At 56.4% G+C, this 57671-nt stretch carries 56 protein-coding genes, 1 rRNA gene and 1 riboswitch (1 of these 58 running past the window's edge); of the genes, 3 read left to right on the forward strand and 54 right to left on the reverse strand.

Annotated features, from left to right (window positions below; all coding sequences use genetic code 11):
• The 49 genes from B5M42_RS23910 to B5M42_RS24150 form a co-directional block, all read right to left on the reverse strand.
• Window positions 1-233: ribosomal RNA gene (locus B5M42_RS23910) — 16S ribosomal RNA — on the reverse strand; the annotation flags it as partial.
• 386 nt (window positions 234-619) lie between these two features.
• Entirely contained in the window at window positions 620-2116 is a 1497-nt protein-coding gene (gene lysS / locus B5M42_RS23915; RefSeq protein WP_134755799.1) for a lysine--tRNA ligase, read from the reverse strand.
• 118 nt (window positions 2117-2234) lie between these two features.
• Window positions 2235-2711: a transcription elongation factor GreA gene (gene greA / locus B5M42_RS23920; protein WP_134755801.1), complete on the reverse strand. Its 477-nt coding sequence runs from the start codon at window positions 2709-2711 to the stop codon at window positions 2235-2237.
• A 264-nt stretch (window positions 2712-2975) separates the two neighbouring features.
• Window positions 2976-3992 carry a tRNA dihydrouridine synthase DusB gene (gene dusB / locus B5M42_RS23925; RefSeq protein ID WP_134755803.1) on the reverse strand — a complete coding sequence of 339 codons (1017 nt, stop codon included), beginning with the start codon at window positions 3990-3992 and terminating at the stop codon, window positions 2976-2978.
• Window positions 3993-4009: 17 nt separating this feature from the next.
• Window positions 4010-4219, reverse strand: a complete 210-nt coding sequence (locus B5M42_RS23930; RefSeq protein WP_134755805.1) for a helix-turn-helix domain-containing protein — start codon at window positions 4217-4219, stop codon at window positions 4010-4012.
• Window positions 4201-4722 carry a 2-amino-4-hydroxy-6-hydroxymethyldihydropteridine diphosphokinase gene (gene folK, locus B5M42_RS23935; protein ID WP_134755807.1) on the reverse strand — a complete coding sequence of 174 codons (522 nt, stop codon included), beginning with the start codon at window positions 4720-4722 and terminating at the stop codon, window positions 4201-4203. Before folK ends, B5M42_RS23930 begins: the two co-directional genes overlap by 19 nt.
• Window positions 4719-5087 carry a dihydroneopterin aldolase gene (folB, locus tag B5M42_RS23940; protein WP_134755809.1) on the reverse strand — a complete coding sequence of 123 codons (369 nt, stop codon included), beginning with the start codon at window positions 5085-5087 and terminating at the stop codon, window positions 4719-4721. The genes folK and folB overlap by 4 nt, the downstream gene beginning before the upstream one ends.
• A gap of 20 nt (window positions 5088-5107) precedes the next feature.
• Complete coding sequence (gene folP / locus B5M42_RS23945; RefSeq protein ID WP_134755811.1) at window positions 5108-5923, reverse strand: dihydropteroate synthase; 816 nt, start codon at window positions 5921-5923, stop codon at window positions 5108-5110.
• The gene (gene pabC / locus B5M42_RS23950; protein ID WP_134755813.1) at window positions 5920-6822 is read right to left on the reverse strand and encodes an aminodeoxychorismate lyase; all 903 of its coding nucleotides are present in this window, start codon (window positions 6820-6822) and stop codon (window positions 5920-5922) included. The genes folP and pabC overlap by 4 nt, the downstream gene beginning before the upstream one ends.
• Window positions 6823-6825: 3 nt before the next feature.
• A complete protein-coding gene (gene pabA / locus B5M42_RS23955; RefSeq protein ID WP_134755815.1) occupies window positions 6826-7407 on the reverse strand; it encodes an aminodeoxychorismate/anthranilate synthase component II in 582 nt (193 codons plus the stop codon).
• A 33-nt stretch (window positions 7408-7440) separates the two neighbouring features.
• On the reverse strand, window positions 7441-9090 hold the full coding sequence (locus tag B5M42_RS23960) for an anthranilate synthase component I family protein (protein WP_407946145.1): 1650 nt from the start codon (window positions 9088-9090) through the stop codon (window positions 7441-7443).
• Window positions 9091-9262: 172 nt separating this feature from the next.
• Entirely contained in the window at window positions 9263-10204 is a 942-nt protein-coding gene (cysK, locus tag B5M42_RS23965) for a cysteine synthase A (RefSeq protein ID WP_134755817.1), read from the reverse strand.
• A gap of 114 nt (window positions 10205-10318) precedes the next feature.
• Window positions 10319-11275 carry a peptidylprolyl isomerase gene (locus B5M42_RS23970; protein WP_134755819.1) on the reverse strand — a complete coding sequence of 319 codons (957 nt, stop codon included), beginning with the start codon at window positions 11273-11275 and terminating at the stop codon, window positions 10319-10321.
• 23 nt (window positions 11276-11298) lie between these two features.
• Complete coding sequence (gene hslO / locus B5M42_RS23975; protein ID WP_134755821.1) at window positions 11299-12165, reverse strand: Hsp33 family molecular chaperone HslO; 867 nt, start codon at window positions 12163-12165, stop codon at window positions 11299-11301.
• Window positions 12166-12194: 29 nt separating this feature from the next.
• Window positions 12195-12959, reverse strand: a complete 765-nt coding sequence (locus B5M42_RS23980; RefSeq protein ID WP_134755823.1) for a type III pantothenate kinase — start codon at window positions 12957-12959, stop codon at window positions 12195-12197.
• Window positions 12956-13825, reverse strand: coding sequence for a carboxylating nicotinate-nucleotide diphosphorylase (gene nadC, locus B5M42_RS23985; RefSeq protein WP_134755825.1), 870 nt, complete (start codon window positions 13823-13825; stop codon window positions 12956-12958). The genes B5M42_RS23980 and nadC overlap by 4 nt, the downstream gene beginning before the upstream one ends.
• The gene (nadB, locus tag B5M42_RS23990) at window positions 13818-15431 is read right to left on the reverse strand and encodes an L-aspartate oxidase (RefSeq protein ID WP_134755827.1); all 1614 of its coding nucleotides are present in this window, start codon (window positions 15429-15431) and stop codon (window positions 13818-13820) included. Before nadB ends, nadC begins: the two co-directional genes overlap by 8 nt.
• 37 nt (window positions 15432-15468) lie before the next feature.
• A complete protein-coding gene (gene nadA, locus B5M42_RS23995; protein ID WP_134755829.1) occupies window positions 15469-16407 on the reverse strand; it encodes a quinolinate synthase NadA in 939 nt (312 codons plus the stop codon).
• 150 nt (window positions 16408-16557) lie between these two features.
• A complete protein-coding gene (ftsH, locus tag B5M42_RS24000) occupies window positions 16558-18504 on the reverse strand; it encodes an ATP-dependent zinc metalloprotease FtsH (protein ID WP_134755831.1) in 1947 nt (648 codons plus the stop codon).
• A gap of 96 nt (window positions 18505-18600) precedes the next feature.
• Complete coding sequence (gene hpt / locus B5M42_RS24005) at window positions 18601-19140, reverse strand: hypoxanthine phosphoribosyltransferase (protein ID WP_134755833.1); 540 nt, start codon at window positions 19138-19140, stop codon at window positions 18601-18603.
• A gap of 60 nt (window positions 19141-19200) precedes the next feature.
• Complete coding sequence (gene tilS, locus B5M42_RS24010) at window positions 19201-20616, reverse strand: tRNA lysidine(34) synthetase TilS (protein WP_134755835.1); 1416 nt, start codon at window positions 20614-20616, stop codon at window positions 19201-19203.
• Window positions 20617-20646: 30 nt separating this feature from the next.
• Window positions 20647-21558 (reverse strand): protein kinase domain-containing protein, encoded by a 912-nt coding sequence (locus B5M42_RS24015; protein ID WP_134755837.1) that lies wholly within the window; start codon window positions 21556-21558, stop codon window positions 20647-20649.
• Window positions 21542-22261, reverse strand: coding sequence for a vWA domain-containing protein (locus B5M42_RS24020; RefSeq protein WP_134755917.1), 720 nt, complete (start codon window positions 22259-22261; stop codon window positions 21542-21544). Before B5M42_RS24020 ends, B5M42_RS24015 begins: the two co-directional genes overlap by 17 nt.
• 171 nt (window positions 22262-22432) lie before the next feature.
• On the reverse strand, window positions 22433-24925 hold the full coding sequence (gene spoIIE / locus B5M42_RS24025) for a stage II sporulation protein E (RefSeq protein WP_134755839.1): 2493 nt from the start codon (window positions 24923-24925) through the stop codon (window positions 22433-22435).
• Between the two features lie 316 nt (window positions 24926-25241).
• Window positions 25242-25796: a S1 domain-containing RNA-binding protein gene (locus tag B5M42_RS24030; protein WP_134755841.1), complete on the reverse strand. Its 555-nt coding sequence runs from the start codon at window positions 25794-25796 to the stop codon at window positions 25242-25244.
• Between the two features lie 104 nt (window positions 25797-25900).
• Window positions 25901-26242, reverse strand: coding sequence for an FtsB family cell division protein (locus tag B5M42_RS24035; protein ID WP_134755843.1), 342 nt, complete (start codon window positions 26240-26242; stop codon window positions 25901-25903).
• A 15-nt stretch (window positions 26243-26257) separates the two neighbouring features.
• Window positions 26258-26836, reverse strand: coding sequence for a spore cortex biosynthesis protein YabQ (gene yabQ, locus B5M42_RS24040; protein ID WP_134755846.1), 579 nt, complete (start codon window positions 26834-26836; stop codon window positions 26258-26260).
• Window positions 26833-27114, reverse strand: a complete 282-nt coding sequence (gene yabP, locus B5M42_RS24045; RefSeq protein ID WP_134755848.1) for a sporulation protein YabP — start codon at window positions 27112-27114, stop codon at window positions 26833-26835. The genes yabQ and yabP overlap by 4 nt, the downstream gene beginning before the upstream one ends.
• 96 nt (window positions 27115-27210) lie before the next feature.
• Entirely contained in the window at window positions 27211-27474 is a 264-nt protein-coding gene (locus B5M42_RS24050; RefSeq protein WP_134755850.1) for an RNA-binding S4 domain-containing protein, read from the reverse strand.
• The gene (locus B5M42_RS24055) at window positions 27474-27746 is read right to left on the reverse strand and encodes an HU family DNA-binding protein (protein WP_134755852.1); all 273 of its coding nucleotides are present in this window, start codon (window positions 27744-27746) and stop codon (window positions 27474-27476) included. Before B5M42_RS24055 ends, B5M42_RS24050 begins: the two co-directional genes overlap by 1 nt.
• A gap of 80 nt (window positions 27747-27826) precedes the next feature.
• The gene (gene yabN / locus B5M42_RS24060) at window positions 27827-29338 is read right to left on the reverse strand and encodes a bifunctional methyltransferase/pyrophosphohydrolase YabN (RefSeq protein WP_134755854.1); all 1512 of its coding nucleotides are present in this window, start codon (window positions 29336-29338) and stop codon (window positions 27827-27829) included.
• The gene (locus B5M42_RS24065) at window positions 29338-31569 is read right to left on the reverse strand and encodes a putative polysaccharide biosynthesis protein (RefSeq protein ID WP_230633167.1); all 2232 of its coding nucleotides are present in this window, start codon (window positions 31567-31569) and stop codon (window positions 29338-29340) included. The genes yabN and B5M42_RS24065 overlap by 1 nt, the downstream gene beginning before the upstream one ends.
• Before the next feature lie 148 nt (window positions 31570-31717).
• Window positions 31718-32260 (reverse strand): stage V sporulation protein T, encoded by a 543-nt coding sequence (gene spoVT, locus B5M42_RS24070; RefSeq protein WP_134755856.1) that lies wholly within the window; start codon window positions 32258-32260, stop codon window positions 31718-31720.
• A 256-nt stretch (window positions 32261-32516) separates the two neighbouring features.
• Window positions 32517-33578: a peptidylprolyl isomerase gene (locus B5M42_RS24075; protein ID WP_134755858.1), complete on the reverse strand. Its 1062-nt coding sequence runs from the start codon at window positions 33576-33578 to the stop codon at window positions 32517-32519.
• Window positions 33565-37086: a transcription-repair coupling factor gene (gene mfd / locus B5M42_RS24080; protein WP_134755860.1), complete on the reverse strand. Its 3522-nt coding sequence runs from the start codon at window positions 37084-37086 to the stop codon at window positions 33565-33567. Before mfd ends, B5M42_RS24075 begins: the two co-directional genes overlap by 14 nt.
• A gap of 85 nt (window positions 37087-37171) precedes the next feature.
• Complete coding sequence (locus B5M42_RS24085) at window positions 37172-37402, reverse strand: anti-sigma-F factor Fin family protein (RefSeq protein ID WP_134755862.1); 231 nt, start codon at window positions 37400-37402, stop codon at window positions 37172-37174.
• Window positions 37403-37505: 103 nt separating this feature from the next.
• Window positions 37506-38066, reverse strand: coding sequence for an aminoacyl-tRNA hydrolase (gene pth / locus B5M42_RS24090; RefSeq protein WP_134755864.1), 561 nt, complete (start codon window positions 38064-38066; stop codon window positions 37506-37508).
• Between the two features lie 443 nt (window positions 38067-38509).
• A complete protein-coding gene (locus tag B5M42_RS24095) occupies window positions 38510-39163 on the reverse strand; it encodes a 50S ribosomal protein L25/general stress protein Ctc (protein WP_134755868.1) in 654 nt (217 codons plus the stop codon).
• 73 nt (window positions 39164-39236) lie between these two features.
• Entirely contained in the window at window positions 39237-40631 is a 1395-nt protein-coding gene (glmU, locus tag B5M42_RS24100) for a bifunctional UDP-N-acetylglucosamine diphosphorylase/glucosamine-1-phosphate N-acetyltransferase GlmU (protein WP_134755870.1), read from the reverse strand.
• A 213-nt stretch (window positions 40632-40844) separates the two neighbouring features.
• Window positions 40845-41129 (reverse strand): septation regulator SpoVG, encoded by a 285-nt coding sequence (gene spoVG, locus B5M42_RS24105; RefSeq protein ID WP_036655543.1) that lies wholly within the window; start codon window positions 41127-41129, stop codon window positions 40845-40847.
• A 112-nt stretch (window positions 41130-41241) separates the two neighbouring features.
• Complete coding sequence (locus tag B5M42_RS24110; RefSeq protein ID WP_134755872.1) at window positions 41242-41631, reverse strand: RidA family protein; 390 nt, start codon at window positions 41629-41631, stop codon at window positions 41242-41244.
• 3 nt (window positions 41632-41634) lie between these two features.
• Window positions 41635-42468 (reverse strand): pur operon repressor, encoded by an 834-nt coding sequence (purR, locus tag B5M42_RS24115; RefSeq protein ID WP_134755874.1) that lies wholly within the window; start codon window positions 42466-42468, stop codon window positions 41635-41637.
• 384 nt (window positions 42469-42852) lie between these two features.
• Window positions 42853-43707, reverse strand: a complete 855-nt coding sequence (gene ispE, locus B5M42_RS24120; protein WP_134755876.1) for a 4-(cytidine 5'-diphospho)-2-C-methyl-D-erythritol kinase — start codon at window positions 43705-43707, stop codon at window positions 42853-42855.
• A 213-nt stretch (window positions 43708-43920) separates the two neighbouring features.
• The gene (locus B5M42_RS25645) at window positions 43921-45189 is read right to left on the reverse strand and encodes a hypothetical protein (protein ID WP_329959370.1); all 1269 of its coding nucleotides are present in this window, start codon (window positions 45187-45189) and stop codon (window positions 43921-43923) included.
• Window positions 45190-45446: 257 nt separating this feature from the next.
• Window positions 45447-45722, reverse strand: coding sequence for a biofilm formation stimulator Veg (veg, locus tag B5M42_RS24130; protein ID WP_134755878.1), 276 nt, complete (start codon window positions 45720-45722; stop codon window positions 45447-45449).
• 212 nt (window positions 45723-45934) lie between these two features.
• Window positions 45935-46801 (reverse strand): sporulation peptidase YabG, encoded by an 867-nt coding sequence (gene yabG / locus B5M42_RS24135; RefSeq protein ID WP_134755880.1) that lies wholly within the window; start codon window positions 46799-46801, stop codon window positions 45935-45937.
• A gap of 53 nt (window positions 46802-46854) precedes the next feature.
• Window positions 46855-47754, reverse strand: a complete 900-nt coding sequence (gene rsmA, locus B5M42_RS24140) for a 16S rRNA (adenine(1518)-N(6)/adenine(1519)-N(6))-dimethyltransferase RsmA (protein ID WP_134755882.1) — start codon at window positions 47752-47754, stop codon at window positions 46855-46857.
• Window positions 47751-48302 (reverse strand): ribonuclease M5, encoded by a 552-nt coding sequence (rnmV, locus tag B5M42_RS24145; protein ID WP_134755884.1) that lies wholly within the window; start codon window positions 48300-48302, stop codon window positions 47751-47753. Before rnmV ends, rsmA begins: the two co-directional genes overlap by 4 nt.
• Window positions 48303-48417: 115 nt before the next feature.
• A complete protein-coding gene (locus tag B5M42_RS24150; RefSeq protein WP_134755886.1) occupies window positions 48418-49557 on the reverse strand; it encodes a ubiquitin-like domain-containing protein in 1140 nt (379 codons plus the stop codon).
• 294 nt (window positions 49558-49851) lie between these two features.
• A riboswitch (cyclic di-AMP (ydaO/yuaA leader) is annotated at window positions 49852-50040 on the reverse strand.
• Between the two features lie 279 nt (window positions 50041-50319).
• Between B5M42_RS24150 and B5M42_RS24155 the strand changes: the two genes are divergently transcribed.
• Together B5M42_RS24155 and B5M42_RS24160 are read left to right on the forward strand one after the other, a co-directional pair.
• Complete coding sequence (locus tag B5M42_RS24155; RefSeq protein ID WP_134755888.1) at window positions 50320-51063, forward strand: ABC transporter ATP-binding protein; 744 nt, start codon at window positions 50320-50322, stop codon at window positions 51061-51063.
• Window positions 51060-52337 (forward strand): ABC transporter permease, encoded by a 1278-nt coding sequence (locus B5M42_RS24160; RefSeq protein ID WP_134755890.1) that lies wholly within the window; start codon window positions 51060-51062, stop codon window positions 52335-52337. Before B5M42_RS24155 ends, B5M42_RS24160 begins: the two co-directional genes overlap by 4 nt.
• Before the next feature lie 421 nt (window positions 52338-52758).
• On the opposite strand, the gene B5M42_RS24165 is transcribed toward B5M42_RS24160, so the two are convergent.
• Together B5M42_RS24165 and B5M42_RS24170 are read right to left on the reverse strand one after the other, a co-directional pair.
• On the reverse strand, window positions 52759-53526 hold the full coding sequence (locus B5M42_RS24165) for a TatD family hydrolase (RefSeq protein WP_134755892.1): 768 nt from the start codon (window positions 53524-53526) through the stop codon (window positions 52759-52761).
• Window positions 53527-53596: 70 nt separating this feature from the next.
• A complete protein-coding gene (locus tag B5M42_RS24170) occupies window positions 53597-54874 on the reverse strand; it encodes an HD domain-containing protein (RefSeq protein WP_134755894.1) in 1278 nt (425 codons plus the stop codon).
• 362 nt (window positions 54875-55236) lie between these two features.
• On the opposite strand from B5M42_RS24170, the gene B5M42_RS24175 reads away from it, so the two are divergent.
• The gene (locus B5M42_RS24175; protein WP_134755896.1) at window positions 55237-55491 is read left to right on the forward strand and encodes an AbrB/MazE/SpoVT family DNA-binding domain-containing protein; all 255 of its coding nucleotides are present in this window, start codon (window positions 55237-55239) and stop codon (window positions 55489-55491) included.
• Between the two features lie 411 nt (window positions 55492-55902).
• On the opposite strand, the gene rsmI is transcribed toward B5M42_RS24175, so the two are convergent.
• The 3 genes in view from rsmI to yabA are tightly spaced (at most 59 nt apart) and all read right to left on the reverse strand, a layout consistent with a single transcriptional unit that may run on beyond the window.
• Entirely contained in the window at window positions 55903-56817 is a 915-nt protein-coding gene (gene rsmI / locus B5M42_RS24180) for a 16S rRNA (cytidine(1402)-2'-O)-methyltransferase (RefSeq protein ID WP_134755898.1), read from the reverse strand.
• Between the two features lie 16 nt (window positions 56818-56833).
• Window positions 56834-57592, reverse strand: coding sequence for a tRNA1(Val) (adenine(37)-N6)-methyltransferase (locus tag B5M42_RS24185; protein WP_134755900.1), 759 nt, complete (start codon window positions 57590-57592; stop codon window positions 56834-56836).
• A gap of 59 nt (window positions 57593-57651) precedes the next feature.
• On the reverse strand, window positions 57652-57671 hold the end of the coding sequence (gene yabA, locus B5M42_RS24190; RefSeq protein ID WP_134755920.1) for a DNA replication initiation control protein YabA. It continues 328 nt past the right edge of the window; only the last 20 of its 348 coding nucleotides appear in the window; its start codon lies beyond the right edge, outside the window; the stop codon is at window positions 57652-57654.

Consider the following 57671-nt stretch of genomic DNA (forward strand, 5'->3'; position numbering starts at 1 on the left):
CCATCCTCAAGCCACAGATTGCTCCGTGTTTCATGATCTCTCCATGCGGAGAGACCAGCTATCCGGTCTTAGCTATCGTTTCCGATAGTTATCCCGATCTCAAGGGCAGGTTGCCTACGTGTTACTCACCCGTCCGCCGCTAACCCTTTCCCGAAGGAAAGAATCCGCTCGACTTGCATGTATTAGGCACGCCGCCAGCGTTCGTCCTGAGCCAGGATCAAACTCTCCAATAAGGTGTGGACAATTGCTTGTCCGTTATTGTTAAGCTCAATTGCTCAAAATTTACTGCTAGCGAGATTTTGCAATCTCTTGTTGTGGCCGCTTGCGCGACCGTTGTGCTTCTTCACTCGTTGTTCAGTTTTCAAAGAGCAATTTTCGGTTCATCTTCTTCGCCATCTTGCGACAGCAGAATCTAATGTACCACATTCAATTTCGTTTTGCAACCGGAAGTTTTTCGCCTTCATTTTTCACTTGTCGGCTCATTTTTCCGCTCCGTTGCTGTCGCTTTTTAGCGGCGACTTTTATAAGATACCACAGACCGCAATAAAGATGCAAGTTATTTTTACAAAAAAAATCGGAGCCCCGGCAGTCGCTGCTGCCACGGGCCCCGAGGGGTCATTTATTCGCCTTGACGTTCACGCATCAGCGGGAACAACAACACATCACGAATGGACGGCGCGTTCGTGAGCAGCATGACCAGACGGTCGATGCCGATGCCAAGTCCGCCCGTTGGCGGCATACCATATTCAAGCGCGCGAATGAAATCGTCATCCATTTCGTGGGCTTCGTCATTGCCTTGTTCCTTCTCGCGCAGTTGCGCTTCAAAACGCTCGCGCTGATCGATCGGATCGTTCAGCTCGGTAAACGCATTGGCATGCTCGCGCGCCACGATAAACAGCTCAAAACGGTCGGTAAAACGCGGGTCCTCGGGATTTTTCTTCGCAAGCGGCGAAATTTCCAGCGGATGGCCGTAAATGAACGTAGGCTGAATGAGCGTCTCCTCGACAAATGTTTCGAAAAATTGGTTGACAATATGCCCAAAGGTCATATGCGGCTCGACCGGCACACGATGCTCCTTGGCCAGACGATGCGCTTCTTCGTCGGACATCTGCACACTGAAATCGACACCTTTGACTTCCTTGATCGCATCAACCATCGATACGCGCCGCCAGCCAACAGCCAAATTCACCTCGTGGCTCTGGTACTGAATTGTCGTCGTTCCCAACACCTCTTGCGCGATGTGGGCAATCAGTTCCTCTGTCAGCTGCATGATGTCCTTGTAGTCGGCGTATGCCTCATACAGCTCGATCATGGTGAACTCTGGATTATGGCGTGTGGAAATCCCCTCGTTCCGATAGACGCGGCCAATTTCATACACCTTCTCCAATCCGCCCACAATCAGACGCTTCAAGTGCAGCTCAATGGCAATACGCATATACAGCTGCATGTCCAGCGCATTATGATGCGTAATGAACGGACGCGCAGACGCTCCGCCGGCAATCGCATGCAGCGTAGGCGTCTCAACCTCCAGGTATCCCCGCGAATCCAGATAACGGCGCATCGACTGAATAATTCGCGAACGCAAAATAAACGTTTCCTGGACGTCCTGATTCATAATCAGGTCCACGTACCGCTGGCGGTAGCGCAGCTCAACATCCTTCAGGCCGTGGAATTTCTCCGGCAATGGAATCAGCGATTTGCTCAGCACTTCCAGCGATTTGACCTTCACCGAGGTCTCTCCGGTTTTCGTTTTGAATACGACGCCTTTTACACCGACCATGTCGCCCAGGTCCAGCATGTCAAAAGCCTGATATTTCGTTTCGCCGACGGCGTCTTCCCGAACGTAAATCTGGATTTTGCCCGTAATGTCCTGCAAATGGGCGAAGCCGGCTTTGCCCATGCCTCTTTTTTGCATGATTCGTCCGGCGATGCTGACCTCAACGGCTTCCGCGTCAAGCTCTTCCTTGGATTGGGCTTCGTGTGCTTCCAAAATGCCTTTGGCCGTATGCGTTCTGACGTATTTGCTGCCGAACGGATCGATGCCCAGCTTGCGCAGCTCGTCCAGCTTGTTCCGGCGAATCTGCAGCAATTCGTTTAACTCCTGTTCCTGACTCATGGGTTCAACTCCTACTAGAATTTGGTTGCCTGCAAAATGGCAGTATCGTCGCGAAACAGGCCGAAATCGGAAAAAAAGCTTCCGTAAGGAAGCTTTCCATAAAGAAAACGGCTGCTCGTTACTTTTTGATATCGATAATTTGGTATCTGATGACGCCTGCCGGCACGTTCACTTCGACAACGGCATTTTTTTGCTTGCCCAAAATCGCTTTGCCAACCGGACTTTCATTGGAAATCTTGTTCTGAAACGGATCGGATTCGGCCGTGCCGACGATGTTATACTCCACCAGCTCGTCAAATTCCAAATCCTTGAGCGTTACGATCGAGCCGACGCTTACGGTGTTGATGTCTACATCGTCATTATTAATAATCCGCGCATTGCGCAGCATTTTTTCCAACGTTAAAATCCGGCCTTCAATAAAGGCCTGCTCGTTCTTGGCGTCTTCGTATTCCGAGTTCTCGCTAATATCGCCATAGCCAATCGCCACTTTGATTCGTTCCGCGACTTCACGACGCTTTACCGATTTCAGATTCTCAAGCTCTTCTTCCAGCTTCTTCAAGCCGTCCTGTGTAAGAATGACTTCTTTTTCACTCATTCCCAACTGATCTCCCGTCGTGTGAAAGATTTTCATATCTGTTGAATCATAAATTCCGGCTCGTAAGATAGTCGTTAACGAATTGATTCAAGTAGTATGAATTCACTATTAGTTAATATATTAGCTCCGTGCCTTATGATGACACTCTTCCTTCGTAAGCAAGTTACGCCAGTATATACGGGGATTCCCTACCATGTTGCACTTAATATTGACTGATTATATTGCAACCGTTTGTAAATGTCAATCTAAGCCAACCGGCGGGATTCAGTTAAGGACAGCGGACGCTTCGCCGTCGCTACCGGCGGCGTCATACTGCTGACGGTCGACGTATTCGTTCAATATACGCACCATATCATCGCGTGCAGTCAGCTCCATAATCGCATCCTTGACGCGGGCCGCTCCGGTCAAACCTTTCAGATACCAGGCCATGTGCTTGCGCATTTCCTTCACAGCGACATGCTCGCCCTTGAGCGCAATCAGCCGGTCCATATGCAAAATGGCGATCCGAATCTTCTCCTCCGGCATCGGCTCGGGAGGCAGCTCGCCGTTAGTCAAGTATTGCACGGTGCGATACAGCATCCAGGGATTGCCCAGCGCGCCGCGCCCGATCATCACGCCGTCCACGCCGGTATGATCGATCATCCGCTGAGCGTCTTCAGGCGTCACGACGTCGCCGTTGCCGATGACGGGAATGGACACGGCTTGCTTGACTTCACGGATGATGTCCCAGTCAGCCTTGCCGGTGTACATCTGCTCGCGGGTACGGCCGTGCACGCTGACGGCGCTGCCGCCCCCGCGCTCGACGGCTTTGGCGTTCTCAATGGCGTAGATATGCTCGGCATCCCAGCCAATGCGCATTTTGACCGTGACGGGCTTGCTGACGGCCGCCACCACGGTGGCGATCATCTCTTCGATTTTATCGGGCTGCAGCAGCCAGCGGGCGCCGGCGTCGCATTTGGTGATTTTGGGCACGGGGCAGCCCATATTGATATCGATAATATCGGCGTTCGTATATTGATCGACGACTTTCGCCGCTTGGACAAGCGTTTCCGTGTCGCCGCCGAAAATTTGCAGGCTGAGCGGCTTTTCGCGTTCATCTACATACAGCATCTCCATCGTGCGGGCGTTGCCGTGGACAATCGCTTTGTCGCTGACCATCTCGGCGCAGACGAGGCCGCAGCCGAATTCCTTGGCAATCAGACGAAAGGCAGGGTTGCAGACGCCAGCCATCGGAGCCAGCACCACTTTGTTCGGAGCTTCGACATTTCCTATTTTGAGCATGGCGCTTTCCCTCCCTGTTATCGCGCTGCTGCCAGCAGCTCTTCCGGCTCGATATTGAGCACTTGCGAGATTTTTTGAATGATTTTGCTATCGGGCTTGCGCGTGCCGCGCTCAATGGCTCCGAGAATGGCGATCGATACGCCGAGCAGCTCGGCTAATTCATTTTGCGTGTAGCCTTTTAATTTGCGAAATGCGCGTATGCGCTGCGCTACTGAACTTTTTTCCATAGGGTAACGCCTTCCTTTCCTTCCAGTCTCTCCAACTGTTCTGTAATCGATGCAAGCAAGCCGGCCTGCCGCTGCTGCAGCACATCAGCCAACGGAATTAACACAAAAGCCCGCTCCTGCATCCGCGGGTGCGGAATGATCAAGTCGGGGGCGGTCAGCTGTATATCGCCATACAATAGCAAATCCAGGTCCACGGTTCGCGGCCCCCAGTGCACGTCGCGCGTTCTGCCGAGACTGCTCTCGATGCCCTGCATCGCCAGCAGCAGCTGCTCCGGCGGGAGGGAGGTGCTCAGCTCAATGACCATATTGAGAAATGCCGCCTGATCGACGTATCCGACAGGTTCGGTTTCATACATTGCGGACAAAGCGGCCACTTCGATGCCGTCCCGCCGACTCAGTGCGTCAATCGCCTGCCGCAAATACGCTTCCCGGTCTCCAATATTGGAGCCGAGCGCGACATAGGCCGTTACTTGCTCAGGTGATCTGTTGATGTCAGCTGTCATAACGCCGCCCGCTTTCGGTTGATTTCTACCGTTACGCCGTCAAAATGAACCGGAAATGGCGGATGCGGCTTGATGACGCGAACCGTAACTTCAATGATACTAGTATAAGTATGTAGAAGGTCAGATGCAATATTTTCCGCCAGTGCTTCAATGAGACGGAAGGTGCGCTCTTCGACCAGATGCTTCACGCGAAAAAAGACGTCAGCGTAATTGACGGTAGCTTCGAGATCGTCGGTTTGGCCGGCCCGCTCCAACGGTACGTACAGCTCGACATCCACATAAAAACGTTGGCCCAGCTTGTTCTCTTCGGCAAATACGCCGTGCCGGCCAAAAAATTGCATGCGGGACAGGATGATTTTATCCATCGGCTTTGTTGCTCCCTCCATTATGTGCGCATGATGGCGTCTGTCATCACCGCTACCCGTTTCATAGCCTGCACATCGTGTATGCGCACGATGGAGCAGCCCTGCGCGATGCCGAGCGCCACTGTAGCGGCGGTGCCTTCGACGACGTCGTCGGCCGGCAGCTGCAGCGTGCTGCGGATCATGCTTTTGCGCGACGTGCCGAGCAAAACGGGATACCCCAGCTCGACGATGGCGCTCAGCCGCTTCATGAGCCACAGATTATGCTCATAGGTTTTGGCGAAGCCGATGCCCGGATCGAGCACGATCCGCTCGGGACGGACGCCGGCGGCAAGCGCGAGCTGAATGCTGGCTTGCAGATCGTTTAGCACATCGGGCAGAAAGTCGCTATAGTTCATCTCGGTACGATTGTGCATCAAAATGAACGGGCAGTCGTATGCTGCGGCCACCGCAGCCATCTGCGGGTCGGCCTTGCCGCCCCAGACGTCGTTGATGATGTGCGCGCCCGCTTCCAACGCCTGACGCGCCACCTCAGCCTTATAGGTGTCGATGGATATCGGCAGCGGAATTTCGGCGCTCAGCGCGCGTACGACGGGAATCACGCGCTGCAACTCCTCAGCCAGCGGCACCGGGGCCGAGCCCGGACGCGTCGATTCGCCGCCGATATCGATGATGTCGGCGCCTTCGGCCGCCATTTGGCGGGCGCGGCGCAGCGCTGTGTCGACGGTGACGAAATCGCCGCCGTCCGAGAACGAGTCGGGCGTCACGTTCAAAATGCCCATAATCAGCGTCCGTTCGTTCAGCGGCAGCTCATAGCCTCGGCATTGTAAAGCGTTCATGGCGCTTCTCCTTCCGCACGCGGCGCTGAGGTTCCGGTTGCTTGCAGATAGGCATCCATCAGCTTGCGCGTCCACACGCCCGGCTGGCCGGAACCGATGCGCAAAGCTTCGCCGCTGGGCATGTACGCCTTGGTGACCGGCACGATTTCCTGTATCGAATTGGTGAGAAACGCTTCGTCAGCGCCGGTCAGGTCCTCCCAGACGTACAGCCCCTCATGGACCGTCAGCGCCAGCTGCTCGGCCAAACGCATCGTCTCGGCGCGCGTAATGCCCGGCAGGATGCCAGTTTCGAGCGATGGCGTGTACAAGACGCCGTCTTTGACGAAAAACAGATTGCTGACGACGCCCTCGGCCAAATAGCCGTCCTCCGTCAGCAGCAGCCCTTCGGCGCCTTGCGCCCACGCGTAGCCTTGCAGCTCGCGCTTGGCCAATATATTGTTCATATAATGGAACGATTTGAGTCTGTACAGCCCCTCCGGCGTATTGCGCGGCAGCTTGAGCAGCTGCAGCGACCGGCCGCCGGTGTAAATGCTCACGTCACGGGGCGGCAGCGCCTTGACGTAGAGCACTTCCGTCGGCTGCGTATACACGCCGACGGGCAGGCCCAGCGTGTCTGCGCCTGCGGACACGCTGTAGCGGAAGTAGCCGTCCTCCAGCGCGTTGACGCGCAATAATTCGGCTACTTCCGCAGTTACGCGTTCGAGGTCCGGCTCGAACGCGATGGCCAGCTCGCGGCAGCCGGCCGCGAGCCTGTTCAGGTGCTCGGCCAACAGGAACGGTTCGCCCCCGTAGGTGCGGAACGTTTCGAACAGGCCGAGGCCATAGAGAAAGCCGTGATCATAGACGGAGATCACGGCTTGCTCTTCTTCACATAAATGACCGTTCATACGAATGATCATGGCTCAGGCACCATGAACGACGGTACGGTTAATGAAATTGCGCAGCATTTGATGGCCATGATCGGTAATGATGGATTCCGGGTGGAATTGCACGCCTTCAATGGCGTATTCTTTGTGGCGCAGCGCCATAATCTCGCCTTCTGCGGTACGTGCGCTGACTTCGAGACAATCCGGCAGCGTTTCGGCGCGTACGATCAGCGAATGGTAACGCGTTGCCGTGAACGGCGACGGCAGGCCTTCAAACAACGTGCGGCCGTCGTGATAAATCGGCGAGGTTTTGCCGTGCATCAGCCGCTCGGCGCGAATTACATCGCCGCCAAATGCCTGTCCAATAGCCTGATGGCCCAAGCATACACCGAAAATCGGAATTTTGCCTTTAAAATGCTCAATCAGCGCCAAGCTGATACCCGCTTCGTTCGGGGTACAAGGTCCCGGCGAAATCAGGATATGGTCCGGGGCGAGCGCCTCGATGCCGGCCAAATCAATCTCGTCATTGCGGCGAACCTCCACCTGCTGGCCGATTTCCCCCAAATACTGCACCAAATTGTAAGTAAACGAATCGTAATTGTCGATAACTAAAATCATGCTAAGCTCCTCCTTCATCTTGCCCGTCAGGGCCTATGCTCTGCTCATGCTTCGTTCGCTTAACTCTATGGCTTTCCACATCGCCTTGGCTTTATTCAGCGATTCGACATATTCGCGCTCCGGAACGGAATCGATCACGATGCCAGCCCCTGCCTGGATATGCCCCATCCCCTCAACCGCAACCAGCGTACGTATAATAATATTAAATTCCATATCGCCGTTATAGTCAATCCATCCCATTGAGCCGGTGTACGGCCCCCGCCGGACAGGCTCAAGCTCTTCAATGATTTCCATAGTCCGAATCTTGGGCGCGCCGGTAATCGTTCCTCCGGGAAACGTAGCTGCAATCACGTCGTAGGCATCTTTGCCGTCCGCCAGTTCGCCGACCACCTCGGACACGATATGCATGACATGGGAATAATACTCGATGACCATAAAATCCTGCACTTTCACGCTGCCATAACGCGAAATGCGCCCCAGGTCGTTCCGTTCCAGATCGACCAGCATCACATGCTCGGCCCGCTCCTTCTCGTTATGAATCAGCTCCCCCGCCAGACGAGCGTCTTCTTGCGCATCGCGACCGCGCGGTCGCGTGCCGGCAATCGGCCGAGTCCGCAGCACGCCGTTCTCCAGCTGCACCAGCAGCTCCGGAGAACCGGATACCAGCGAAAAATCCGCGAAGCGCAGCAGCCCCATATACGGCGACGGATTCACGCGCCGCAGCGATTCGTAAATATCCTCCGGAGCGGCATGCAGCTTGCGGCTCTGCCGAACCGATAAATTGACCTGGAACACATCCCCTTGGCCGATGTACGTTTGAATGCGCTCCACCGCGCGAATGAAATCCTCTTTGCGAAAAGCCGGCTCAATGCCTTCCAGCGCTTCAACATCAATATGCAGCTTGTCCGGCGCAAGCGGAGCCCCTTGCGCAGATGCATCGGCCGGGCTCTGACACTGCGGTGAACGAATGTCGTGCCATACACGCAGCATATCCTCGGCCCGGGCATGTGCCTGCTCGTAGAGCTTTTTCAACATTTCGTCGTCAAATGATTCCCCGGCTGCGCAGGTCGCTCCGCTTGCATCCGCGCCACGCGCCCGACCTGCAACTGTCCGCAGCGGCGTATGGACCGCCACATACATATATTGCTCCTGATGATCAATGATCCATACGCGATCATACATGGCAAAACTGTAGTCGGGAATCGGCAGGTCTGCCGCCGCCTGCTGGGGCAAGCGCTCAATGGTGCGGACAACGTCATAACCCCAGAACCCGACGCAGCCGCCCGTAAACTTGGGACCGCCCGGCACGCGGGGCGCCGTATACGCAGCCATCCATTCCTTCACTAGCTCCAGCGGCTTGCCCTCAACGCAGCGCACGGCTCCGTTCGTGTGCTCATCCTGAGAAAGACTCGTCCTCTCCGCCGATGCCTGCCACCTATCCGAACGTTCGGAAATTTGCGCCTGCAGCCCTGTCCCTTGGATCACGCTGATCGGCTGCAAGCCGAAATACGTATAACGGCCGCCCTTGCCGCTTTCCAGCACAAAGGCATTCTCAGCCGCGTGCTCCCAAGCTTTACGCCAGGTTGCGACTCGATCGTCAGCCAGCCCCAGCCTGATGATGTACGGAAGCATGGAATATCCGGAGGACCAGCTTCGCCACTGCTCCCATGTTGTGAGAATCACCGTTGTCCCTCCTCGCCGCCGCTGCTGCGTGTGTGAGCCGTCCGACGACGGTTCCGACTGCAGCAGTCCTGTGCCCAATGCCTGCATTGGATTGTCCATTAGTATACTCCAAAGACAGGCAAATAAAAAGCCCCCGGCAGGCCGGGAGCCGATTGCGCCGCCAAGCAGCGACTTATTGGTCTTCGAATTGATACAGCGGCGTGCTCAGGTAACGTTCGCCGTTGCTTGGAATAACAGCGACTACGCGCTTGCCTGCGCCCAGTTCTTTGGCAACCTGCAGAGCGGCGAAAATCGCAGCACCGGAGGAAATACCGCCGAGAATGCCTTCTTCCTTCGCCACACGTCGGGAAGTTTCGAACGCGTCATCGTTCTCTACCGTAATGACCCCGTCATATACGTTGGTATCGAGGATATCCGGTACGAAGCCGGCGCCGATGCCCTGGATTTTGTGCGGGCCTGGCTTTCCGCCGGACAAGATCGGGGAAGCGGCAGGCTCAACCGCGTAAATTTTGATGCCTGGGAAGCTTTCTTTCAATACGCCACCGGCGCCTGTAATCGTTCCGCCCGTACCGATACCGGCAATGAAGGCGTCCAGCTTGCCGTCGTGGCCGTTGATCGCTTCAACGATTTCAGGACCCGTCGTTTCACGGTGAACCTTCACGTTTGCCTGATTTTTAAATTGCTGTGGCATAAAATAAGAAGGATTCTCCGCTTGAATTTCTTCCGCGCGGCGAATTGCGCCCTTCATACCTTCAGCGCCCGGCGTCAGCACCAGCTGAGCACCATAAGCGCGCAGCAGATTGCGGCGCTCCAAGCTCATCGTTTCCGGCATAACCAGAATCGCTTTATAGCCCTTTGCTGCAGCAACCATCGCCAGGCCGATACCTGTGTTGCCGCTGGTAGGTTCAATGATCGTGTCGCCAGGCTTCAGAATGCCTTCCTGCTCAGCCACTTCCACCATGCTGATCGCGATGCGGTCCTTCACGCTTGCTCCCGGGTTCTGGAATTCCAGCTTGACGTACACTTCAGCGCTGCCTTCCGGCACAACGCGATTCAAACGAACAAGCGGCGTATCTCCGATTAATTGAGTAACGCTTTGCACTAATTTAGCCATTGCGATTCCCTCCTGATTATGCCAATATAATTTCCGAGCAATTTAGTCGGCTTTATTAGCTCTATCTTATCAATGCCGGTACTGGTTGTCAATGCTAAAATAAGCCGACCGCCTCTACTTGAATCTTGCGTCCTCGATCTTCGCGTTCCACTTCTCGCGCAGTCCGGCGACGTAATCCTTTAGCGGAGGTGCCTGCTGCAAAGCAAGCTCCTTGCGGACATTGTCGCGTATGTACGGCTGCTCCGGATTCGCTTTGTCCCGCCGCCCCTTCAGCTTGACGATCGCATAGCCCTGCAGCACCTGAACCGGCTGGCTGACCTCGCCGGGCTTGAGCTGTTTGGCCGCCGTCAGTATCGGCTCCTCGACGAATGGATCGTCTTCTTCAATCCAGCCCAAGTCGCCGCCGCTGTTCGCCGTCGCATCATCCAGCGAGCGGTCGCGGGCGACGATGGCAAAGCTTTCGCCCTTGGCCAACGCGGCCAGTGCTTTTTCCGCCTGCTCTTTTGTAGGGAGAATGACTTGTGCAAGATTGTATTCCTTGATCGTACGAAATTCATCTTGATGGCTCTGTATGTAATTGTCGACCTCGGCATCCGTAATTTTCACGCCGCGCGTCGCCAGCTTTTCCAGCAGCAGCTTGTAGTACACATCCTCTTTCAGCTGGTCTCTGGTCATATTCAGCTGATCCTTCATGGAGCTGTAGAACTGCTCCTCGCTCTCGTAGCCAAGCTGCATGCGCTTGAGCTCGCGCTGGATGTCGGCATCGGGCACGGTCGTTGCCGTTTCCGCCGCTTCCAAGCGCAGGGCCGCACGGTCCAAGAGCTGGTTCAGCAGCTCCGTTCCGTACTGGCGCTCCAGCGCCTCCTCCAGCTCCGTGAGCAGGATCGGCTTACCGCCAATGGTCGCGGCCACCGGCGGATGCTCCGGCTGCGCGGACGGTTGCGAGGACGGCGTCGGCGAAGCCGAAGCTCCGGGCCCGGTTGTGGGCCGCATGACCAGCCAAGAGGCAAGCGCCGCGATGCAGATGGCCATAACGACAATAACGCCCCATAATCGCTTTACGTTCCCCATCCCCGACTCCTTTTTCACCGCAATCAAGATTCAATCATTTGCTGCAGATCGTCGCCGTCAAACCGATACGTTTCATTGCAGAAATGGCAGACCACTTCGGCGTGGCCGTCCTCGGCCAGCATGTCGCGCAGCTCGGTTTTATCCAGGCTGAACAGCGTTTGCTCGACGCGCTCGCGGCTGCATTTGCAGCGAAATTCGACGGGCGTGCGTTCCATAATCTGCACGGCCGGCAGAACATGCCGTATGATCTCCTCCAGCGTCTGCCCGCTTCCCAGCAGCGAAGTAATCGACGCCAGATATGAGACCATGCTTTCAATCTGGGTAATTTCAGCATCGCTCAGGCCCGGCAGCACCTGAATGACGATCCCCCCTGCAGCTTTGATCGTATAATCCAGATCGACCAGCACGCCAAGCGCCACAACAGACGGCGTCTGCTCCGATTTGGCAAAATAGTAGGTGAAATCCTCGGCTAATTCTCCAGAAATGATCGGCACACTGCCGCGATACGGGTCCTTCAGCCCCAAGTCCTTGATAATGTTTAAAAAGCCTTCCGTACCGACAGCTCCGGCCACGTCCAGCTTGCCGCGAGCGTTCAGGGGCAAATCGACGCCCGGATTGTCGACATAGCCGCGCACCTGGCCTTTGGCGTTGGCGTCAACGACGATTTGGCCAATCGGGCCGCCGCCCTTGATTTGTACGGTCAGCTTCTCTTCGCCCTTGAGCATCGCGCCCATCATAAGCGCGGCGGCAGCAGACCGCCCGAGCGCTGCAATCGCCGTCGGGGTCGTACCATGACGCCGGTGCAACTCCCCTGTCAGCCCCGTCGAGCTGACGCCCAGCACGCGTACGCGACCTTCCATCGCGGTTCCGCGAATCAAATAATCGTTCATATGGCGATCCTCTTCTCTATCCTTGGCGTTCAGACATTCTTTTCATAAATGATTTGCAAGCCTTGCAGCGTCAGTAGCGGATTGACCACTTGAATCGTGCGCGACTCACTGGCGATCAGCTCCGACAGTCCGCCCGTCGCAATCACTGTCGGGGTAACGTTGAATTCCTGTTTAACACGCTCCACGATCCCGTCGACCTGTGCCACATAGCCGAAAATGATCCCCGCCTGCATCGCCGCTACGGTGTTGCGACCGACGACGCTTTTGGGCTTGACCAGTTCGATCCGCGGCAGCTTGGCGGCTTTCTGATACAAAGCCTCCGTAGAAATGCCGATACCCGGCGCAATCGCGCAGCCTACCAGTTGCTGGGAGGCATCAATATAGTCGTAGGTCGTGGCCGTGCCGAAATCCACAATAATACAAGGGGCGCCGTACAGCTCCAATGCCGCAACAGCATTGACGATCCGGTCTGCGCCAACCTCCTTCGGGTTGTCGACGCGCACGTTCAATCCGGTTTTGATGCCGGGCCCGACGATAAACGGCGTTCTCTTTAAATATTGTAAACATAAGTTTTCCATGACAAACATCAGCGGCGGCACAACGGAAGAAATGATCACGCCCTCGACCTGCGAAAAGGCGATACCCGAATGCTGAAAAAGGTTGTGGAACAGCATGCCGTATTCGTCAACCGTCGCCGAGCGGTTCGTGCTGATCCGCCAATGATGCAGCAGCGTGCGTTGTTCGTACAAGCCAAGCACGATATTGGTATTGCCTACATCGACAACCAGTATCACTCGACGGCCCCCTTCCGCTCGTTGAGGTCCAGACTGATATCCAGCGCGTTTACCGAATAGGTCAAGCGGCCGACGGAAATGACGTCGACTCCCGTCGCAGCCATTTCGCGGATCGTGTCCAGACGCACGGAACCCGAGCCCTCTATGACAATATGCGGCGCACGGTTTTTGATGATGGCTACCGCTTCCTTCATGTCCACAGGCGTCATATTGTCGAGCATAATAATGTCGGCCCCGGCCTCCAGCGCCTCGTCCAGTTGTTCAAAGCCCTCAACCTCGACCTCGATCTTCATCGTATGCGGGATATGGGCCCGCGCAGCTTGCACCGCGGCACGAATACCGCCGGCGCCTTTGATGTGATTATCCTTGATCATGACAGCATCGTATAATCCGAAGCGATGATTGTGACCGCCGCCGACGCGCACTGCATATTTCTCCAGCAAGCGGTGGCCTGGCGTTGTCTTGCGCGTATCTACCAGCCGCGTCGGCAGCCCATCCAATGCGTCGACGTATTGCCGGGTGCGCGTGGCAATGCCGGACATTCGCTGCATCAGGTTCAAGGCAAGTCGCTCCCCCAGCAGGATGCTGCGGATGCTGCCCTCTACTTCAGCCAATACGGTCCCTTTCTTAACAGACGCTCCTTCTGCTACCTTCGGTTCAAAATGCAAACCGGAATCCACCTCGGCGAATACGGCGCGCGCTACCGGCAAGCCCGCAACAAGCCCGTCCTCCTTGACGTGGATAATCCCTTTGGAGCGGCGCTCCAAAGGGATCGTGGTCATTGTTGTCACATCGCCGGTTCCTATATCCTCTTGAAGCCACTGCCGGATACTCTGGCGCAGCAACTCCTCATTCCATTCAAACATGATGTATCCTCTCCTCCACCTTGTCTTCCCCGCGGCGGAAAACAATATGCTTGACCCAATCCTCGTCGTGACGCTCCGGGAAATCCTCGCGGTAATGGCCGCCGCGGCTCTCCTCGCGCCGCAGCGCCGCCGTTGTCGTCAACAGCGCGCAGGTCAGCAGGTTGGCAAATTCGTATTCTTCCCGTTTGGTCATGTTTGCATCAAAAAACGGCAGCTGGCGGGCCAATTCCTCGTAGCCCTTCTCCAATCCCTTCGCCGAGCGCTTCAAGCCCACATAACGCAGCATCGTGCGCTGCAGCTTCAGCTTTTTCTCAACGACGGCTTGCATCGCCGTTTCGGTCCGCGGCTTGTCCGCCCGCATCTGCGGGGCGCCGGTCAGCGGCGGCAGCTCACGGATGCGCTCAATGATGCGCCGGCCGAAGACAATCGCTTCCGACAGCGAATTGCTGGCCAGTCGGTTGGCGCCGTGAACGCCGGTCGACGAAACCTCGCCGCATGCGAACAAGCGGTGTACGACCGTTTCCCCGTGCAGGTCGGTTTTGACCCCGCCCATCATATAATGGGCCGCGGGAGCGACAGGCACCCAGTCGGTTGTCAGATCGAGACCATAGGTCAGGCAATATTCATAGATCGTCGGAAAGCGATGCTTGATCAGCTCTTCCGTTTCGTGCGTGATATCGATATAGACAAACGTCGATTTGGTATTTTCCATCTCGCTGACGATTGCCCGCGCCACGACATCGCGCGGTGCCAGCTCCAGCTGCGGGTGGTATTTTTCCATAAAACGTTCGCCGTTGATGTTGCGCAAATACGCGCCTTCGCCGCGCACCGCTTCAGAAATCAGAAAGCGCGGAGCCCCCGGGTAGCAAAGCGCTGTGGGATGAAACTGAATAAATTCCACATCTTGAATATCTGCCCCGGCCCGATAAGCGATCGCAATGCCGTCTCCAGTGGCGATATCGGGATTGGTCGTATAGCGGAACAGCTGTCCGGCTCCCCCCGAGCACAGAATCGTGGCGTCTCCCTGCACAAACACCCGCTGTCCGTCCGGCTTCTGCACGAGCGCGCCGAAGCATTCTCCGTCCTGCGTCACAAGATCGATGACGAAATGATCATCCCATATCTCGATGTTCGGGTCCTGCTTGGTCCGTTCCGATAACGCCCGGACGATTTCCGCTCCGGTTGCGTCGCCTTGCGCATGGAGAATCCGGCGCTGGCTGTGCGCGCCTTCCTTGGTTAAGGCAAATTGGCCGTTTTCTTGATCGAATTGCGTCCCCATCCGGATCAGATCGTTGACGCCGTCCGGCCCTTCATGGACGAGCACGTCAACGGCTTCCGGCGAACAGAGCCCCGCTCCCGCGATCAGCGTGTCCTGCATGTGGTATTCGGGCGAATCCTCGTCGGAAATAACGGCGGCGATGCCGCCCTGCGCGTAACGGGTATTGCTGTCGAGCAGCGATTTTTTCGTGATCATTAGCACTTTTTTGGTTTCGCTAGCCCGGATCGAGGTGAACAGCCCGGCGATTCCGGCTCCGATCACGATCACATCTGTGCGAATGTGGGGAATGGAATCCAGGTCAATGTCGACGAGGTATCTAGGAATCATGATGTTTCACCTGATCTTTACAAAGGAGTAGCGCATGCTACTTCACCTGCAGCATGCGCTCTAAGGATAAGCGGGCTTTGTCGGCGACATCCTGCGGCACGAAAATTTCCGGCTGCATCGTCTCCAGACAGCGAGCAATTTTTTTCAAGTTGTTCACTTTCATATTCGGGCATACCAGGTATTTGGTCGCAAAATGGAATTGCTTGTGCGGACTGTCCAGCCTCAGCTGATAGCCTGTGCCATCCTCGGTACCGACGATAAACTCTTGGCAGTCGGACTCTTTGCAATATTTGATGATGGCCGTCGTGCTGCCGACGAAGTCGCCCAGCTTCACCACCTCAGGCCGGCATTCCGGGTGAACGACGAACTGCGCGTTCGGATACATGGCACGCATTTCCTCTACGTCCTTCACGGTCAGCATATCGTGCGTATTGCAATAGCCTTCCCAGATAATCACTTTCTTGCTTGTGAATTTTGATACATAGTCGCCCAAATTTTTATCCGGTACCCAGATAACCTCGTCGGAATCGACGGCATTAATCACCTTCACCGCATTAGCCGACGTACAGCAAATATCGGTTTCCGACTTCACATCGGCGGACGTGTTAATATAGGCGACAACCTTCGCATTCGGATGCTGACGCTTCAGCGCGCGCAGACCTTCGACGTTGACCATGTCGGCCATCGGACAGCCGGCCCGCTCATCCGGTATGATAACCCGCTTATTCGGCGCCAGAATCTTGGCGCTTTCGCCCATAAAATGCACGCCGCAAAACACGATGACATCGGCGTCCGTCTCGGCTGCTTTCTGGGCAAGCAAAAAGGAATCCCCGCGAAAATCGGCCACTTCCTGAACTTCATCGCGTTGATAATAATGAGCTAATATAATCGCGTTGCGTTCCTTCTTCAACTGCAGGATTCGCTCTTTCAACTCGCGGTTCTGCTCCGCTTTTCTCTCCAGCGCGAGAGCTTCCATCGATGTTACCTCCTGTGGGGGGCTTCAAATCAGCCCGGTCGTCTATCTGTACACCTAATTTACACATTCCGAATGTCCGTGTCAATGCGCAAATGGGCTGAAAAAAGCGCAAAATCCGGCCCCACCGAAAGCGGGAACCGGATTCTAGCATCACTCTTCTTTTTTATCTGGGTCCGGGGCCGGTTCCTTCTCCAGCGTCAGCTTGTTGCTGTCGCTCGATTGATCCTGGCTTTGGATCGTAACTTTCACATCTTCTTCCTGAGCTGTGGCCAGCTTGCCCTTCTCCAGAAGCTCGATGATTTCGTCTTTATCCAGCGTTTCTTTCTCCAGCAGCGTTTTCGCGACAAGATGAACCTGATCGGCATGCTTGCTCAAAATGTCCTTCGCCCGCTCGTAGCAGGTGCGAATGAAGTTTTGCATCTCCTGATCGATTTCGTAAGCGATCGCGTCGCTGTAATTTTGCTCATGTCCGATATCGCGGCCCAGGAAAACCTGGCCTTGATTGCTGCCGAACTGCATCGGGCCGAGCTTGTCACTCATGCCGTATTCCATAATCATCCGGCGGACGATGCCGGTCGCTTTTTGGAAGTCGCTGTAAGCGCCTGTACCGATTTCGCCGATGTACAGCTCCTCGGATACGCGGCCGCCAAGCAAACCGGTGACTTTGTCGAGCAGCTCGTTTTTCGTCTGCATCATCCGGTCTTCGCCTTCCTTCGGCAGCATCATCACATAACCGCCGGCGCGACCGCGCGGTACGATCGTGACTTTATGCACCATATCGGCATTCTCGGCATAGTAGCCGATGATCGCATGACCCGCTTCATGATAAGCGACGATACGCTTCTCACGCTCGCTGATGACGCGGCTTTTCTTCTGCGTACCTACAATCACCCGGTCGAACGCTTCTTCAATCTCGCTCATCGAGATGTCCTTGCGGTTGCGACGGGCAGCAATCAGCGCCGCTTCGTTCAGCAGATTCTCCAGATCGGCTCCGGTGAATCCGGTCGTGTACCGGGACAAGGCATCCAGCTTAACGTCTTTGTTCAGCGGCTTGTTGCGGGCGTGAACCTTGAGCACCGCTTCACGGCCTTTGACATCGGGACGATCAACTGTAATTTGACGGTCAAAGCGGCCTGGACGCAATAGAGCAGGGTCCAGAATATCCGGACGGTTCGTTGCTGCTACAATGATAATGCCCTCGTTGGCACCAAAGCCGTCCATTTCCACCAACAGTTGATTGAGCGTCTGCTCGCGCTCGTCATGTCCGCCGCCCAAACCGGCGCCACGCTGACGGCCCACAGCGTCAATTTCGTCAATAAAGATGATACAAGGCGAATTCTTTTTCGCATTTTCAAACAAATCGCGAACGCGGGATGCACCGACGCCCACGAACATTTCCACAAAGTCGGAACCGGAGATGCTGAAGAACGGCACGCCTGCTTCGCCGGCAACGGCTCTCGCCAGCAGGGTTTTACCTGTTCCCGGAGGCCCGTTGAGCAGAACGCCCTTAGGAATTCTCGCTCCCACAGCCGCAAACTTGCGCGGATCTTTGAGGAATTCCACGACCTCGACGAGCTCTTGCTTCTCTTCGTCGGCGCCCGCAACGTCTTCAAACGTCACGCGCTTCTTCTCTTCATTATATAAGCGGGCCCGGCTTTTGCCGAAGTTCATAACCTTGCCGCCGCCACCCTGCGCCTGATTCAACAGGAAGAAGAACAGAATGAAGATAATGACAAACGGAATGATCGACGTCAGGAAGCTGATCCAGACGCTGTCGCCTTCCATCTTCTCGTAAGTTTCCTTGGGCACCGAGTTCGCTTCAATCAGCGAAACGACCTTCTCGTCAAACGGAGCGCGGCTTACGAAATTTTGTTTGTCGGGACTTTGAGGATTTTTATATTTCCCTGTCACCAGGTACGTATAGCCGTCAAATTTGAGCGTGACGGACTCCACATTTTTGTCCAAAACAGCCTGACGGAACTTGTCGTAGCTAATAACTTCCTTCTGGTCGTTTTGGGTACTAATAAAGTGAACGATACCGACAGTTACCAAAAAAATGAGCAAATAAAAACCGGTATTCCGGATAATCCGATTCATCCCCGACCTCCTCTCAAACAGTGCAGTTTTATTATGATCAGCGCATCCTTCTCAGACATCACAGCAGGGCAGCGGACAAGCCGCGCCGATGTGTGTCTAGCGGGTGTAGACCTCCGGCTTCAAAATACCGATGTAAGGGAGATTTCGGTACTTCTCCGCGTAGTCCAGCCCGTAACCGACGACAAATTCGTCCGGGAGGATAAAGCCCGAGTAATCCGGTTCGAGTTCGACCGTTCGGCGGGCCGGCTTGTTAAACAAGGCAGCTACGGAAATTGATAATGCATTCCGTCTTTCCAGCACATCTATCAAGTAACTCAGCGTAAGACCGCTGTCGATGATGTCTTCCACAATAATGATATGACGGCCTTCAACGGGTACGTCCAGATCCTTGATGATCTTGACGATGCCGGACGATTTGGTCGACGCGCCATAGCTCGAAACGGCCATAAAATCGATCTCCAGCGGAACCTCGACCCGCTTGATGAGGTCGGCCATAAACATAAATGCGCCTTTCAGCACGCAAATAACCAGAGGCGTTCGACCTTCGTAATCGGCGGAAATCAGCTCGCCCATTTCCTTGATCTTATCCTGTATTTGCTCCTCGCTGTAAAGCACTTCCTGAATGTCGCTGTGCAAGGTGAACCTCCTAGGATATATTATGAATCCTTATAAATTTACATTCTATCCGGGTCAAAATTACAACTCCGGGCGTCGCGTTACCGTAAATCGCAGAACCTGCACGGTCTGCTCCGTAACGGCCGCATGCCGCGAGCGCCGGAACCCGGCAATCCACAACACCTGCCCCGCTCCATCCACCAGCAGCGGTGTCCGGTCGCGAGTGCTTGGCGGAAGCTTCGCATTAATGAACATATCTTTTACCTTTTTACTTCCGTTTAAACCATACGGCGCGATGCGATCTCCATCCCGTCTGCTCCTGAGCACAAGCGGCCCTTCGAGCAGTTGGACGTCAAATAACGCTTCGTCGGCAGACGGCTTGCCGGAGAAAACTTCCGGTCCGGTCAGCTCCCAAGCGATCGTCCATCCTGCTTCAGGAATGAACAACTGCCCGTCGCCAATCGGCAGCTCGTACGCAAAGGATTGCGGCTTCGTATAGGCTGTCCGCACGAACACATCCCCGTACTCCCGGACAACCGTTAGCCCCTCCTGCATCGTAATCCGGGCGTTCGCCGGGCGCGCCTGCAGCATCGCCAGCCGCATCCGCTCCATGCTGGCAAAGTCAATACTTTCCATAGGCCATGACAGATAAGTTAATATTAGTTTAATCAATCGCCTTTGTAAAGCAAGGTGGAGCGCGGCAAAATCGCTGCGTTGCATCCGGCACCCATCCGGCAGCTCCTGAACAATCGTCTTGAACGCCTGCTCGGCAGACCTGTCCATGTAATCATTCTCTGCTCGCATCATTTCGCTCAACCGCGAGAGCGCTTCAGGGAATTGATCGTTGTACGCCCGCAGCGCAGGCATGACGTCATGCCTGATCCGATTGCGGAAATATTTGCGTTCGGCATTGCTGCTGTCCAGACAATAGCGCAAATCGCGCTCGGCAAGGTATTCCAAAAGTTCTGATTTGTATATACGTAGCAAGGGACGAATCAGTTCCACTTTTTTTTCCCGCCGCCGCTCCGGCATGCCCGCCAATCCCGACGGCCCTGTGCCACGCAAAATCCGCATTACAATCGTCTCAGCCTGATCATCAGCATGATGCGCAAACGCAATGCGCGCCGCGCCAAACTCCTCAGCGACCTCATGCAAAAAAGCGTACCGCTTGATCCGGGCCGCCGTCTGGGCGTTCAACGCCGTTTCTTCAATAAAAGCAGGCACATCGATCGCCGCGATCCGGCAAGGAAGCCCCAGCTTGTCCGCCAGCTCGGCAACAAAACCCGCCTCGCGGTCCGATTCCTCGCCACGGAACCGATGATTGACGTGGGCTGCAATCAGCCGCCAGCCGTAACGCTCGGAAAGCAAAAAAAGGATATGCAGCAGCGCCACGGAATCAGGTCCCCCCGAAACAGCGACGACAACGGCATCTCCCCGGTTAATAAACTGCTGTTCTACCAAATGCCGTTCCACGACGGCAAGTAACGGTGCGGTCATGGCCCGTCCTTTCTTGCGCGCGTCGCCGCTCTACCAGAAGATGTAAAGCGTCGCGCCAAAAATCAGTAATGAAGCGGCAAAGCATATTTTTAGCCACGGCATCGGCGGGGACGGCAAGCGGCGCTTGACGTCCTTGCGGTGTACGAGCGATTTCCACAGCTGATAGGCTTCCTGCGAGGTAGCGATCTGTCCCTGCAGCGCCTTGCGCAAAAACGGCGCCAGTTGGGCCGCAGCCGGATTCTCGCGCATCATCGCGTAAAGCTGCTCCATATCGCGCGTTTGCGGCAGTGTCTGCAAAAAGCCGGCAAAGCGGTTTTTGCCATCCAGCGCCTTGAGCATCACAATCGCAAACGAGAACAAATCGTAGCTCTCCTCGGCCACCCGCTCGCCCGCCATCCAAAAACCGCGATCATATACCTCGGTCAGCTGCTTGATCGCCCGCCCCTTGGGCGTGACGCCGCCAAAGTCGACCAGCTCAACGTCGCCGTAACCCGACACCAGCATGTTCTCAATCTTCAAGTCGCCGAACACAAACCCGCTTTGGTGCAGCTCCGTCAGCCGCTTCAGCAGCTTGCCGCCAATCACGAAAATCCAGTCCCGGCCGTTCTTCTGTAAAAACTGGGACAAATTCATGCCTTCTATGTAGCGCATCACACTGAAAGGAATTTCTTTATCATCCACAACCAGATCGTCGACATCGACCAAAAAATGCTTGAACGATGTCTCTGTCTGCGAAAGCTTGCGCAGCGTATTGATTTCAGATTGATGATCGACCGTCTCAAATCCAGCCTTGAGCGCATATTTAAACCTGCCCTTGCGCACGAGCACCACGAGACCGTTGGCGCCGGCGCCGAGCATTCTCTCCACCGTATACACATGGCCGTTCCATTTGCCCCGAACCTGCGATCCCGGCCGAAAGGCGGTTTCATACCACGTAGTCACTCAGCATCCCATCCCCGGTCGTCTGTGCAAACGGCTTATCCGTAACAAACTGCAGCGTTCGCAGCAGCGCCGGACCCGTCGGCGTCGTACCCTTCATGTTTATTTTATAGAACATCTTGTCGAGATTTGCAAGCTCATTCGTCCAATCGTGATCCATCTCGGCGTCGTCTCCGCCTGCGCGCGTTGCTGGAAAATGCCAAACGGACAGCTCGCTTTTGCCCGCTCGCGCCCGCAAGCTGAGCAGCAAATCGTGAATTGCTTCGCGCACAGCCGGCAGCTTGGGCTTCATGCTCGCACTCGCATCGATCAGCAGCGCCACCCGCAGCGACGACGTTTCGCTCATATCGTCAATCACTTGAACGACCTCGGCCCGCTGACCGGGCGGCAGCTGCTCCAATTGGGCATGCCCCAGAATCTGGCGCAGCTCCTTGCCCACCGCCTCCTGAATCGAATGCGTCACCGTACGGCGTGTCATCATTTGCACAGTCTGCGACAGCTGCCGTGAAGGGACGATCCGGTGCATGCCGCCTCCGGCTGCTGCAATCTCGCGAATCTCCTCCGTGCCCAATACCCCCAGCTCACCTTGATCAATCACACCGATGACGTTGACGGTCACATTTTCGCTTTTCGCCTGCGCGGCTGCAATCACCGGGCTTACCCCCACATTCGAGCACCCGTCGGTAATTAATAAAATTTGCTGCATCATTCGTATAACCCCCTTGGCCATATAAGAAATGAATAAGACATCAGCTTCTATCGACTTCATTTCTATCATTGCCATTTGGAAGACTATTTAATCGGAAAAAGAAAAATAACCCCGGCATCCGCTGCGAAAGCGATGACGAGGTTATTCCCATCGGATGACGGCTGCCTTTCAGCTGACCGTCTTAGGACGCTCCAGCCGCGTGAAGCCCGGCCAGCGGAACGTGGCCCATTCCGGCTGATGCCGCTCAACGCGCGCCACAACAACCGTCATATCATCCTGAATTTCGCCATGATGATAACGGAAAATTCGCTCCAGCAGGCAATCGGCGAAATCCTGCGGGTCGTTCGTTTCGATTTCCTGCAGCATCCGCTTCATCCACAGCTCCTTGTTGACCGCATGACCGGGCGCGTCATAGATACCGTCAGTCATCATCACCACGATATCGCCGGATTGCAGCGGAATCGAAATCAAATCCACGTCAATATCCTGCACAATGCCAACCGGCAGGTTATTGGCCGAAATCGACAGCACCTCGCCGCCGCGCTTGATAAAGCTCGGAATGGAGCCGATTTTCATAAAGGTTGTATTCGCACTGTACATATCGATCAGCGCCATGTCGACCGTCGCATACATCTCGTCGGGCGAACGGAGCATCAGCACGGAATTCAGCGACTTGATCGCCAGCTTTTCGTCCATGCCGGACTGAAGCAGCTGCTGCAGGATCGTCAGCGCCGTCGAGCTCTCGGCTCGCGCCCGTTCGCCATTGCCCATCCCGTCGCTCAACGCCACGGCGAATTTGCCGTTGCCCAGCTCAACCGTGCTGAAGCTATCGCCGGACAGCAGGTCGCCCCCCTTGGCCGCTCCGGCAACGCCGGTTTCAATTTCGAATTCCTTGGCCGAGCCGAACGTCACCGTACTGTAGCCGTCGCCGCGGTCCAGATTTTCTTCCTTCTTCACAGCGACATGCTCGCCGAGAATTTCACTGAGCAGCGGCGCAATAATTTTGCGGCATTCGTCAAAGCCTTTGGTATAGGTATGTACAATTTCAATTTCCACATTGCCTTCGTCCAGACTGATGATGTCAATGCTCTGAATCGACAGTCCCAATTCCTCCAACGCCTGACGAATTTGCTCCTCTTGCAAAAACAGCTCCTGCCCCTCGCGCTTGATCTCCTTCGCCAAATCCTCCATCACCTGCGATACGCCCGAGAGCTGGTCGGCGACAAGCTGGCGGCTGTCGAGAATTTGCTTTTTCCAATGCTGATCATTTTTGTACAATCCGTATTGCTGCTTCATCACTTCCAGCACCTGATCGGTGCGTACGCACGCCTTTTTCCACTCCTGCGGAATGTCGCGTTTATCCAGCTGCTCCTGCGTCTCCAGCGTCGTCATCATATTCGTCATATATGTGTAGGTCTGATAGAACTTGGCATCCCAGCATTGCTGTTTTTTCCAGCACGTCTCGCACGTTTTGTTGGCGACAGCGTTCATGAAATGCCCGACCTCATCTTCCTTGCGGGCTTCTACCGGCTCGCTCGTCAACTGCTTGAAGCTGCGCGACAGCTGCCGGAACACTTCGGAAAACTGCTGCACGCGTCCCGCCGTAATATCGCGCACCCGCTTGGCGTAATCCTGCTGGGACTTCAAATGCTCCTGCGTACCCGGCACGTATTTGGCCAGCGTCTGCACCAGACTGCGCGGCGTCAGCAAGAACAACGCCACAGCTGTGAGCGACTCCCAAGTCGAATGGATCATATCCGTGCCGCCGCCGATATATACCGACAGGATTGAGGAGCCAAGCAGCATGCCAAACGCCACAGCCAGCCGATTGCCCTCGCGCAGCAGCCCCGCCAGCATACCGGCAAAAGCCAGCAGACTCATTTGATAAATGGCGCTGCTGTTGGCCAGACTGAGGATCAGGCCGGTAATGACGCCTACCGACGCCCCAAACGGCGCACCGCCAACCAGAGCAAATAACAGAATCAAGTACCGCGAGAGCGTATGTTCAATGGTAATCGGACCCAGCTGCCAGTTCACCGTGCCGGTCATCACCGATGCAAGCAAAATAATCAGACAAATGATTTCTTCATGTTTCAAATGGTAGTTTTTGCGTGTTAAAGTAAATACAGGAAGCGCTTGAATGAAGATAAGCGTCAGAACCAAGCTTAGAACCGCCTCTACGGCAATCATCATGCCGGAATACCAGGTCAGATTCGACTGGACTAGCAACGCGAACAGCTGGACCAGCGTAGTCGAACCGAACACGATTAAAGGGGCCGAGCTTAGCTCCGATCGTTCGAACTTGTCCATTGCCTTTTGAATCAGCAAAAATACGATCATTTCCGTAGCCAGATATCCGGCGTGCGACTGCACCGCCAACAAGCTGCCGGCAAATAAGGAAACGCTCACCCAGGGCAGCAGGTCCTTCCGCGTGAAATACATCACTGCAAAAAAGGCGAGGCCAAACGGCGAAAGCTGCTCCAGAATCATCGCCCGGCCGAGTAAAAATCCCATCAGGATGAGCAGCATCGCCCACTTGCGGGCGACAAACGCCTGTACCCACCGATTCTCCACCGCTGCGCCGCGTACGCTTGCCGCCGCTTTTTGCCGCAACCCCGACCAGTGTCCCCCGATCGTTGCAGCCATACTTCTTCTTTGCATCTACGTCAACACCTTCCTATTCGTCCTTGGTGTCTCTATTATAGGGACAATCTCGCAGAAAGTTTGTCAGAATCAGTTGGTAGATTCGAAGTAATTTCCGACACGTCCGAACGGTTTTGTCAGCAGGGTCGAAGCCTTGCCCCGCTTTGCCCGAACGGCTGTTGCGAGCCGCTGCCGCGTCGCTTCGCGCGGCAATCCTGCGTGCATATGCGGGGGATTTCCGTAAATCTATGTCGATTGTGCCGAAAATCGCGCCGACAAACAGCAAAAAACCACACCGCCCGCAGGCCGTGTGGTTCATTGTCGAAGCTGTATATTAATCTCTGCGGCCACCGCGGCCGCCGCGTTTGGATTCGGTGTTTTTCTTCAGGGAAGAAATCCGCTCCTCGCTGTCTTTGAGAAAACGGGACACTTTATCTTCAAAGGTAACATGTTTGGGGCCCTGCGGTTTGAAGCCGCCGCGTCCGCCACGGTCGCCGCCGCGATTGAAGCCGCCGCGATCTCCGCCAGGTCTTGGACCACTGCCGCCAGGTCTTCCGCCACCGCCGCCGGAGAAGCCTCCACGGTCGCCGGAGGGACGTCCTTGATAGCCGCCACCTTGTCTATCAGGTCGAGCAGGTCTTTCCTCAACAGGCTTATCAACCGTCTGCTTGATCGATAATCCGATCTTTCCATCCTTGTCCACGTTAATCACTTTAACCAGGACTTTATCGTCCAGCTTCAAGTGGTCATTGACATCTTTCACATAATTGTCTGCAATCTCTGAGATGTGAACAAGACCGGTAACTCCTTCTGCAAGCTCGACGAATGCTCCAAAGTGAGTAATCCCTGTCACTCTTCCCTCTAGCTTGGTGCCCACTTCAATTGCCATAAAGTAAAATGTTCCTCCCTTAAAATGTTGAAAACACTGGCTACGCCGATTATAACCGATGGCGATATTGCGGTCAACAAGGCGTTCGCGAAATAAACGGCCCGTTATTGAGCCGCTTTGGGCAGCGTCAGGTCCGTCTCGCCCGTTCTCTTATAATGCATATCCCGACGAATAATCTGTTCGAGATATTCGTTGTCGTTCAAGCGGCGAATTTCCCGCTTCGTATCCTCATTGACCTTCTTGGCTTCCGCCAGTTGCTGCTCGAGCCCGTTCACAACGGCGCTCTTGGCGTGAAGTTTGCCGAACTGATCCCAGACCGTAACACCGGCCCAGCTCATGAAGCACAAAAGAACGACCACAAGGAAACGGATTCTGCGTTTGGAACCCTTGGTGTTGTTGCCCTTGGCGCTGCGCTTGGCGGAAGATTGGGGTGCGTGAGCGTGCATCGGACAGAAAGCCTCCTAGTTCTTCGAAAATAATTTGCGATAGAGCTTAACCATCCGCGAGCCGAGCCGGGTTAACCAAGCCGGAAGCGCCAGCCATCTTCGCAAAGGCCGAATCATCCAGAGGAGCAGTCTCCACACAGGATAAAGCAATTGTAACACAATTTTATACAGGAATATAGCTACTGCCGCCAAAAAACCTAAAATGAGCACGCACAGCTTGTATAAGCCGATGAGCGGCTTGACGATCAGCAGTTCTACGGTCCGCCGCAAGAAACGGTACAAAGCAACCGCTACGCGCACCAGCACGAGCGTCAGCCGGATTACCCACACGCTCAGCAAAGCGAAGTAAAAGCAGATGCCAATGCCGATGCCCAAAAAAACGAACACCCGCAGCTGCCCGTCATTACTGTGCACCAAAGCGCGAAAAACAAGGATTGTCGCCACAATCCAGAACAAAATGTCTACAAGCGGAATTGTCCAGCGCGGCAGCCGCAGTTTGCCCGATAGAACCCGCAGCACGTCAAACAGAGAGCCCAGCGCAATTCCGCTGCAGAACATCATGAAGATGGTATAGAATTGAACGTTCAGCGTCACTTGAACAGCTTACCTAAAAATCCCTTGGATTTCTCCGGGGAGTTTCCGTCTACGTAAGCCAATTCGTTGATCGTTCCTTCAATGGCGACTAAGCCTTGGTCGAGGCTCAAATTTTTAATGTGCAGATTCTGCCCCTTGATCATCAGAAAGCCGCATTCCGTTTCGAGGAGGAACTCTTCACTGTCAAAGCTTTCCACGTTCAGCACGCCTGAAATCTCCAGGAGCTTGCGGTTGAGCATTTTCATTTCCTGCCGCTTCATTTTCGCGGGATCGATCATAGCATGTACCCCTCCTTCATCTATCATTACGATATGGAGGGATGTCCGAAATTAGAACAACAAAAAGAGACTAATCGCTTAGTCTCTCCGTCGTTGTTATTCAGGTTGATACGCTTCTTCCCGCAGCAGCGTGTACATCTTGGCGGCATCTTCCTTGCGGGTCGATTCCGCCAGCGCCTCGACGCGAACCGTCACCTTTTTCTGCCCGAACTGGATCGACAGCTCGTCGCCGACCTTGACTGCCGTGCTCGGCTTGGCATCGCGGCCGTTAATCCAGACGCGCCCCTGATCGGACACATCCTTGGCTACCGTCCGTCGCTTGATCAGCCGGGAAACCTTCAAGAACTTGTCGAGTCGCATTATTTTACAGCGTCTTTAAGCTTGTTGCCCGCTTTGAAAGCAGGAACCTTGGACTCGGGAATGGTAATGGACGTGCCGGTTTGCGGGTTGCGGCCCGTACGGCCGGAACGCTTGCGGGTTTCGAACGTGCCGAAGCCGATCAGTTGTACTTTATCTCCGCTCGAAAGCGCCTCGGTGACTTCGCCCAAAAAGCCGTTCAGGACGGATTCTACGTCTTTTTTGGTCAAGCCGCTTTTCGTTGCGATGTTGTTGATCAAGTCAGTTTTGTTCATTGGGTTTTCTTACCTCCTAATGTGTATCAGACACAGAACTATGTATTCTTGCTTGCAGGGCAAATTCCTTCTGACTGGCGCTAAATTTTAGAACTTTTTTTCGCTTCCTGCCAATACTTTTCCAGTTCTGATAAATCAGTTTGCTCAAATGTGCGGCCCCTTAAACGCAAGCTTTCTTCAATGTAGCCAAAGCGCTGCACAAACTTGCGATTCGTGCGGTTAACCGCTTCTTCCGGATCGAGCTTGAGAAAACGCGCCAGATTGACCACAGCGAACAGCAGGTCGCCCAGTTCGTCGAGCCGCTCCTCATCGCTGCCGCCAGCCATCGCTTCGCGCAGCTCCTGCAGCTCCTCTTCGATCTTGGCGATGACGTCGCCGACGTCCGACCAGTCAAAGCCGACCGTCGCTGCTTTCTTTTGCAGCTTGTAGGCCTTCATCAGCCCAGGCAAGTCGCGCGGAACGCCGGACAGCACGGACAGCTGCTGCGGATCGATGCCCTTTTTGCGCTTCTCCTCCGCCTTCATCTCGTTCCAGTTAACAAGCGCCTCGTCGGCGCTTCCGGCCTTGTTCTCACCGAAGACGTGCGGATGACGGCGCACCAGCTTGTCATTCAAGCCGGCGACGACATCGTATACCGAGAACGCGCCGACTTCTTCCTCCATCTGCGCATGCAGCATGACCTGCAGCAGCAGATCGCCCAGCTCCTCGCACATCGCATCCGGGTCGTCGTCGTCGATCGTCTCCAGTACCTCGTACGTTTCTTCGATCAGGTTCTTGCGCAGGCTGGCGTGCGTTTGCTCACGGTCCCACGGACAGCCTTCAGGGCTGCGCAGCACCTGGACAATCTCGTGTAGTCGGCCAAAGGTGCGCGCATGCGCAACCGTATCCCGTTCGGCGCGCGGCACCCAGACCAGCGACAGATTGCCGAAGCCCTTGACGCGATCCAGCTCATGCAGCGGCACCTCCTCGATGGCTTCAGCCCCGGCTACGCCAAGCGAATGGCCCACAACGACGCGATAATCGTCGGGATAAGCTTCCATCAGCGTCAGCTTGACGTCCGAAGCGGTCAAGGCGTCGTACACCTGCCCGATGATCGTGTGCAATTGCGGGTTGAGGCTGTAGCGGCTCAAGCTGGTGGCATCCAGCAGCTGAAAGCCGTCAATCGGGTCAAAGCCGAAGCGCAGGAATGCTTGGTCCACAAAGCTTTCGCCGCCCATCAGCCGCAGCTCGACGCCTTCCGCTGAACAGCGCTGCCGCAGCAGTTGAACCGTATATTCAGCCACCATCGGGTGACCGGGTACGGCATACACGACCTCCCGGCGCCCGTTGGCGGCCAGCTCCAGCAGCCGGCCCGCAATCGTCTCGTACACCTGCTCGAAGCGATCGTGCGCGGTATAGATGTCATCGAAGGTTTCAAAAGGAATGGACTGGCTTTCCAGCAAACGCACCATCGGATGATCGGCTGTGCGCAGGTAGAGCACGATGTCGCCTTGGGCGGCGGCTTGCAGCTTTTTCCACGCGCCGAGCGTCAGCTGATCCTCGTCGCCTGTGCCCAGACCGAGCACGGTAATTGCCGCAGTTGTGGCAGTCATCAATATATGCCTCCTTGACGCTGCGCGCCTGATTTGGTTGCCGGCGGCAGCAGCTTGTATTTGATCAAAAACGGGATGAGCTTGCGAGCGCGCGGTGACAGCAGCTGCAGATCCTCGCTGCTCACGCTGCCGCTGCGCAGCAGCGTCATGGCGTAGACGGCTGCGCCGCCGACTACGCCGGTGATCGCGATGGCGCTGTACGCCCATCGCGCCGGCATCCCCAGCCCGGCAAGCGCCGGCCGGGCTGCCAGCTGCAGCGCTGCGAGCAGCGCGCCCATCAGGGCCGCCGCCAGCAGCGGCCCTGCGGCGTGGCGGCGCAGCGCCAGCCGGGCTCCGGTGCAGCGCAGCGCCTGCACCGTGCTGAGCCCCGCAGCAGCGGCGAAGGCGATGACCGCGCTGAGCGCGGCGCCTTCGATGCCCCAGCGGGGCATCAGGGCTGCATTGCCGAGCGCCTTGAGCGCGGCGGCAATGAGCAGGCACAGCGCCGGCGTGCGGATCGCACCGGCGCCCTGCAGCACGCTGGCCGTGACGGCGTTCAGCGTGCTCAGCAGGGCCGTGATGGCAAGCAGGGCCAGCGTGGCGGAGCCTTCGCTGGTCCGGTACAACATCACGTTGATCGGCACTGCGGCCGCTGCAAGGCCGCAGGCGGCGGGCAGTCCGACGAGCCAGGCGAGTCGGATCGCGGTTTCGGCGCGGGCGCGTACCTCGGCGCGTTGCCCGCGCAGCTGGGCTTCGGCGATGGCTGGCACGAGCACCGCCGACATCGACGAGGCGATGAGCACGACGAGCTGGACCAGCGGCAAGCCGCGGTTGTACAGCCCGAATTGGCGCATCGCCTCGGCTTCACCGAGCCCGGCCGCTTCCAGCAGCCGTGGCATCGTGAACGTGTCGACGAGCGTCAGCATCGGCACGACGATGGCGCCGAGCGCCACCGGCAGCGCATAGGCGGCGATTCGCCTCGCCCACTGCCAGCGGGTGAGCCCGATATCGGGCATGCTCGCTTCCCGTCCAGGCTCATCTTCGCTGCTGTCCAGCGCCTGTCGGCCGCTCTGCGCCTCGATCGCTCCCTTCGCTCCACCTGCCGCTGCCCTGCCATCTATCGCTGCCCTTCCCGCTTCCTCTGCGCTCCACGTCCCCGCCGCAACGCCTGCCTCGTCGGCCGCTTCCGACGCCATGCGGTCCACTTCTGCTGCTGCCCCGCCACCGCGGTGCGCAGCTCGGTCCCGCTGCCAATACGGCAGCAGCACGAGCAGACCGGCAAGCGCGCCAGCGACGGAGCCGAAGGTGGCTCCGGCAGCGATCCTGCCTATGGATGCATCGTTCGCCAGCAGGAAGATCAGCAAGCCAATCATTGTCAGCACGCGAACGAGCTGCTCAGCCACTTGAGACACCGCTGTCGGAATCAGAGTCTGGCAGCCCTGAAAATAGCCGCGCAGCACAGCCAGCAGCGGCGCGACCAGCAGCGCAAAGGACGCGCTGCGCACCGCCTCCTTGGTCTGATCGATCCCAATCCAGCCGGCGATTACGCCTGCGCCGCCGTAGACAAACGCAAAGCTGACAAGTCCGGCGGCTCCGAGCACCGCCGACGATACGCCAACTACGCGGTTGGCCCCATCGCGGTCGCCCATCGCCAGCCGCTCGGAAACAAACTTGGAAACGGCAATGGGAAATCCCGCAGTTGTCAAAAACAAAACCAGCGTATAGAGGGGATACACCGCGCTGTAGATACCGAAAGCGCCGTCTCCGGCGAGATTTTGCAGCGGAATTTTTTGCAGCGTGCCCAGCAGCTTGGAGATGACGGCCGCCGCTCCCAGCAAAGCGGCTCCCTGCAGCAGCTGCGAACCGGGCCTCCCCGACACAGGCGCTGCCGGGGATGCGGACGCGGCTTCCACGCTCACCGCACATTCACCTTCCCGCGTCCCCTCTGACGTCGGACCTGCCCCGCCCGCTTCACTTCCCTCGCATACCGGGCCTGCCGCCCGCTCCCGCTCACTCGCTTCTGCGCCGTCGCCACCGACGGGCATCACTCCTGCCTCGCCTGCTTCACTCCCCTCGCACACCGGGCCTCTCACCTGCTCCCGCTCGGTCGCTTCTCCTCCTCGGCTCGACGTCGCACGACTCTCATCCGCTCGGCCTCCGGCTCGCAGCGCCGCACCGGCTCGGCCGTCGGCCGCCGATTTTCGCCGTCCCGCCTCATCCTCGAAGCCGCCGTCCCGCGCTCCGTCCGGCATATGCAGCAGCTCCTTCCTTTTTCGTCCATTCCCCATAGATACGCCTTATTATAGCGAATTCGCGCGCCGCCGACAAAAAAAGCTTCGCTCGCTGAGCGAAATACGCTCTGCAAGGAAGCTTGAGTGCGAGCGGCTGCATGCAGCGCGCTTATTGCTCCATCTGCTTGGCCAGGAAGCCCGCAGCGGTTTCAACCATCTTCATTTCCATTTGTCCCATCTTGACGTTCTCGTCCTTGCTGATCAGGATGACCGAGCCGATCGGATCGCCGCCAGCGACAATCGGCGCTATGACGTAGGAGCTGTACGTCTCGGAGGCATCCTTGATGATCTCATAGGAGCCGGCATTGCTCTCCAGCGAAGCCTTACGGTTCTCCATACACGTTTCCACCAGCATGCCGATCGACTTCTCCAAATAATCTTTTTTCGAACCGCCCGCCATCGCGATGACGGTGTCGCGGTCGGAAATAATGGTGACATGATTGGTGCTCTCAAACAGCGATTCCGCGTATTCCTTGGCGAAGTCGCCCAGCTCGCCGATCGGCGAATATTTCTTCAGAATGACTTCCCCGTCTCGATCCACGAAAATTTCCAACGGATCGCCTTCGCGTATGCGAAGCGTGCGTCGTATTTCCTTGGGAATCACGACTCTCCCTAAATCATCTATCCGACGGACTATTCCAGTTGCTTTCATACCTCTAGATGCCTCGCTTTCCTCTGAAGAATTAGATACGACTGGAGCATGAAATCTCATATTCCGGGAATGGATGGGAACTCAAATTCTACCCATAGTATTCTACAGTTCCCATATTTCTATGCAGATGCCGCTCCTGGGGAGGTGTATGTAACCGTGTGGAGGAGCGTCTTGCCGCCGCTGGTTTTATATTGCCCTGAAATAACAAATAAAAACAGGATGCCCTGAATCGGGCATCCTGGTAAGTTCTTACTGCTTATTGCGCTGCCGGCGAAGCAGCCGGACTTGCCGCAGGCGTAGCCTCCGGAGCCGCACTTGCTTCCGGCGATGCCGATGGAACCGGCGTCGGCGTCGGCAACGTATTCGTTTCGATCAGACCGGGCAGATCTTTAGCGACAAAGTCGCTCAACGCTTGCTGCGCCAGCCCCGATTTGATTTGATCCTTCACTTCGTCCAGCTTCTTCGACGTGCGGGCTTCCACCTTCATCACGTGGTAGCCAAACGATGACTCCACCGGATCGCTAACCGTGTTCAACGGCAGCGTAAGGGCAGCTTGCTTGAATTCCGGCACCCACTGATTCGGATCGGCGTCCTTGTAAGTGCCGCCGTTATCCTTCGAACCCGGATCGTCGGAATATTCCTTGGCCAGCGCCGCGAAATCTCCGCCGGCATCCAGCTTGCCCTTCACTTCTTTGGCACGGGCCAGCGCTTCGTCCTTCGTGCGCAGGTCCGCCTGCGTCGAAGCATCCTTCAAGCTGATCAGGATATGGCTTACCGTTACCGTATCAAATGCGTGCTGAGCGTTCTGCTCGTCATACGCCTTCTGAACCTGGTCATCCGTAACCTTGCTTTCCAGCGCCATCATGGAATAGAAGCTCAGCTTGAGCAGGTTCTCGATGTCCCCCAGTTGAATGTTGTTATCCTTCAACTGCTTGTCCATGCCGCCTTCCATCTTGCTCAAATAATCTTTAAGCTGCGTCATTTGATCCTGAATTTTGGTGTCCGCTTCGGCTTTCACCTTGTCGTCGGCGCGAGCCGAGAGGATTTTGAAGGTGATCAGCTGCTTGAGCAGCTCCTGCTGGTACGCAGGATCGCTCAGATATTGTGCCAGCTGCGGGCTGAACAGCTTGTTGACGTTCACGAACGTGTCGTATTCGGCGCGAGTAACCTTGCCGTTATCCTTGTAAGTAGCGATTACTTCGCCGGTTGCTCCGGCTTCTTCTTTTTTCTTGCCGCAGGCGCTGAGCACCGATACTGCGAGCAGCAGCGCCACGACGGCCAATAACCATTTTTTACCTAACATTTTATTTTGCAACATCCTGCAATTCTCCCTTCGTTTTCAAAGCCTGCTTGTATTGTACCAAAAACTGCTCGACCATATCGATGGCAGCCTCCGGCTTCAGTCCCTTGCAGCGGACGAGCACAGTAATCTGCGGTCCGGCCACAAGCTTGATGCGACCTTCAAAACGGTTCGACAGGGAGAACAGCTTCTGTCCGTCCAGTTTATCGTTCTGATCGGCATGTACCTTGATCTGATAATCGTCCCCCTTTTGACTTATGGTTTCAATGCGGTATTGCGAACCATATACTTTCATCCGGGCAACGGCCAGCAAATTCAGGACGGCAAGCGGCGGATCGCCAAAGCGGTCAACCAGCTCCTCATGCAGATCGTCCGCCTCCTCCAGCGTGCGAATGGCCGCCACTTTCTTGTAAATTTCGATCTTCTGCATGCTGTCGTAAATATAATCGGACGGCAGATAGGCATCCAGCTGGACATCGATCTGCGTAATCCATTCCGGCTCGGGCAGCGCTTCCTCCCCGGCAATTTCCTGCTTGCGCTTGGCGATTTCCTCAGCGAGCATCTGGGAATACAGGTCAAAGCCGACGGAGGCGATAAAGCCGTGCTGTTCCGCTCCCAGCAAATTGCCGGCGCCGCGGATGGACAAATCCCTCATGGCAATTTTAAACCCTGATCCCAGTTCTGTAAACTCTTTGATCGCCTGCAGCCTTTTTTCAGCGACCTCGGTCAGCACCTTGTCGCGCTGATACGTAAAATACGCGTAAGCGACGCGATTCGATCGGCCGACGCGGCCGCGCAGCTGATACAGCTGGGACAGTCCCATTTTATCGGCATCGTGTACAATCAGCGTGTTGACGTTCGGAATGTCGACGCCGGTTTCGATAATGCTTGTGCTGACCAGCACGTCGTATTCGCCATCGAGAAAATCGAGGATCGTTTTCTCCAGCTCCTGCTCGCCCATCTGTCCGTGGGCGACAGTCACTCTGGCGTCGGGCACCATCATCGAAATTTGGTCGGCCATCTGCGTAATGCCCTGCACGCGGTTGTAGAGGAAATAAACCTGCCCCTCGCGCGCCAGCTCGCGTTCGATCGCTTCGCGGACGAGCCCGTTCGTATATTCCACGACATACGTCTGAACGGGGAAACGATTCTCCGGCGGCGTCTCGATGACCGACAGGTCGCGCACGCCGAGCATGGACATATGCAGCGTCCGCGGAATCGGCGTCGCCGTAAGCGTCAGCACATCGACGTTTGTTTTCAGCCGCTTGAGCTTCTCCTTGTGGGAGACGCCAAAGCGCTGCTCCTCGTCCACGATCAGCAGCCCGAGATCCTTGAACTGCACGTCCTGCGACAGCAGGCGGTGCGTGCCGATGACGACGTCGACGGTGCCTTTTTTGACACCCTTCATGACCTCGTTTTGCTCCTTTTTGGAGCGGAAGCGGCTAAGCACCTGAATGTTGAACGGGTAACCGGAGAAGCGCTCGCGGAACGTTTCATAATGCTGCTGGGCCAGAATCGTCGTCGGCACGAGCACAGCCACCTGCTTGCCGTCTATGGCCGATTTGAACGCCGCCCGCACCGCCACCTCGGTTTTGCCGTAGCCGACGTCTCCGCAAAGCAGCCGGTCCATCGGACGCGACTTCTCCATGTCCTTCTTGATTTCTTCAATCGCCCGCAGCTGATCCGGCGTTTCATCGTAAGGGAACATCGCTTCGAACTCATTCTGATACGCGCTGTCTGCACTGAAGCCATAGCCGCTGGTCGCTTGCCTTTCGGCGTACAGCTTGATCAGATCGTCGGCAATATCCTTGACCGAAGAGCGGACCTTGCTCTTGACGCGTGCCCACTCGGCGCCGCCCAGCTTGTAGACCTTGGGCTCCTTCTCTTCCGAGCCGACGTATTTCTGAATCAGATCGATCTGATCAATCGGCACCGACAGCTTGTCGCCGCCCGCATACAAAATGTGCAGATAATCCTTATGAATGCCGCCGACCTCAAGCGTGCCGATGCCGACATATTTGCCGATGCCGTGATTGACGTGAACGACGTAATCGCCAACCTTCAGCTCCTGGTAGCTTTTGATGCGCTCGGCATTTTCAAGCTTTTTCTCCACCTTGCGCGCCTTGCGCTGCTTTTGCGTGAAGATTTCGCCTTCGGTGATGACGACCAGGTGAATCGATGGAAGCTCGAAGCCGGTCTGCAGATTGCCATCGATGATTTCCGGCACCTCGATCTGATAATCGCCGAACACGCGCTTGACCCGCTCGACGCGCTCTTCGCCGCTGGCGAGCAGCAGCACCTTGCTGCCGTTCTTTTTCCAGCGCTCCATCTCCGATTTGAGCAGATTCATCTGCCCGTGGAAATTTTGCATCACCCGGCAGACAAAGTTGACGATATTTTGCGGTTGAATGCCGGGAACCTGGCGCAAAAACAACGAGCTGTACAACGTGGGAAAAGGCCGCCGCTGCAGCAGGGCCTCATACGTCTTGGACAGCGTAAACGCAGGAAGGCTGCGGCCCTCCTGCAGCGCGTGCATCGTCCATTCGGCCTCGTCCCGCTCCAACTGCTTGGCCGTTTCCAGCAGCCGCGCCGGCTCGTCGATGATCAGCACCGTGTCCTTGGGCAGATAGTCCATCAGCGTATGACGCTCTGTATAAAGCAGCGACATGTATTTATAAATTCCGGGGAACGTCTGACCTTCCCGCAGCAGTTCGATATCGTGACCGATGCCCTCCAGCAGCCGATCCTTCGCCTGCCGGTCGCTCATCTTCTCCAATTGGGCCTGCAGCAGCTCATAAGCGTGCTGCGCCGCACCTTGTAAACGCTTTCGATCAACCTGGATTTCACGGCTCGGCGGAATCTCCACCGCCTCCAGCTTGTCGATCGAGCGCTGGTCGCTCACATCAAACGTACGGATCGAATCGACCGTCACGTCGAACAGCTCGATGCGGATCGCATGCGCGCTTGTCAGCGGATACACGTCGAGAATGCCGCCGCGCACACTCATCTCGCCCTTCGATTCAACGCGCTCCACCCGCTCGTAGCCCATGCTCGACAGCCGAACGAGCACCTCGTCCAGCTCTACCGTATCCCCTACGCGAATCGGCAGCTGCGCATCCTCGAACGCCGCCTTGACCGGAAGCAGCCGACGGACGCCGGCAAACGGTGCCACCACCACGCCGCGGTAGCCGCGCGCCAGCTTGGTCAACACGTCAATGCGCTGAGCCAGCATTTCCGGACTGGCCGCCGCTTCCTCCGTTGCCATCAGCTCTTGCGACGGATACAGCAGCACGTCCTCCGCGGACAAGCCTTCCGTCAAATCCTCAGCGATCTTCTGCGCAGCAAACATGTTATGAGTTACGATAAAAAGCGGGCGCCGGAGCTCTCGCGCGAGCGTTGCGATCATCACTTGTCGAGAGGAGCCGGTTAGCCCGGCGATGAGCTGCTCTTTCATCTCATTACGAATACCGGACACAATCGTCTGAAAATCGGCATCCGCAGAAAAAGCCTGAATTAAAGCTTGCAAACAACTACACTCCTCTCACAAAAAGAAGCCTCGGCATACTTGCCTAGGCTATACGCGCGTTTTTTGGAAAACGAACGACTGACGGTTACTGCAAGGGACTTGCCAGCAGGGAAAGCTCGGGATTGGCTTCCAGCGCCTCGCGGCAATAGTCGCATACGACCTTCACAGTAACGTCCCCATCCACGTTATACGCTATTATATCTCTCCGCTCTTCGGGGGTCAAGAAATGGAAACCGAGCTGCTGCTCCGTAACCGATTCCTGATTGATCTCGCCGATGAACGTCAGACAGTGACGGCAAATATATTTGACTGCCATAGTTTATGCCTCCTTGGTTGGCTCTATTACCAAGTAGTATGGCCATCTTGCGGAGAAATTAGCCAAAATCGCGAGCCCGCTTCCGCTTTGGAACATCGCTGCCTTATTTATTAAATTTCGCCATCGTTTTTTCGAACGGCTGCTCGACGATGGCCGCCATCGCTTCACCAGTCAGGTCGAGCACCTGACCCAGCGCAGGCGCTTCCTCTTTGCTGAAATTCGACAGCACGTAATCGGCAATGTTGTAGCCGGGAGCCGGACGCGATACGCCGATCCGGATACGGTTGAACTGCTGCGTGCCCGTGTGCTGAATAATCGACTTGATGCCGTTATGACCGCCGGCGCTGCCTTGATAGCGCAGCCGGATTTGCCCGTAGGGCGTGTCCATATCGTCATACACAATCGTCACATCGGCGAGATCCGCTTTATAAAAATCGAGAAACGCCCGCAGCGCCTCTCCCGACAAATTCATGTACGTCATCGGCTTGAGCAAATAGACCTTGCTGCCGTTCACATGGCCTTCGGCCAGCATTCCCTTGCCCTTCGCCTGGTAGGAGCCGAAATTCCATTTTGCTGCAAAACGGTCAAGCGCCATGAACCCGACGTTATGCCGATTCATCTCGTATTGTTTCCCTGGATTTCCCAAACCGACAAAACATTTCAAAACCGTAACCCCTCCACATTAAATTTGCATTAAAAAAACTAAAAAAATATTTACTTTTCTATAGAAATGTATGGAACATAGCGCTTACTCGCCCTGTCATACCTAGTGATATCCGAAAATTCAGTGTGCAGGTGATCCCCATCGTATGTATGATAACGGTCAAACGCTAACGCAGGACTTGCATTTTCAAGATCATTTGGAGGCTTGCGTCCCCGTCCAAGTATACTACCAAAATTCACACAAGGATATAGGCTTCATTGAATATTACACAACGCATTTCATCAAGGTGAATAACATTTTTTACAACCGCTTTCACTACACGTTCATCTCTCGTGCCGGCTACTGATCCCCAGTCTGGTGCGGGAGTTGTACATATGTAAAGAGGGCGCCCTTTCCTGCGAAAGCGGCCCCCTCTATTTTTTCATGTTCCCGGTTGTGTGCGTTTACACGGTTTCCTCTGCAGCTACCTCGTCTGCAGTTGCACCATTTTTCTCGGCGGATACCTCGCCTTTGGCTTCCTGCTCGGCAGACTCCTCGGCCACAGCTTCTTTTTGCGGCGCCAAAATCGTCACGACCAGCTCGTTGGGGTCCGACTTGACTTCAATCTCCGCCGGCACGCTCAAGTGCGATACGAGCAGGTTCTCGCCAAGCCCCAGCTCGCTGACATCGACGCGAATCGAGCCCGGGATATGCTGCGGCAAGCAGCGGATCTCCAGCTCATGCAGCTGCACCTGCACAATACCGCCCTCTTGCGCGCCTTTGGCTTCGCCGACAAACTCCAAAGCCACCACCGTTTTCACCGGCTCGTCCATATTGATTTGATGAAAATCGACGTGCAGCAGCGTGCGACTGACTTTGTCGCGCTGCAACTCGTTGATCATGACCGGCTGCTTCTCGCCGCCCGGAAGCTCCATTTCAATGATCGCGTGCGGATTGCGGCGAAGCAGCTGCAGCAGCTCCTTGGTGTCAATGGCAATGGCCGTATTGCCGACCTTTTTCCCATAGACCACGCCCGGCACCTGTCCGTTCGCGCGCAGCTGCTTGATCTCGGATTGGGTGATATCGTTACGCGCCTCAGCTTTTAATTTCAGCACCATAAAAAAAGAACCTCCTAAGAATGAGTTAACCGCTACTAGACAGTTTGCCCATTCTGAAGAAGTTCATCCTGAATTACCCTTTATTGTTCTTGCGCTTCTGCATACGCGACTTGATTTTCTCGGCATAGCCGGGTTTATTCGTCTGCCGCTCGCGGGCAATCGCCAGATCGCCGTCCTCGACAGCGTGCGTAATCGTCGAGCCCGCTACCACATAAGCGCCCTTGCCAATCGTCACCGGAGCGATCAGGTTGACGTTGCTGCCGACAAACGCGTCGTCCCCGATTTCCGTCACGCTTTTATTGAAGCCGTCGTAGTTCACCGTGATGGCCCCGCAACCAATATTCACATTCTTGCCGACAATCGCGTCCCCGACGTAGCTAAGGTGCGACACCTTGGAGCCTTCGTCGAGCGAGGCGTTTTTGATCTCGACAAAATCGCCGATCTTGACGCTTTTCCCAATCCGCGCACCAGGGCGCAGATACGCAAACGGGCCGATCGCCGCTTTATCGTCGACGAACGCGTCATGGACCACCGACATCTTGATCTGCACGCCGTCGCGTACCGTCGAGTCGGTGATCTCCGTCTGCGGCCCGATCACGCAGCCGCTGCCGACAATCGTGCGTCCGCGCAGCGACGTGCCCGGCAGCAGCACCGTATCCTCGCCGATCATCACGCCGGCTTCGATGTAGGTGCTGGCCGGGTCGACGATCGTCACGCCGCCGAGCATATGCCCGCGATTCGTGCGCTCGCGGAACAATCGCTCCGCTTCCGCCAGCGCGACGCGGTCGTTCACGCCGATCGACTCTGCCGGATCGGCCATGCAATAGCCCTGGACGACTTCGCCGCGTCCAGCCAAAATCCCGATGACATCCGTCAAATAATATTCGTTCTGGGCGTTCTCATTGGTCACCTGAGCCAGCGCCGCGAATAACTTCCGGTTGTCGAAGCAATACGTGCCCGTGTTGATCTCGGTCACGGCCGCTTCTTCCGCATTGCAGTCCTTCTGCTCGACAATGCGGGCTACAGCGCTGCCATCCCCGCGGATGATGCGGCCATACCCCTGCGGCGCGTCCAGCCGCGCCGTCAGAATCGTCGCTGCTGCGCCGGACTCCTCGTGCAGCGACAGCATGGCGCGCAGCGTGTCTTCGGCGATCAGCGGCGTATCGCCGCAGATGACGAGCGTCGTGCCGTCCTCTGCGCCCAGTGCGGGCTCGGCCTGCAGCACCGCATGGCCTGTGCCGAGCTGCTGAGATTGCAGCGCGTATTCGACGCGGTCGCCGAGATACGCCTGCACCGCTTCCGCCCCGAAGCCGACGACCGCCACCGTCCGCTCCGTCTCCAGCCGATCCAGCGTATCGACCACGTGTCCGACCATCGGCTTGCCTCCTACCGGATGCAGCACCTTATATAGCTTGGATTTCATTCGTTTGCCCTGACCTGCGGCCAGTACAATCGCCAGTAGCTTCACGTTTCCAACTCCTTTGCTTACTCTGTAATCGGCGCAGGGCAAGCAGCCGGCGACAGGTCAGAACGACAAGCTCTGCAAATCCTGCGCGCCTTGCGAACGCTGCGCTTTTAAACGCTATTCCTGATTCATCCATGAAATGATGTCATCACCCAATATAGCTCAATTGCGGGCAAAAGAAAAGAGAGCCTCGCGGGCTCTCTTTATTCCACATTATTAAGCTCCTTCTTCAATGACTTCTTCTTCCGCAGCGGCGCGATCATATTCAGCCAATACGGCGGCTTGAATTTTCTCGCGTGTCGTAGAGGAGATTGGATGGGCGATATCGCGGAACTCCCCGTCAGGAGTTCGCTTGCTCGGCATTGCCACGAACATACCGTTGTTGCCATCAATGACACGAATGTCATGAACGACAAATTCGTTGTCGATGGTAATGGAAGCAATCGCCTTCATTCTTCCCTCGGAATTAACCCGGCGGAGTCTTACATCTGTAATTTGCACTTGTGTTCACCACCTTTTTCCATCACTAAGACTTGGGTGTATAATTCCACATTTTAGTGCAAATTCCTTCTTCTTAACGTGAAAATTTCTATTTTTTTATAGTATTTTAATATTATTGTCCCGATTCGACAGGAATCGCTGCAATCAGTTCGATTTCGACAAGCACGTTCCGCGGCAACCGCGCAACCTCGACCGTCGAACGCGCCGGCTTGTGATCGCCGAAGTAAGAACCGTAGATTTCATTGAGCTCGGCGAATTGCGCCATGTCCTGCAAAAACACCGTCGCCTTCACCACGTCCGACCAGCCCGCGCCCGCTGCTGCCAGCACGCCATGCAAATTGGCGAACACCTGATGAGCCTGTTCCTTGATGCCGCCCTCTACGACCTGCCCGTCAAGCCCCAGCGGAATCTGACCGGAGGTGAACAATAAATTCCCCAGCTTGACCGCTTGCGAATAGGGACCTATCGCGGCCGGAGCCGCATTCGTCGAAATGAATTCCATTATCTATCGAATCTCCTTCTCGTCAAAATAATTCCCCGGCTCTACCGTAATCTGCTTCGTCTTGGAATCAACGCCGTACATCCGCGCCAGCGACACGTATTGATCAACCAAATGCTCATCGGCCTCGCAGGATTCCATAAACACGCCAACGCCCTGGACCGAAGCTTTGAACTCCTTGAGCAAATCCATCATGCCGTGAATCGTGCCTCCAACGTGCATGAAATCGTCAATGATCAGCACCTTCGCTTCTTCCTTGAGCGCCCGGCGAGCCAGCGACATCGTCTGGATGCGCTTGTTCGAGCCGGATACATAATTGATGCTCACTGCGGAGCCTTCCGTCACCTTGCTGTCGCGGCGTACCACAACCACTGGCAGATTCATGTACGTCGCCGTCGCATAGGCCAGCGGAATGCCCTTCGTCTCGACGGTCATAATCACGTCCAGCTCCCGGCCGGCGAAGGCCGAAGCGAACGTCTTGCCGATTTCGTTCAGATTAAAAGGTTGTCCCATAATATCGGCCATATACAAATAGCCGCCAGGCAGAATCCGCTCCGGCTGCTGCAATTGCTGACACAGCTGCTGAATGAACTGCAAAGACGCCGCCTTGGGCATCTTAGGGGTAAACTTCACGCCACCGGCCGCTCCGGCCAACGTATGCAGCTCGCCAAGTCCTTCTTCTTCAAAAACTTCCTTAATAATGGCCAAATCTTCACTGATCGAGGATTTAGCTGAGTTGTAACGCTCGGCAAAAGTCGTTAAAGGAATTAATGAGTGCGGGCGAAATAACAAGTACTGCGTCATTTCCACCAGCCGAGCGCTCCTTTTCAACTTTTTCATCGTCCTACCCCCCTAAATCCGAATATTATAAAGAAAATATACCATTTTTATACGTATTTATTCAAGCATCACGTGAAAAATATATTCACACCAACCTTACATTGAGCTAACAAAAAAGCCCCCGCGAAGACGCCCCCTTCGAGCGCCCCCGCAGGAGCTTCGCCGCTTGGCCCGCCAGCCGTAGCCACGGCCGCGAGCCGACGCTTCTACACCGCTTCGCGAATCCCGAGCGCAAGCTCCATCCCAACAGCGGCCGGGTATCCGGCTTTGCTGAGTCGCTTTGCAGAGCCGCTTCGCCGAGCTGTTGCGTCGAACAGCTATGTCGAGCCGCATGACCATGACCCAACCTGTTACTTGCACGTCATAGAACCGCTGCCGGTTCCATTACGTCAGCATGCGGACCGCGTACACGTCCTTGCAAAAGCCGCGCAGACCGTTGTATATCCGCGGCACCTTCGCTTCCTTCGACACCAATCCGAACACCGTAGGGCCGCTGCCCGACATCAGCACGCCGTCTGCACCCAGGCGCTCCATACACTCCTTCAGATGACGCACCTCCGGATACAGCTCCAGCGTCACTTCCTCCAGCACATTGCCAAGTCCCTCGCACAGCTTGTCAAAACGCTTGCTGCGAATGGCCGCGACCACGTCCGCCGTCGACGGATGGCGACGAATCTCCTTCGCCCGCAGCTTGCCGTAAATCTCCGAGGTCGATACATTGATCGGAGGCTTGGCCAATACGACCCAGCACTGCGGCGGCGATTCGATCGGCTCCAGCTGTTCGCCGCGACCGCGGGCAATCGCCGTCCCTCCGGTTACACAGAACGGCACGTCCGACCCGAGCTCCGCGCCCAGCTCCTGCAGCTCGCGGCTGGGAATGTTCAGCTCCCACAGGCGGTTCAATCCTCGCAGCGTCGCGGCAGCGTCGCTGCTGCCGCCGGCCAGCCCGGCGGCGACGGGAATTTTTTTATCCAAATGAATATATACGCCCCGCTTTACCTCATAGCGGTCTTTGATGAGGCGTGCCGCTTGGAAAGCCAAATTTTTCTCGTCCAACGGGATATAGCCCGCCTGACTGGAGATGATGATCGTATCGCGCGGCAGCTCCTGCATTTCGATGCGGTCTGCAAGATCCACCATCGTCATGATCATCTCGACCTCGTGATAACCGTCCGCTCTCTTGTGGAGCACGTCAAGGGACAAATTGATTTTGGCCGGTGCTTTCTCAAAAACCTTCATCGTTTCACCTTCTTTTCGCTCAGTTGCCGTTAGCATATTATAGCAAAAGGTTCAAAGAAATGCGAAGCACATGCAAAAAATCGCCCTGCGGCCCAAAGGAAAAAACGCCCCTTCCTTGACGGAAGAAGCGTAGTCTTCTTGTGTACCACGACCGAGGCGGGACGCGATGCGAGCCGAGCCTTGCAGCAGCTATCGGCGCCCTGCGGCATGCTCCTACTGAATCGCCACTGGCTGCGACGTATTCGCGCCAGCACTCACGCCGCCGATTCCGTAAGGGAATACCGAGGAACCGCCAGGAACACCGGGAGGCGCTCCCTCCGAGGCCGACGACGTCGGTAGCAGCGACCACTTCACCGCGTTCGGCGGCTGGGCAGCTGCCGTATGCGCGCCGTAGACGGAAGGCTCCGGCGGCGAGCTTACTGGCCGCTGTGTTCCGTAGTCTGGCTGCGTCAGGGAGCCAATCTGCGTTGGCGAGCCGTAAGCCGACTGCGTTGGCGAGCCGTAAGCCGACTGCATTGGCGAACCTGCCTGCGTCTGCGAGCCGTACACAGACTGCGTCGACGAAACCAACGGCGACTGCGAGCCGTAAACCGACTGCATCGGCGAACCTGCCTGCGTCTGCGAGCCGTAAGCCGAATGCGTTGGCGATCCAACCTGCGACTGCGAGCCGTATGCAGACTGCGTCGACGAACCCACCGGCGGCTGCGAGCTGTAAGCCGAATGCGTTGGCGATCCAGCCTGCGTCTGCGAGCCGTACACAGACTGCGTCGACGAACCCAACGGCGACTGCGAGCCGTAAACCGGCTGCATCGGCGAACCTGCCTGCGACTGCGAGCCGTACGCAGACTGCGTCGACGAACCCACCGACTGCGAGCTGTAAACCGGCTGCATCGGCGAACCTGCCTGCGTCTGCGAGCCGTACGCAGACTGCGTCGACGAACCCACTGGCGGCTGCGAGCCGTAAACCGGCTGCATCGGCGAACCTGCCTGCGTCTGCGAGCCGTACGCAGACTGCGTCGACGAACCCACTGGCGGCTGCGAGCTGTAAGCCGGCTGCATCGGCGAACCTGCCTGCGTCTGCGAGCCGTACGCAGACTGCGTCGACGAACCCACTGGCGGCTGCGAGCTGTAAGCCGATTGTGGCTGCGAGCCGACCTGTGGTTGCGCCCCGTAGACCGGCTGCGCCGTGGCAAAAGACGGCGTTCCCGCTCCATAGACCGCATGCGATGGTTGTACACCTGTCACTCCAGCTCGATATCCCGCTGCCGACTGCCCGGGCCGCTGCTCTATTGCCCGCTGTGTCGCATGCTGCTTGACCAAATGCTCTTGGGCAATCTGAATCGCCCGTTTGACCATATTGCCGGCATCCTTAGCCCGAATCGCTTCCCAGCCTTCCTTTTGTACCACTTCATAAAAGCCAAGATCCTTGGCCAATTCATATTTTAAGCCTTCAGACATTACACCTTGTCTTCTGCGTCCCATACTTCGTCCCTCCTGCTTCAGATGAAAGTACGATTAGTATGCCGCACCGGCGCTGGCTCCATGCAATCCCTGCGTTCAAGCGGTCTTGGCGCCTCGTCTGCCCCTTCATGCCTCATCGCGTCGGCAGTCAGGCAGCGAGCCGGGCTCGTCCCTTGCCATCAGCGCACAGCGCTCCGGGCTCTGCCCGCTGCCAAGCGAGATCAGCCCAAACAAGCAAAAAGCAGACCCTAAGGTCTGCTCATTTATGTATATCTCGCCTAATGTTGAATATAGGTGATCCGGACTTGTCCATCATCGTTGCACACAGTGACTTCAACGGATTCGGTCAAGATGTCGGCGTAGCTGTAGGACACTCGCTTAAATGCATGCTGTTCTTGGTCTAGCTTCACGATAAAAACAGAAGGGTAGGTTTCTTCCAAAACACCGGAACGCTCGATAGTCTTTCGGCGACCACCATTTGCTCTCAACATGATCTTTTGCCCGACGTGGGGCTCCATACTGCGTTTGATTTCCAACAGCGCATTTTTTGCCATTGTCAACTACCACCTCTTTCCTTGTCAAGTATAACCGATTCCATCTACATTGTCAAACAAAGACAAATATTATATCAGCACCAGAAACGTATTGTCAACGGCATATCTGCCTAATTTTTGTGTGCTTACTCTTTCAGGTTGGCTCCAAAATTCGATATTTATTCACATTTTTTATACAAAAAAAGCACCTCTCGGTGCTTTTCCGCCATGACCTATTGATCGGCATGCACAATACCGGGGACGCCAACCCGGTAACTCCCCTTGGTATCCACGCCTCCCAGGCCCTCCAGGCCGGTAATCGTCAGATCGACAATATCCAACATCGACACCGTCTTCCGGATCGACGTATAGGATAGCTTTGCCGCAATACATAGCGGATCCAGCGCGTGAATCAGCACGCGAGCCGGCGAGCTGGCATAGTTGGCCCCTGCCCGCAGCAGTGCCTCAAAATGCGACTGGCACGCCCCCGCTACCACGATCATCGCGTCGCGGCTGCGCTCAAAGTCGCGAGCCGTACGAACCGCGTTGACGAAATGTGTCGAATTCTTGTAGCTGCTCAGGCTGTTCATATCACTGCGGCGGTGCTTGAGGATCGCATCGTGGCCGGTCACGACGACGATATCCGGGCGAACCTGGGGCAGCAGCCGATACAGCGCATCGGCCATTTGCGGCTCCGGCACGTAATAGCCCTCTACCGGCACGCGCAGCTGCCCGTAGAGCTGCATACTCTTACGCAAATAAGCCGGATCTCCGTCTATATGCAGTACTTTTCCCGGTACTTCAAAATAGTTCGGAGCGCTGGCTTTCGTTTTATTCATCATCGCGTATTCCTGATTGACCTGCTCCTGTCGCCGGGCATGCAGCAGCCGCTGCAGCGTCTGGCGAAGCTCCGGGCTTTCGGAGCGCGTGTCCTCCAGCGTGCTGGCCGGACTTGCTGTGGTCAAGTCCGACAGAGGCGCATCCGCAAGCAAACGGTAATCGACACCGCGCAGCTCGGCCTTCTGCGAATCCGCGCGTTCGATTCTAAAAATGACGTCGCCGCCATAAGATTTACGGGTTACAAAATCACCTTGCCTCATCGCCCAATCCCCTCCTCGACTATCCTATGGCGGGGGTAGGCATTTGGTGCGGCTTATTTGCAGCCAGCAGCCCGCAGCGCTTCGGTTACACGCGCAAACTCTTCCATGCTCAGCGTTTCGCCGCGGCGCGACGGCTCAATGCCGCAGCCGTGCAGAAGCGGCTCCAGCGCCGCTTTGGTCTCCTTGGTATAGAAACGCGCCGACAGGTTGTTATACAAGGTTTTGCGCCGCTGCACAAACGAAGCCTGCACAACCTCAAAGAAAAACGCCTCGTCCGACACCTCGACCGGAGGCGTCTTGCGCACGCGCAGCCGAATCACGGCCGAATCGACGTTAGGCTGCGGCACAAACACCGTGCGCGGCACAATCGTCACCAGCTCAGGCTCGCAGTGAAACTGCACGGCAATACTAAGGCTGCCGTAATCCTTCGTGCCGGGACGCGCCGCCATCCGGTCGGCCACTTCCTTTTGAATCATCACCACAATGTTCTCCAGCGGCAGCTTCTCTTCCAGCAATCTCATAATAATCGGCGTCGTGATGTAATAAGGCAGATTGGCGACGACGCTCACGCCTTCCACGCCGGCAAAATGCTCGCGAAACAGCTCAGGCAGATTTTGCTTGAGCACATCGCCGTGAACCACCGACGCATGCGGATAGACAGCCAGCGTTTCATTCAGAATCGGCAGCAAACGCTGGTCGATCTCAATCGCCAGCACGCGCCCAGCCTGCTTGGCCAGCTGCTGAGTCAACGCGCCGATGCCGGGACCGATTTCCAAGGCGCCCTTGTCCGGGCTCAGCCCGGCTGCCGACACGATTTTATGCAAGATATTCTGATCGATCAGAAAATTCTGGCCCAGACTTTTTTTCAGCACCAGTCCGTGCCGGTTCAGGATTTCTTTGGTCATCCGCGGCGTAGCGACGTCATCGGTGAAAGTATGATTGGAAGCGTTCATGGTTCGAGCCCTCTTTTATCCAAATGTTCTACTGCGGCTTCAAATTCCTCGCGGGAAATCTGGAACATCGCACAGCGCTTGTAAAACTGTTTGCCGTTGCAGTAACCGATGCCCAGCAGATTGCCAACGGCCAGCCTGCGGGCAGCCGCAGCTGCGTGAACGATCAGCCCCGCTTCCATCAAATCCGCCCACGTCAGCTGCGAAACTTGTCCGGCATATTCCGAACGAACGTTGTCGAGCGCTTCGCGGATCGCCTCCGGCGACGCGTTCTCCACGCCGATATCGCCCTTGTACAGCGCCTGCTGCTGCGAAATGAACGCGTGCTTGCAGCCGGGGACCTTGGCAGCAACGATTTTGCGAATCCGCTCACCGGCGTGATCCGGGTCGGTCAAGATAATGACGCCCCGCCGCTCCTGCGCCAGCGCAATGCGCTTCAGCACCGCAGGTCCAATCGCCGAGCCGCCCGTTTCAATCGTATCGGCTTCAACGGCCCGCCGAATGGCCGCGGTATCCGCCTTGCCTTCCACGACAATCATCTCTTTCATCATCGCAGCCCGTTTCCCTTCCGCATACGCAGAAAAAGAAGAGGGGTCTCCTCTTCTTTCGCCGCTTGATGTGCTGGCTATGTGATCAGATTGCCCATCTCCGGGCATTCATACACGATCAATTCTCGGACGGCTTCTTCGGCCCGATGATATACACCGTATAGCCGCGCTTCATGCCAAACTTGTTCGCATAAGCGTCGCTGTCGTAATATACGTCGATCTTTTGCCCCTTGACGCCGCTGCCGATATCCTCGGCGCGCCGGAAGCCGACGCCTTCAATATACACCCACCAGCCGAGCGGAACAACCTTGGGATCTACGGCAATCGTTCTGCCTTCTGTGACCGTTGTCCCTGTATAGGTTTTGCCGTAGCCCGGACTGCCTTCGCTTTTACCCGTTGATTCGACCCCCGCTGAGTACGCGGTTAATGTAACGTTCTTCAAAATTTGCTTATAGCCGAATTTCACGCCGTTTTTGGAAACCTCGTCGACGCTTGGCGAAGAAGCCGATAACACGACGACAGGGTTTTTGGTGCCGATGGCTACAATCTTGTTGACGCTCTCCGACTGCACCTGTTCGTCGACGACCGCTTCGGATACAAGCTTGCCGTCTTCGTAAACTTTTTCCATTTTCTTGACGCGTACGCCTTCCTTGCCCTCTTGAACAACCTGCTCCTTGCCCTTCAGCAAGCTTGCGTCGTTCTTCTGCTCGGTATCGAACGCAATTGTTTCGGTCACTTCTTCCGTTTCCTTCTTGACGCGGACGATCTTGATCTCGTCCCCGGCCCCAATGGCCGAACCAGCGACAGGAGTAACGCGGTCAAGCTCTCCAAGTGCAATATGTAAATCCTCCAATGCACTTTCTACCGTTCTTGCAGTTGTGTAAACAGTTGAGGTCTTTCCATCAGCAGTCAATTGAATCGGCGACGCATGATCGATCACGATCTTTTCCCCGCCCTGAAGCTTGGTGTTCAAGGCTGCGGAGATGCGATCATGTTCTCCGATTGTTATGGCTTGTTCATCCAGTAGGCGTTGCAGGACCCATTGCTTCGTATGCACAACGGTCTCTTGTCCATTCACAACCACGGATACGCTCTTGGTAGCCGTACCGTACATCAACACCAAAAACATGAAAGTCATAGCGATTGTAATAATTCCTAGACTTAGGATCAAACGCAAGTTTTCATGCTTCCATCGCAATGCGAAGGACATGCTGGATGATCGCTTTACATGGGTCTCTGTAAATGAGATACTGCCCACTTCTTCGGTCCTCCTTCAAAGCCCCGCCGCTGTGTTACGCATGACAAAATGTCGCGACTAAGGTTTTTGTAATGATAACTTAACGAACCCTCCCGCTACGCGCGGAGCTTGCCCGGCGATGGCGCAGACGTACCGCACCGCTCCGGTAGTCCCACCTCCTTTGCTTATCATCCTATGAGCCACTGGCCGCAAATATCCAACAAAATACGAAAAAGCCAGCGGAAAGAGGACTCTTCCCGTGGCTCTGATTTGGCATGTGAAATCCACATCTACACAAATAGGCACGACAATCGTTACCCCTCTCGGTACGCTTACGAGGTTAGCTGACGGATTCGGACGTGAGAGTTCGCCCTACCTGAAGCATGCTTGCGCCTGCTCAGGATTCACCCCTGATAAAATCGTTCTGCTAGCTTCACGCGTCAATGCGATAAAGCCTCACAGCGGTTCCCCCGTTCCCAAAATGGAACTCAGCGAATGGAAATGGCATTCGGTTATTAAGTTATTATGAAAAGTATAATACGCTGTTAATCTGCAACTGTAAAGAGATCGCTAACAGCTAAAAAGCACGGAAATTCGATTTATTGGACATTTTCACCAACAAACCATGATAATTGGTACGTTTTTCTTATTATATCACACGTATTCTCGAATTTTCGATGTACACACACCTAAATTATGCTTTGAAAGCGAATTCGTTTATAATAAATTGGATTGAAAATTCCATGAAAATGGCAAAGTTTTGCTGAACAGGGAGTGAGCTAGATGAATCCCATCTTACAAGTTGACAGCCTTTCGGGCGGCTATTTGCCCGGCAAACCCGTGCTCCGCGACCTGCATTTTACCGTTGGTCAAGGCGAGATGCTGGGCCTGATCGGCTTGAATGGAGCCGGCAAAAGCACGACGATCAAACATATTCTCGGTCTGCTGACGCCGCAAAAAGGCTCGATCCGCATCCGGGGACGCGCGCTGGACGAAGAGCCGCTCGCCTACCGGGCAGCCTACGCTTACGTACCGGAAAGCCCCGAGCTTTACGACGAGCTGACGATTGGTGAGCATCTGGAGCTGACCGCACTGGCTTACGGACTGCCTAAGGACGTCTATCAAACGCGCACCGGCACGCTGCTGCGGCAGTTTCAGATGGAGGACAAGCTTGGCAGCTTCGCCGCCCATCTGTCCAAGGGCATGAAGCAGAAGGTCATGATCATGAACGCCTTTCTGGTAGAGCCGGCGCTTTATATTATCGACGAGCCGTTCCTGGGCCTCGACCCGCTGGCGATTCGCTCGCTGCTGGAGCTGATGGTGCAGATGAAGCGACGGGGAGCCAGCTTTCTGATCTGCTCGCATGTTTTGTCGACGATTGAAAGATATTGCGACCGCTATCTCGTGCTGCATAAAGGCGTGACCGCCGCTTCCGGCACCTTGGACGAGCTGAGGCGTCAGGCGAATGCGCCGGAGGCGACGCTTGACGATTTATTCTACCGTCTGGTGGCAGGTGATCGGCCATGAACCCGTCCGGCGACCGCACCTCCGAGCCCGCTTCGCACCTGGAACCGCCCCCGGCGCCGCAGCCCGGCTTCGACGGCCGAAAGCTTTGGCGGACACGATTCGCCGCCTATCAGCAAGAGACGTTCCGTTACCTGCAATATGCGGCACGAAGCAACTTTTTTCTGCTGCTGGCGTTTCTCGCAATCGTTTCTTCCTATTATTATGCTAAAAGTTTACAGCGGCTTCCGACAAATTATCCCTACTGGTGGATCGCCGTCGCCCTGCTGACCCCCGTGCTGGCGCACAGTCCGATCCGCACGCTGCTGCGTCCCGCCGACCGCGTGTTCCTGCTGCCGGCCTCGCAGCAGCTCGGCCCCTATTTCCGCAGTGCGCTGCTCTACAGCGGAGCGCTGCAAGCGCTGCTCACGACGCTCGCGCTTGGCGCGCTGTGGCCGCTGTATCGCCACTGCGCCGGCCCGGCAGCCCAGCCCTTCGGGCTGCTGCTGGCTCTGCTGCTGCTGCTCAAAGCAGCGAATCTGCTCGGCGCGTGGCACGAAACGCGCCTGAGCTACCAGCGGGCCCGCGCCGTGTCGGCGCTGTACCGCTGGCTCGCGGCCGTGGCGACGCTGCTGCTGCTGCTGCTCAGCAGCCCGCTTGCCGCCAGCGCGGCCGCGCTGCTCTTCACGCTCGGCTGGCTGGCCGCCGTGCGCCGGGCTGCCGCGCTGCAAATGGGCTGGGACCATTTGCTCGCGCGGGAACACCACCAGCAGGCTCGCCTGTACGCCTTCTTCAGCTGGTTCGTCGATGTGCCGCAGCTTCCCGCGCGCATCGTCCGTCGCCGCTGGATCAGCGGGCTGACCCGCCTGCTGCCGTTCCGTCAGGACGCCTTCTACGCGTACCTGTACGGCAAAACGCTGCTGCGCACCGAGCTGCTCGGCATCGGCTTGCGCCTGACGCTGCTTGGCGCGCTGGCCGTGGCCGCTTTCGGCAGCGAAGCGGCGCGCTTGGCGGCGTTCCTGATCACGCCGCTGATCACCGCCGTGCAGCTAAGCGCCTTGAATCAGGCGCACCGCTACACGTTCTGGCTGCAGACGTATCCGCTCGACCGCAGCGCCAAGCCCGGCGCCGTCGCCCGGATTGTCTGGCTCGCGCTGCTCGCGCAAACCGCGGCGCTGACCGTGCCGCTTCTGCTGACGAGCGGTGCGCACGCCCTGTGGGCGCCGCTCGTCAGCCTTGTGGGCAGCGCCCTGCTGTGCGGCGTCGTCTTCCGCCGCAAATTTCGCGCGGACGGCTAGGCGAGCGCCGGCCCGGCCTGCACTCGTCCTGCACTCGTCCCGCACTCGTCCTGCGCCTGTACTGCACTCGTCCTGCGCCTGGCCTGCGCTCGTCCTGCACTCGCCTGCGCCCGGCCTGCACTCGCCTGCGCCCGGCCTGCACTCGCCCTGCACTCGGCCCGCACTAGTCCTGCGCCTGTACTGCGCTCGTCCTGCGCCTGCCTGCACTCGTCCCGCACTCGGCCTGCACTCGCCCTGCGCCCGGCCTGCACTCGGCCCGCACTCGCCTGCACTCGTCCTGCGCTCGTCCTGCCGCCCCTGCCGGACTGCCGACCGTCCTCACGCGCCTCCCGGACTGACCCTGCGGGTGCTTGCGCCCCCAACACAAAGCCCTGCAAGCTGCACCTGATCCAAGCGCGGCCCGCAGGGCTTTCCTCTCTTTTTAAGCCAACCCGTACACCCGGTTAGCATTGCGCGTCGTAATCGCTGCAATCTCCTCCAGCGGCAGCCCGTGAATGTCCGCCGCCGTCTCCGCCACCAACCGCACAAAGCCCGTTTCATTGCGCTTTCCGCGATACGGATGCGGCGTCAGGAACGGCGCGTCGGTTTCCAGCAGCAACCGATCAAGCGGCACTTGAGCCAGAACCTCCTTAGGCTGCTTAGCGTTTTTGAACGTCACCGGCCCGCCGAAGGAAATATAGAAGTTCATATCCAGACACTGCTTGGCCGTCTCCCAGCTGCCGGAAAAGCAGTGCATGATGCCGCCAACCTCTGCGGCTTGTTCCTCGCGAAGAATTTGCACAACGTCGTGGTGCGCATCGCGGTTATGAATCACAATCGGCTTGCCCACCTTGCGGGCCAAAGCGATCTGCTCGCGGAACACGCGCTGCTGCACATCCTTGGGCGACGTGTCCCAGTAATAGTCGAGCCCCATCTCGCCCAGCGCCACGACCTTTTCGTGCCGGGACAGCTCCTCGATCCAGCGCAGATCGTCCGCCGTCATGTCCTTGGCATCCTGCGGATGCCAGCCGACAACGGCGTAGATGAACTCGTAACGCTCCGCGAGCGCCAGCGTCGTGGGAATCGTCTCGCGGTTGAAGCCGATATTGACGATCCGGGTCACGCCCGCCTCCAGCGCCCGGCGGATGACCTCCTCCCGGTCCTCGTCGAATTGGGGGTTGTCCAAATGCGTGTGCGTATCGGTAAGCATGCGATCTCTCCTCTTTTTTCCACAATCAAGTAGATATCCGGTTTTCTCAAGCCCCTCTGCCAGCCAACGTTTAATCCCGCATCCCCAGCAGCTCCAGCAAATCTTCGTAACGGCTGCGCTGCAAGCGGTCGACCAGCTCGCCGGGATAATAAATGTGGTGCTTACCGTTGTGAATCCCGCTGATCGAACGGACAATGTCCGATTTCAACGAAATTTCCGTCAGGCCATCCTTGGGATCCAGCAGCATAATCGGCACCTTCTCGTCGTTTTCCCCGGGTCGATACACATCGTAGGACAAATCTGAAGGAAAATCGAGCTCCATATAAAAAGCCGGATCAAAGCCGGACTCCTCCAGCGCTTGCGCCAGGCGGTCGAGCGTTGCGGGCGAAGCCATCTCCAGCGTACTGTACTTGAACAAACGACGATGCAGGAAGCGCTGGCATAAATCCGCCAGCACCACGTCGCGCTCCGCGCACCAGAACGTCAGCAGCGCCTGCATGACGGAGTCGTCCAGCAGCAGATAATCATCCAGCGACAAGCGGTTTTGCAGCAGATGCAGCATCGGATCGACCATAAACGCAAACGAATAGCCGTCTTCATACAACCATTTGGCCCGCTGAAAAATTTTGTGCAGCACAATTTCCGCACTGCGGGTGACCGGATGGAAATACACCTGCCAATGCATCTGATAACGTGCGGTCAAATAGTCCTCAATCGCGTGCATGCCGCTCTCCTTGACGACAATATGGCCCTTGTACGGCCGAATGACCCGCAAAACCCGCTCCAAATCAAACATCCCGTAGTTGACCCCGGTAAAATAAGCGTCGCGCAGCAAATAATCCATCCGGTCAGCGTCAAGCTGGCTCGATACGAGACTGACGACCAGCTCGTCGCTGTACGATTTGCAGATGACGCCAGCAACCTGCTTAGGGAAATCCGGCGACACCCGGCTGAGCACCTCGTTCACTTCCGTATCGCCAAGCACAATGCGGCACGTCCAGTCCTCGTGGCGATTGCCGAACGCTTTTTCAATCGAATGCGAAAAGGGTCCGTGGCCCAGATCGTGCAGCAGTGCCGCGCACAAGCACAAGAGACGCTCCTCCTCCGGCCAATCCTCGTAGCGATTGCGCTCAAACTGCGAAATAATTTTCCGCGTCACCTCATACACGCCAAGCGAATGCGAGAACCGGCTATGCTCAGCGCCGTGGAAGGTCAAATACGACGTGCCGAGCTGTCGGATGCGCCGCAGCCGCTGAAATTCGCGTGTATTGATCAAATCCCATACCGTCTTGTCCTGCACATAAATGTATTTGTGTACCGGATCTTTAAAAACTTTCTCCTCTTTCATCACGTTCTCCCCTTTTTTTGTGACAATTCGACACGATTTCGACGGAATTTGTCGAAAATAATTCAGTTATTTTGTCGAAAATAATCAAAATAACTTCCATTTCGCTTATCTTTTCAATGAATTTTCCTGATGGAATCTAGCAGCGATTCTGATGCTCTTTTCGTATGATCGGGCTTACCTTTCCTTGCTGTAGCTGGTTTTACCCGAATGTAAGCGCTACAATCTAGCAAAAATATTTGCGTTTTGGCCAATATTACCAGTATTTTTGGGTTGACTATTTTGGGAATGGTTGGTATCATAAGTTATGAAAAGAATGTCGAAAGATGACGATAAACATTCGCATCCGAAAGGGGAACGCATATATGATGAAATCTACTGGTATCGTAAGAAAGGTTGACGAGTTGGGTCGCGTTGTTATTCCCATCGAGCTTCGCCGCACACTGGGTATTGGCGAGAAGGACGCTCTGGAAATTTATGTAGACGGCGAGCGCATCATGCTGAAGAAATATGAGCCCGCTTGCATCTTCTGCGGCAACGCAGAGAACGTTACGTACTTCAAGGGAAAAATTGTTTGTAATGTTTGCTTATCTGAGATGCCTACACCTGTGACAAAATAAGAAAAATAGTATATAATAGAAATATCACATTCCCTTCAGGTAATTCTAACCTTTTTCATATCTCCTCTAATCTCTAACCCGTTTGGGTTAGAGATCTTTTTTTGTCCGGCATTCGGCAAAAAGCGGCTGCGCCACTCGCGCCACGTGTGGACCGGAGCCGTGGATGCCGGTTCGCCGCATCGCCAGCCCCTCCGCGGATAAGGGCCGTGCAATCCGTTCCTGCTCACGCCTCCGCTCCCGCAGATGGTCGCTGCCGCACCCGCTTCCGTCCTCCGTCATAGAGTCGGCGGCGACGCCCCGTAGGCCGCAACGTGCTGCACAACGGATTCCGCGCCCTCGCCGGCCCGTCCGCGGACAAGGCCATACAGCCCTGATCCCGGCCGTACGCGCCCATTGCCTCCGCGGTCGCGATTACTCCTCGCGCAGCAGCGCGTTGTACACGTCGCGCTTGGACAAGCCGCGGTCGGCTGCAACGCGCTTCATCGCCTCCTTGCGGTCGCCGCCGTTCTGCTCGGCGGCATACCGCGCCACGTGTTCGGCCAGCGACAGCGCCGCCCACCAAGCCGCGCCGTCTGCGCCGTCCGCTCCGACTCCCGCCGCGTCGCCGCCTTCGGCGAGCAGGCAGTACTCGCCCTGCGGCGGGTGCGCCGCGAGATGCGCCAGGCATTCGGCAATCGTGCCGCGCACAAACTCCTCGTACCGCTTCGTCAGCTCGCGGGCCAGACACACCTGCCGCTGCTCGCCCCACGCCTCGGCCATCCGCTCCAGCGTCTTGACGACGCGGTGCGGCGATTCATAGAAAATCAGCGTGCCGGGCAGCGGCTTCAAGCTCGCCAGCTCTTGCGCCGCCTCCTTCTTCTCCCGCGGCAGAAAGCCGATGAAGGTGAAGCGGTCCGTCGGCAAACCGGAAGCGATCAGCGCCGACAGTCCGGCGTTCGCGCCGGGGATCGGCACGACGGTAAGATCAGCGGCAAGCGCCAAGCGTACAAGATCGTAACCGGGATCGGAAATCGCCGGCAAGCCCGCGTCGCTAACCAGCGCCACGCTTTGTCCTTCCAACATCAGCCGCACCAGCTCCGGGCCGCTGGCCAGCTTGTTATGCTCGTGATAGCTGACCAGCCGTCCGGCAATTTCGAAATGCGTCAGCAGCTTGCGCGTCTGCCGCGTATCCTCAGCCGCGATCAGCTGTACCTCGCGAAGCGTACGGACCGCGCGGTAGGTCATGTCCTCCAGATTGCCGATAGGCGTCGCTACCAGATACAACGTGCCGGCTTGCGGCTCGCCGCTGTCAGCTGCACGATAACTTTTTTGCACATGCGCACTCAAATCATTGTCCCTCCCTTTAGCCCTGCAGGGCGGAACGCCCCTCGTAATAGATGCCTTTCAGCTCCTGGCAGTATTCGCCGCTTTCCGTATATACAATCAGCGGTGCAAGCGTGCGCACCTCCGGCTTACCATCCTTCATGCCTTCAATAAGAATCATCATCGCTTCATCGCCGGCCCGCGCGTGTACGTAGCGAATACGTTTCGGCTCCAGCCGATACTGGCGCATCAAGCACACAATCTCGATCAGCCGCGTCGCTCGGTGCACCATCGCCACCTTGCCGCCCGATTTGGCCAGCCGCGCACAAGCCGCAATCACATCCTCCAGCGTACCGTGCAGCTCATGGCGCGCCGCTGCAATATGCGCATTGCCGTTTTGCTCGCCGTTCACAACCGGCAGGTAGGGCGGATTCACTGTAACCGCATCAAATTGGCCGTGCCCCAGCGTCGCGTGAATTGTGCGCAAATCGCCGTTCAGCATATGCAGCCGTCCGTCCAGCCCGTTCATTCGCACGCTGCGCACCGCCATATCGGCCAGACGCTCCTGAATTTCCACTCCCCAGATATCCGCTCGCGTGCGCGTAGACAACAGCAGCGGAATTACACCGTTGCCCGTACACAGGTCGACCATCCGGCCCCGCGCCGGCACGCTGCAAAAGCGGCCGAGCAATACCGCATCCAACGAAAAGCTGAACACCTCGTCGCTTTGAATAATTCGCAAATCATGGGTTAATAAATCATCGATGCGCTCGCTCGGCAGCAGCTCTACGTCGTTCATGTTCGTCCCTTTCCTCGTGGAAAAAAACCGTAAGGACAAGTCCTTACGGCCACACCTGATTATTTATTTAAAAATGACA

Origin of the sequence: Paenibacillus athensensis (genome assembly GCF_004514475.2) — a bacterium.
Classification (GTDB): Bacteria; Bacillota; Bacilli; order Paenibacillales; family NBRC-103111; genus Paenibacillus_AL; species Paenibacillus_AL athensensis.

Excerpts from the sequence above, each read along its gene's own strand:
- B5M42_RS24165 (WP_134755892.1), bottom strand. The coding sequence starts at position 53,526 with ATGCTTACCGATACGCACACGCATTTGGACAACCCCCAATTCGACGAG.
- B5M42_RS23930 (WP_134755805.1), bottom strand. The coding sequence starts at position 4,219 with ATGGAAAAAAGTTCAGTAGCGCAGCGCATACGCGCATTTCGCAAATTA.
- lysS (WP_134755799.1), bottom strand. The coding sequence starts at position 2,116 with ATGAGTCAGGAACAGGAGTTAAACGAATTGCTGCAGATTCGCCGGAAC.
- nadA (WP_134755829.1), bottom strand. The coding sequence starts at position 16,407 with ATGGAAGCTCTCGCGCTGGAGAGAAAAGCGGAGCAGAACCGCGAGTTG.
- purR (WP_134755874.1), bottom strand. The coding sequence starts at position 42,468 with ATGAAAAAGTTGAAAAGGAGCGCTCGGCTGGTGGAAATGACGCAGTAC.
- B5M42_RS24110 (WP_134755872.1), bottom strand. The coding sequence starts at position 41,631 with ATGGAATTCATTTCGACGAATGCGGCTCCGGCCGCGATAGGTCCCTAT.
- nadB (WP_134755827.1), bottom strand. The coding sequence starts at position 15,431 with ATGATTCCTAGATACCTCGTCGACATTGACCTGGATTCCATTCCCCAC.
- B5M42_RS24160 (WP_134755890.1), top strand. The coding sequence starts at position 51,060 with ATGAACCCGTCCGGCGACCGCACCTCCGAGCCCGCTTCGCACCTGGAA.
- pabC (WP_134755813.1), bottom strand. The coding sequence starts at position 6,822 with ATGATCATTCGTATGAACGGTCATTTATGTGAAGAAGAGCAAGCCGTG.
- rsmA (WP_134755882.1), bottom strand. The coding sequence starts at position 47,754 with ATGAACGCTTCCAATCATACTTTCACCGATGACGTCGCTACGCCGCGG.
- ispE (WP_134755876.1), bottom strand. The coding sequence starts at position 43,707 with ATGAAGGTTTTTGAGAAAGCACCGGCCAAAATCAATTTGTCCCTTGAC.
- spoVT (WP_134755856.1), bottom strand. The coding sequence starts at position 32,260 with ATGAAAGCAACTGGAATAGTCCGTCGGATAGATGATTTAGGGAGAGTC.
- B5M42_RS24035 (WP_134755843.1), bottom strand. The coding sequence starts at position 26,242 with ATGCACGCTCACGCACCCCAATCTTCCGCCAAGCGCAGCGCCAAGGGC.
- ftsH (WP_134755831.1), bottom strand. The coding sequence starts at position 18,504 with ATGAATCGGATTATCCGGAATACCGGTTTTTATTTGCTCATTTTTTTG.
- nadC (WP_134755825.1), bottom strand. The coding sequence starts at position 13,825 with ATGTTTGAATGGAATGAGGAGTTGCTGCGCCAGAGTATCCGGCAGTGG.
- greA (WP_134755801.1), bottom strand. The coding sequence starts at position 2,711 with ATGAGTGAAAAAGAAGTCATTCTTACACAGGACGGCTTGAAGAAGCTG.
- dusB (WP_134755803.1), bottom strand. The coding sequence starts at position 3,992 with ATGCTCAAAATAGGAAATGTCGAAGCTCCGAACAAAGTGGTGCTGGCT.
- folP (WP_134755811.1), bottom strand. The coding sequence starts at position 5,923 with ATGAACGCTTTACAATGCCGAGGCTATGAGCTGCCGCTGAACGAACGG.
- B5M42_RS25645 (WP_329959370.1), bottom strand. The coding sequence starts at position 45,189 with ATGGGACGCAGAAGACAAGGTGTAATGTCTGAAGGCTTAAAATATGAA.
- B5M42_RS24185 (WP_134755900.1), bottom strand. The coding sequence starts at position 57,592 with ATGAACGACGTAGAGCTGCTGCCGAGCGAGCGCATCGATGATTTATTA.
- B5M42_RS23970 (WP_134755819.1), bottom strand. The coding sequence starts at position 11,275 with ATGGGGAACGTAAAGCGATTATGGGGCGTTATTGTCGTTATGGCCATC.
- tilS (WP_134755835.1), bottom strand. The coding sequence starts at position 20,616 with ATGACCGCACCGTTACTTGCCGTCGTGGAACGGCATTTGGTAGAACAG.
- B5M42_RS24155 (WP_134755888.1), top strand. The coding sequence starts at position 50,320 with ATGAATCCCATCTTACAAGTTGACAGCCTTTCGGGCGGCTATTTGCCC.
- veg (WP_134755878.1), bottom strand. The coding sequence starts at position 45,722 with ATGGCAAAAAATGCGCTGTTGGAAATCAAACGCAGTATGGAGCCCCAC.
- cysK (WP_134755817.1), bottom strand. The coding sequence starts at position 10,204 with ATGGCTAAATTAGTGCAAAGCGTTACTCAATTAATCGGAGATACGCCG.
- B5M42_RS24055 (WP_134755852.1), bottom strand. The coding sequence starts at position 27,746 with ATGAACAAAACTGACTTGATCAACAACATCGCAACGAAAAGCGGCTTG.
- B5M42_RS24050 (WP_134755850.1), bottom strand. The coding sequence starts at position 27,474 with ATGCGACTCGACAAGTTCTTGAAGGTTTCCCGGCTGATCAAGCGACGG.
- B5M42_RS24075 (WP_134755858.1), bottom strand. The coding sequence starts at position 33,578 with ATGTTGCAAAATAAAATGTTAGGTAAAAAATGGTTATTGGCCGTCGTG.
- yabN (WP_134755854.1), bottom strand. The coding sequence starts at position 29,338 with ATGACTGCCACAACTGCGGCAATTACCGTGCTCGGTCTGGGCACAGGC.
- B5M42_RS24030 (WP_134755841.1), bottom strand. The coding sequence starts at position 25,796 with ATGGCAATTGAAGTGGGCACCAAGCTAGAGGGAAGAGTGACAGGGATT.
- yabP (WP_134755848.1), bottom strand. The coding sequence starts at position 27,114 with ATGATCGATCCCGCGAAAATGAAGCGGCAGGAAATGAAAATGCTCAAC.
- B5M42_RS24175 (WP_134755896.1), top strand. The coding sequence starts at position 55,237 with ATGATGAAATCTACTGGTATCGTAAGAAAGGTTGACGAGTTGGGTCGC.
- hslO (WP_134755821.1), bottom strand. The coding sequence starts at position 12,165 with ATGAACGATTATTTGATTCGCGGAACCGCGATGGAAGGTCGCGTACGC.
- folB (WP_134755809.1), bottom strand. The coding sequence starts at position 5,087 with ATGGATAAAATCATCCTGTCCCGCATGCAATTTTTTGGCCGGCACGGC.
- B5M42_RS24170 (WP_134755894.1), bottom strand. The coding sequence starts at position 54,874 with ATGAAAGAGGAGAAAGTTTTTAAAGATCCGGTACACAAATACATTTAT.
- B5M42_RS24065 (WP_230633167.1), bottom strand. The coding sequence starts at position 31,569 with ATGCCGGACGGAGCGCGGGACGGCGGCTTCGAGGATGAGGCGGGACGG.
- spoIIE (WP_134755839.1), bottom strand. The coding sequence starts at position 24,925 with ATGCAAAGAAGAAGTATGGCTGCAACGATCGGGGGACACTGGTCGGGG.
- rnmV (WP_134755884.1), bottom strand. The coding sequence starts at position 48,302 with ATGATGAAAGAGATGATTGTCGTGGAAGGCAAGGCGGATACCGCGGCC.
- B5M42_RS24020 (WP_134755917.1), bottom strand. The coding sequence starts at position 22,261 with ATGCAGCAAATTTTATTAATTACCGACGGGTGCTCGAATGTGGGGGTA.
- B5M42_RS24085 (WP_134755862.1), bottom strand. The coding sequence starts at position 37,402 with ATGGCAGTCAAATATATTTGCCGTCACTGTCTGACGTTCATCGGCGAG.
- yabG (WP_134755880.1), bottom strand. The coding sequence starts at position 46,801 with ATGAGGCAAGGTGATTTTGTAACCCGTAAATCTTATGGCGGCGACGTC.
- B5M42_RS24095 (WP_134755868.1), bottom strand. The coding sequence starts at position 39,163 with ATGGTGCTGAAATTAAAAGCTGAGGCGCGTAACGATATCACCCAATCC.
- pabA (WP_134755815.1), bottom strand. The coding sequence starts at position 7,407 with ATGATTTTAGTTATCGACAATTACGATTCGTTTACTTACAATTTGGTG.
- folK (WP_134755807.1), bottom strand. The coding sequence starts at position 4,722 with ATGACAGCTGACATCAACAGATCACCTGAGCAAGTAACGGCCTATGTC.